The 46,920-nt window shown below is 60.0% G+C and carries 40 protein-coding genes and 2 pseudogenes; 15 read left to right on the top strand and 27 right to left on the bottom strand.

Going from position 1 to position 46,920, the window contains the following annotated elements:
• Nucleotides 1–60: 60 nt before the first annotated feature.
• A complete protein-coding gene (locus KGB21_RS26330) occupies nucleotides 61–780 on the bottom strand; it encodes a FadR/GntR family transcriptional regulator (RefSeq protein WP_034146456.1) in 720 nt (239 codons plus the stop codon).
• Between the two features lie 236 nt (nucleotides 781–1,016).
• Complete coding sequence (locus KGB21_RS26335; protein WP_223507168.1) at nucleotides 1,017–2,753, bottom strand: IlvD/Edd family dehydratase; 1,737 nt, start codon at nucleotides 2,751–2,753, stop codon at nucleotides 1,017–1,019.
• 193 nt (nucleotides 2,754–2,946) lie between these two features.
• Here KGB21_RS26335 and KGB21_RS26340 point away from each other — a divergent pair, with 193 nt between their 5' ends.
• From KGB21_RS26340 to nudC, 5 genes are all read left to right on the top strand, one after another.
• On the top strand, nucleotides 2,947–4,269 hold the full coding sequence (locus tag KGB21_RS26340; RefSeq protein ID WP_223507169.1) for an MFS transporter: 1,323 nt from the start codon (nucleotides 2,947–2,949) through the stop codon (nucleotides 4,267–4,269).
• Between the two features lie 153 nt (nucleotides 4,270–4,422).
• A complete protein-coding gene (araD1, locus tag KGB21_RS26345; RefSeq protein WP_223507170.1) occupies nucleotides 4,423–5,415 on the top strand; it encodes an AraD1 family protein in 993 nt (330 codons plus the stop codon).
• A gap of 10 nt (nucleotides 5,416–5,425) precedes the next feature.
• Nucleotides 5,426–7,006, top strand: a complete 1,581-nt coding sequence (locus tag KGB21_RS26350; protein WP_223507171.1) for an aldehyde dehydrogenase (NADP(+)) — start codon at nucleotides 5,426–5,428, stop codon at nucleotides 7,004–7,006.
• Nucleotides 7,007–7,158: 152 nt separating this feature from the next.
• A complete protein-coding gene (locus tag KGB21_RS26355) occupies nucleotides 7,159–7,971 on the top strand; it encodes a crotonase/enoyl-CoA hydratase family protein (RefSeq protein WP_223507172.1) in 813 nt (270 codons plus the stop codon).
• 7 nt (nucleotides 7,972–7,978) lie between these two features.
• Nucleotides 7,979–8,809 (top strand): NAD(+) diphosphatase, encoded by an 831-nt coding sequence (nudC, locus tag KGB21_RS26360; protein ID WP_223507173.1) that lies wholly within the window; start codon nucleotides 7,979–7,981, stop codon nucleotides 8,807–8,809.
• Here the strand turns inward: nudC and KGB21_RS26365 are convergent.
• Both KGB21_RS26365 and KGB21_RS26370 read right to left on the bottom strand, forming a co-directional pair.
• Nucleotides 8,777–9,556, bottom strand: coding sequence for a TSUP family transporter (locus KGB21_RS26365; RefSeq protein ID WP_034146449.1), 780 nt, complete (start codon nucleotides 9,554–9,556; stop codon nucleotides 8,777–8,779). The genes nudC and KGB21_RS26365 overlap by 33 nt on opposite strands.
• Before the next feature lie 183 nt (nucleotides 9,557–9,739).
• Nucleotides 9,740–10,722, bottom strand: a pseudogene (locus tag KGB21_RS26370) (hypothetical protein).
• 344 nt (nucleotides 10,723–11,066) lie between these two features.
• On the opposite strand from KGB21_RS26370, the gene sfnG reads away from it, so the two are divergent.
• Nucleotides 11,067–12,161, top strand: a complete 1,095-nt coding sequence (sfnG, locus tag KGB21_RS26375; RefSeq protein WP_411741417.1) for a dimethylsulfone monooxygenase SfnG — start codon at nucleotides 11,067–11,069, stop codon at nucleotides 12,159–12,161.
• A 115-nt stretch (nucleotides 12,162–12,276) separates the two neighbouring features.
• On the opposite strand, the gene KGB21_RS26380 is transcribed toward sfnG, so the two are convergent.
• Together KGB21_RS26380 and KGB21_RS26385 are read right to left on the bottom strand one after the other, a co-directional pair.
• A complete protein-coding gene (locus tag KGB21_RS26380) occupies nucleotides 12,277–12,753 on the bottom strand; it encodes a DUF1348 family protein (protein WP_223507175.1) in 477 nt (158 codons plus the stop codon).
• Between the two features lie 56 nt (nucleotides 12,754–12,809).
• Nucleotides 12,810–13,373: a TetR/AcrR family transcriptional regulator gene (locus KGB21_RS26385; RefSeq protein WP_034146445.1), complete on the bottom strand. Its 564-nt coding sequence runs from the start codon at nucleotides 13,371–13,373 to the stop codon at nucleotides 12,810–12,812.
• A gap of 204 nt (nucleotides 13,374–13,577) precedes the next feature.
• Between KGB21_RS26385 and pssA the strand changes: the two genes are divergently transcribed.
• Entirely contained in the window at nucleotides 13,578–14,921 is a 1,344-nt protein-coding gene (gene pssA, locus KGB21_RS26390) for a CDP-diacylglycerol--serine O-phosphatidyltransferase (protein ID WP_223507176.1), read from the top strand.
• 129 nt (nucleotides 14,922–15,050) lie between these two features.
• Here the strand turns inward: pssA and efeO (KGB21_RS26395) are convergent, their stop codons facing one another.
• From efeO (KGB21_RS26395) to efeU, 4 genes are read right to left on the bottom strand one after another with little or no spacing between them, the layout of a single operon-like run.
• Nucleotides 15,051–15,875, bottom strand: coding sequence for an iron uptake system protein EfeO (efeO, locus tag KGB21_RS26395; RefSeq protein WP_223507177.1), 825 nt, complete (start codon nucleotides 15,873–15,875; stop codon nucleotides 15,051–15,053).
• A 30-nt stretch (nucleotides 15,876–15,905) separates the two neighbouring features.
• Complete coding sequence (gene efeB / locus KGB21_RS26400) at nucleotides 15,906–17,204, bottom strand: iron uptake transporter deferrochelatase/peroxidase subunit (protein WP_223507178.1); 1,299 nt, start codon at nucleotides 17,202–17,204, stop codon at nucleotides 15,906–15,908.
• Between the two features lie 18 nt (nucleotides 17,205–17,222).
• Nucleotides 17,223–18,422, bottom strand: coding sequence for an iron uptake system protein EfeO (gene efeO / locus KGB21_RS26405; protein ID WP_223507179.1), 1,200 nt, complete (start codon nucleotides 18,420–18,422; stop codon nucleotides 17,223–17,225).
• 8 nt (nucleotides 18,423–18,430) lie between these two features.
• Nucleotides 18,431–19,270, bottom strand: a complete 840-nt coding sequence (gene efeU / locus KGB21_RS26410; protein WP_223507180.1) for an iron uptake transporter permease EfeU — start codon at nucleotides 19,268–19,270, stop codon at nucleotides 18,431–18,433.
• A 268-nt stretch (nucleotides 19,271–19,538) separates the two neighbouring features.
• Between efeU and KGB21_RS26415 the strand changes: the two genes are divergently transcribed.
• The 6 genes from KGB21_RS26415 (at nucleotide 19,539) to KGB21_RS26440 (ending at nucleotide 26,618) form a co-directional block, all read left to right on the top strand.
• Nucleotides 19,539–20,555 (top strand): AraC family transcriptional regulator, encoded by a 1,017-nt coding sequence (locus KGB21_RS26415; protein ID WP_223507181.1) that lies wholly within the window; start codon nucleotides 19,539–19,541, stop codon nucleotides 20,553–20,555.
• A gap of 248 nt (nucleotides 20,556–20,803) precedes the next feature.
• Nucleotides 20,804–22,468, top strand: coding sequence for an AMP-binding protein (locus KGB21_RS26420; RefSeq protein WP_223507182.1), 1,665 nt, complete (start codon nucleotides 20,804–20,806; stop codon nucleotides 22,466–22,468).
• Nucleotides 22,469–22,484: 16 nt separating this feature from the next.
• Nucleotides 22,485–23,246, top strand: a complete 762-nt coding sequence (locus tag KGB21_RS26425) for an SDR family NAD(P)-dependent oxidoreductase (RefSeq protein WP_034146437.1) — start codon at nucleotides 22,485–22,487, stop codon at nucleotides 23,244–23,246.
• Nucleotides 23,247–23,258: 12 nt separating this feature from the next.
• Nucleotides 23,259–24,452, top strand: a complete 1,194-nt coding sequence (locus KGB21_RS26430) for an acetyl-CoA C-acyltransferase (RefSeq protein ID WP_223507183.1) — start codon at nucleotides 23,259–23,261, stop codon at nucleotides 24,450–24,452.
• 139 nt (nucleotides 24,453–24,591) lie between these two features.
• Nucleotides 24,592–25,719: an acyl-CoA dehydrogenase gene (locus KGB21_RS26435; RefSeq protein ID WP_034146435.1), complete on the top strand. Its 1,128-nt coding sequence runs from the start codon at nucleotides 24,592–24,594 to the stop codon at nucleotides 25,717–25,719.
• Nucleotides 25,720–25,844: 125 nt separating this feature from the next.
• Nucleotides 25,845–26,618 (top strand): enoyl-CoA hydratase, encoded by a 774-nt coding sequence (locus KGB21_RS26440; RefSeq protein ID WP_223507184.1) that lies wholly within the window; start codon nucleotides 25,845–25,847, stop codon nucleotides 26,616–26,618.
• Nucleotides 26,619–26,741: 123 nt separating this feature from the next.
• Here KGB21_RS26440 and KGB21_RS26445 read toward each other — a convergent pair whose 3' ends face one another.
• The 5 genes from KGB21_RS26445 to KGB21_RS26465 form a co-directional block, all read right to left on the bottom strand.
• Nucleotides 26,742–27,893, bottom strand: a complete 1,152-nt coding sequence (locus KGB21_RS26445) for an acyl-CoA dehydrogenase family protein (RefSeq protein ID WP_223507185.1) — start codon at nucleotides 27,891–27,893, stop codon at nucleotides 26,742–26,744.
• 3 nt (nucleotides 27,894–27,896) lie between these two features.
• Nucleotides 27,897–29,003: an enoyl-CoA hydratase/isomerase family protein gene (locus tag KGB21_RS26450; RefSeq protein WP_223507186.1), complete on the bottom strand. Its 1,107-nt coding sequence runs from the start codon at nucleotides 29,001–29,003 to the stop codon at nucleotides 27,897–27,899.
• A gap of 260 nt (nucleotides 29,004–29,263) precedes the next feature.
• Nucleotides 29,264–29,971: an HPP family protein gene (locus tag KGB21_RS26455; RefSeq protein WP_223507187.1), complete on the bottom strand. Its 708-nt coding sequence runs from the start codon at nucleotides 29,969–29,971 to the stop codon at nucleotides 29,264–29,266.
• 160 nt (nucleotides 29,972–30,131) lie between these two features.
• Nucleotides 30,132–31,310, bottom strand: coding sequence for an MFS transporter (locus tag KGB21_RS26460; protein WP_223507188.1), 1,179 nt, complete (start codon nucleotides 31,308–31,310; stop codon nucleotides 30,132–30,134).
• Nucleotides 31,311–31,483: 173 nt separating this feature from the next.
• Nucleotides 31,484–32,863, bottom strand: a complete 1,380-nt coding sequence (locus KGB21_RS26465) for a UDP-glucose dehydrogenase family protein (RefSeq protein ID WP_034146430.1) — start codon at nucleotides 32,861–32,863, stop codon at nucleotides 31,484–31,486.
• Nucleotides 32,864–33,266: 403 nt separating this feature from the next.
• Here KGB21_RS26465 and xerC point away from each other — a divergent pair, with 403 nt between their 5' ends.
• On the top strand, nucleotides 33,267–34,112 hold the full coding sequence (xerC, locus tag KGB21_RS26470) for a tyrosine recombinase XerC (protein ID WP_411741418.1): 846 nt from the start codon (nucleotides 33,267–33,269) through the stop codon (nucleotides 34,110–34,112).
• A gap of 10 nt (nucleotides 34,113–34,122) precedes the next feature.
• Here the strand turns inward: xerC and KGB21_RS26475 are convergent, their stop codons facing one another.
• The 12 genes from KGB21_RS26475 to KGB21_RS26530 all read right to left on the bottom strand — a co-directional run bounded on the left by KGB21_RS26475 (nucleotide 34,123) and on the right by KGB21_RS26530 (nucleotide 46,178).
• On the bottom strand, nucleotides 34,123–35,193 hold the full coding sequence (locus tag KGB21_RS26475) for an ABC transporter ATP-binding protein (protein ID WP_223507190.1): 1,071 nt from the start codon (nucleotides 35,191–35,193) through the stop codon (nucleotides 34,123–34,125).
• Nucleotides 35,190–36,788, bottom strand: a complete 1,599-nt coding sequence (locus KGB21_RS26480) for an ABC transporter permease (RefSeq protein WP_223507196.1) — start codon at nucleotides 36,786–36,788, stop codon at nucleotides 35,190–35,192. The genes KGB21_RS26475 and KGB21_RS26480 overlap by 4 nt, the downstream gene beginning before the upstream one ends.
• 3 nt (nucleotides 36,789–36,791) lie before the next feature.
• The gene (locus tag KGB21_RS26485) at nucleotides 36,792–37,805 is read right to left on the bottom strand and encodes an iron ABC transporter substrate-binding protein (RefSeq protein ID WP_034146427.1); all 1,014 of its coding nucleotides are present in this window, start codon (nucleotides 37,803–37,805) and stop codon (nucleotides 36,792–36,794) included.
• A 249-nt stretch (nucleotides 37,806–38,054) separates the two neighbouring features.
• On the bottom strand, nucleotides 38,055–38,612 hold the full coding sequence (locus KGB21_RS26490; RefSeq protein ID WP_223507191.1) for a membrane integrity-associated transporter subunit PqiC: 558 nt from the start codon (nucleotides 38,610–38,612) through the stop codon (nucleotides 38,055–38,057).
• Between the two features lie 17 nt (nucleotides 38,613–38,629).
• Nucleotides 38,630–40,306, bottom strand: a complete 1,677-nt coding sequence (locus KGB21_RS26495; protein WP_223507192.1) for an intermembrane transport protein PqiB — start codon at nucleotides 40,304–40,306, stop codon at nucleotides 38,630–38,632.
• Complete coding sequence (locus KGB21_RS26500; protein WP_034146424.1) at nucleotides 40,287–40,943, bottom strand: paraquat-inducible protein A; 657 nt, start codon at nucleotides 40,941–40,943, stop codon at nucleotides 40,287–40,289. The genes KGB21_RS26495 and KGB21_RS26500 overlap by 20 nt, the downstream gene beginning before the upstream one ends.
• A complete protein-coding gene (locus tag KGB21_RS26505) occupies nucleotides 40,940–41,536 on the bottom strand; it encodes a paraquat-inducible protein A (RefSeq protein ID WP_034146423.1) in 597 nt (198 codons plus the stop codon). The genes KGB21_RS26500 and KGB21_RS26505 overlap by 4 nt, the downstream gene beginning before the upstream one ends.
• A gap of 173 nt (nucleotides 41,537–41,709) precedes the next feature.
• Complete coding sequence (locus tag KGB21_RS26510) at nucleotides 41,710–41,922, bottom strand: type II toxin-antitoxin system RelE/ParE family toxin (protein ID WP_223507197.1); 213 nt, start codon at nucleotides 41,920–41,922, stop codon at nucleotides 41,710–41,712.
• The gene (locus tag KGB21_RS26515; protein ID WP_223507198.1) at nucleotides 41,912–42,100 is read right to left on the bottom strand and encodes an antitoxin; all 189 of its coding nucleotides are present in this window, start codon (nucleotides 42,098–42,100) and stop codon (nucleotides 41,912–41,914) included. Before KGB21_RS26515 ends, KGB21_RS26510 begins: the two co-directional genes overlap by 11 nt.
• Nucleotides 42,101–42,323: 223 nt before the next feature.
• Nucleotides 42,324–43,625 (bottom strand): NAD(P)/FAD-dependent oxidoreductase, encoded by a 1,302-nt coding sequence (locus tag KGB21_RS26520; protein ID WP_223507193.1) that lies wholly within the window; start codon nucleotides 43,623–43,625, stop codon nucleotides 42,324–42,326.
• Nucleotides 43,622–44,710: a polyamine ABC transporter substrate-binding protein gene (locus KGB21_RS26525; protein WP_223507194.1), complete on the bottom strand. Its 1,089-nt coding sequence runs from the start codon at nucleotides 44,708–44,710 to the stop codon at nucleotides 43,622–43,624. Before KGB21_RS26525 ends, KGB21_RS26520 begins: the two co-directional genes overlap by 4 nt.
• A gap of 109 nt (nucleotides 44,711–44,819) precedes the next feature.
• Nucleotides 44,820–46,178 (bottom strand): glutamine synthetase family protein, encoded by a 1,359-nt coding sequence (locus KGB21_RS26530; protein ID WP_223507195.1) that lies wholly within the window; start codon nucleotides 46,176–46,178, stop codon nucleotides 44,820–44,822.
• A 162-nt stretch (nucleotides 46,179–46,340) separates the two neighbouring features.
• Between KGB21_RS26530 and KGB21_RS26535 the strand changes: the two are divergent.
• Nucleotides 46,341–46,920: pseudogene (locus KGB21_RS26535) on the top strand (AraC family transcriptional regulator); the annotation flags it as partial.

Below are 46,920 nucleotides of genomic sequence, written 5' to 3' on the forward strand. Positions count from 1 at the left end.
GTCAACATCAATGTGGCTGACACGTCATCGCCAGCAAGCCGGCTCCTACAAGGTTAACGTTTATGCGGGATCGCTACCCAGCACCACATTCAACGCACTGCGCGCATCATCCAGCTGCACCAGCGTCGCATGCCGCGCGCCGAGGGCATCGCGGTTCTCGATCGCGGTGAGAATTGCCTTATGTCGCGGCAGCGCCAGTTCATGCAGATTCGGCCGTTGGTTCGAATGCTTCAAGGCTTCGGCAATCGCCACCGAGAGCATATTGCACAGGTTGGCCAGCAAGTCGTTGTGGGTCGCATCGGCGATGCGGCTGTGGAAATCGAGGTCCGGTTGCAGCAAGGCTTCCGGTGTCGGTGCGGCTTCCATGCGTTGGTAGGCTTCGCCGATAGAGGCGATGTCGGCGTCCGTGGCGAACTGCGCGGCCAGGGCGGCGGCAGCCGGTTCGATGATGCTGCGTACGCTGGTCAGCAGATCAAAGAATTGGTTCTGCGGGCTGCTTTGCATCAGCCAGTGCAGCACGTCCGGATCCAGCATGTGCCAGTCTTTGCGCGGTTTGACCACGGTGCCAACCCGTGGACGGGAATACACCAGGCCCTTGGCGACCAATACCCGGGTGGCTTCACGCAACACCGGTCGACTGACGGCATATTCCTCGCAGAGCAGGGCTTCGGCGGGCAGTTTGTCATCGGGCTGGAAGCGTCCGGAGACGATCTGCATGCCCAGTTCCTGGACGATGCGCGAGTGCATGCTTTTGCGGTCGGAAGGTTTGCGGTAATCCATGGGGAACGGCGCGGTCCTGTGCGATGGAGATGCCGCGCATGATAACAGGCGCGGCGGGATGCATCAGTCCTCAAAATCAGCGTGTAACTTGTGGCGAGGGAGCTTGCTCCCGCTCGGCTGCGAAGCAGTCGTGGTCTTGCTGAAAGACCGCGAGTGTCTGGATTGGGGCCGCTGCGCAGCCCAGCGGGAGCAAGCTCCCTCGCCACAGATATCGCTATGACTGGATTATGTGGGGGTCAGTGAGAGTGACGCGGCACTTCAGCCCCACGGCAACCCACCAGGAAGTCGAAGTCGCAGCCCTGATCCGCCTGCAATACATGGTCGATGTACAGCTGACGATAGCCACCCACCAGCAGTTGCTGCGGCGGTTGCAGGTCGGCCATGCGCGCGGCCAGTTCGGCATCCGGGATATCCAGATGCAAACGGCCGCTGGCACAGTCGAGTTCGATCCAGTCGCCTTCTTTTACCGTCGCCAATGGCCCGCCAGCCGCCGCTTCCGGCGCTACGTGCAAAACCACCGTGCCGTACGCCGTACCGCTCATGCGCGCATCAGAAATTCGCACCATGTCCGTCACACCTTGGGCCAGCAATTTGGCCGGCAGCCCCATGTTGCCGACTTCGGCCATGCCCGGATAACCCTTCGGCCCGCAGTTTTTCATCACCAGAATCGAGTTGGCATCGACGTCCAGTTCCGGGTCGTTGATCCGCGCCTTGTACATGTCGAAGTTCTCGAACACCACCGCGCGCCCGCGATGCTGCATCAGCTCTGACGTAGCCGCTGACGGCTTGAGCACCGCACCCAGCGGCGCCAGGTTGCCGCGTAATACGCAAATGCCGCCGTCGGCGCGGATCGGGTTGTCGAGGGTGCGGATTACTTCGTCTTCGCCATAGATCGGCGCGTCCTTGGTGTTCTCGCCGATGGATTTGCCATTGACGGTCAATGCGTTGGGGTTCGGGATCAGGTTGGCTTCACCGAGGCGGCGCAGTACCGCTGGCAAACCGCCGGCGTAGTAGAACTCTTCCATCAGGAAACGCCCGGACGGTTGCAGGTCGACGATGGTCGGCATGCCGCGACCCATGCGGGTCCAGTCGTCCAGATCCAGTTCTACGCCAATGCGACCGGCGATGGCTTTCAAGTGGATCACCGCGTTGGTCGAACCGCCGATGGCTGCGTTGACGCGGATGGCGTTTTCGAAGGCTTCCTTGGTCAGGATCTTCGACAGTTTCAGGTCTTCGCGGACCATCTCCACCGCGCGCATGCCGGACATGTGCGCCAACACATAACGGCGCGCATCCACTGCTGGAATCGCTGCGTTGTGGGGCAGGGAAGTGCCGAGCGCTTCAGCCATGCAGGCCATGGTCGAGGCCGTGCCCATGGTGTTACAGGTGCCGGCCGAGCGAGACATGCCGCCCTCGGCCGCGAGGAAATCGTCGATGGTAATGGTGCCGGCCTTGACCTGTTCGCTGAGCTGCCAGACCACGGTGCCAGAACCGATGTCCTTGCCCTTGTGCTTGCCGTTAAGCATCGGCCCGCCGGTGACAACGATGGCCGGAACGTCGCAACTGGCCGCGCCCATCAGCAGCGCCGGAGTGGTTTTGTCGCAACCGGTGAGCAGCACCACGCCGTCAATCGGGTTGCCACGAATTGCTTCCTCGACATCCATGCTCGCCAGGTTGCGGGTCAGCATGGCGGTCGGGCGCAGGTTGGATTCACCGTTGGAGAACACCGGGAATTCCACCGGGAAGCCACCAGCCTCGATCACCCCGCGTTTGACGTGCTCCGCAATCTGGCGGAAATGCGCGTTGCACGGGGTCAGTTCCGACCAGGTATTGCAAATGCCGATGATCGGCTTGCCATGGAACTGGTGGTCGGCGATGCCCTGATTCTTCATCCAGCTGCGGTACATGAAGCCGTTCTTGTCGGCGGTGCCAAACCATTGGGCGGAGCGCAGGGTGGGTTTCTTATCAGACATGATCGATTCTCTTATTGTATGACTATATTGTTTCTGCTGAGGCGTAACATAAGCGCAAATTCGGCGCTTTGGAAGTGTTGTTGGATAAATAGTATTACTATATAGTCGTTTTCAGCGGAGGGATGGCCCTGGCGGTTTTCCGTGAGAGGCGTCCCCAGAGGTTCTATAAAAACAACAATCGGAGACCGATCTCATGAGCCAGGAACTGCGGCTTATTCGCCGCATCACGCTGAAACTGATTCCCTTCCTGATCCTGCTGTACCTGATCGCCTATGTGGATCGCTCCGCCGTAGGCTTCGCCAAGTTGCACATGGGCGCCGACATCGGCCTCGGCGACGCGGCTTACGGTCTGGGCGCCGGGCTGTTCTTCATTGGCTACTTCCTGCTGGAAATCCCTAGCAACCTGATGCTTGACCGTTTCGGCGCGCGACGCTGGTTCGCGCGGATCATGGTCACCTGGGGCGCCATCACCATCGGCATGGCATTCGTGCAGGGGCCGAACAGCTTCTATTTGATGCGCTTTCTGCTCGGTGCAGCGGAAGCCGGGTTCTTCCCGGGCGTTCTGTACTACATCACCCAATGGTTCCCGGTTCGCCATCGCGGCAAGATCCTCGGGCTGTTCATCCTGTCCCAACCCATCGCGATGATGATCACCGGCCCGGTGTCCGGCGGTTTGCTGGGCATGGATGGTGTGCTGGGCCTGCATGGCTGGCAGTGGCTGTTTATCGTCATCGGCACCCCGGCGATCCTGCTGACCTGGCCGACGTTGCGTTACCTGCCTGACGGCCCGCAACAGGTGAAATGGATGGACCAGTCCGAGAAAGACTGGCTCGCCGGCGAGTTGAAAAAAGACCTGCAACAGTACGGTCAGACCCGTCACGGCAATCCGCTGCACGCCCTCAAGGACAAACGCGTGCTGCTCCTGGCGCTGTTCTACCTGCCAGTGACCCTGAGCATCTATGGCCTGGGCTTGTGGCTGCCGACGCTGATCAAGCAATTCGGCGGCAGCGACCTGGTGACCGGGTTCGTGTCATCGGTGCCGTACATCTTCGGGATCGTCGGTTTGCTGATCATTCCGCGCAGTTCCGATCGCTTGAATGATCGCTACGGCCACCTGGCGGTGCTGTACGTGCTGGGCGCCATCGGGCTGTTCTTCAGCGCCTGGCTGACGATTCCGGTGATGCAACTGGCGGCGCTGTGCCTGGTGGCGTTCGCGCTGTTTTCCTGCACGGCGATTTTCTGGACCTTGCCAGGTCGCTTCTTTGCCGGTGCCAGTGCGGCGGCGGGGATTGCCTTGATCAACTCGGTGGGCAACCTCGGCGGCTACATCGGCCCGTTCGTGATCGGTGCGCTCAAGGAATACACCGGCAATCTGGCGTCGGGGCTGTACTTCCTGTCTTGCGTGATGGTGTTCGGCCTGGTGCTGACCGGCGTGGTTTATCGCTTGCTGGAACGCAAACACGTGTTGCCAGCGGATCAGTTTGCGGCCAGTGCACGCGGCGCGACCCGTACCTGACACAAAAACAGGCAACTACCACCGACCCTGTGGGAGCTGGCTTGCCAGCGATGACGTCGGCACATCCACCATCGATGTGTCGGAAAGATCGCAATCGCGGGCAAGCCCGCTCCCACAGGGAACAGCGGTGCTTCAATAAACAGGAGAAAATTCATGCGTTTGGTTCAATTCGAATTGAGTAATGGCGAACGCCGCGTAGGCGTGGTCGAGGAAGGCTTGGTGCGCGAGGTGCAAGATGCGCGCACGGTTCGCGACCTGGCACTGGCGGCCATCGAGGCGGGTGTCAATCTTGAGCAGCAGGTAAAAAGCCTGGGTCTGGGCATCAGCCATGACTATGCAGACCTGCTGGTACAACTGCGCATCCTGCCGCCGCTGGATCACCCGGACCCGGCGCACATGCTGGTCAGCGGCACCGGCCTGACGCACTTGGGCAGCGCTTCGGCCCGGGACAAAATGCACCAACAGGCCGGCGATGAAGCCGCAATGACCGACACCATGCGCATCTTCAAATGGGGCGTGGAGGGCGGTAAACCCGCAGCGGGTCAGGCCGGCGTGCAACCGGAATGGTTCTACAAGGGTGACGGCAGCATCGTCGTTCGTCCCGGTCACCCGTTTCCGCTACCGCCGTTTGCCGAAGATGCCGGCGAAGAACCTGAATTGAGTGGCCTGTACGTCATCGGCCACGACGGCAAACCGTATCGCCTGGGTTTTGCCGTGGGCAACGAGTTTTCCGATCACGTCATGGAACGCAAAAACTACCTCTATCTGGCTCACTCGAAATTGCGCAGTTGCAGCTACGGCCCGGAACTGCGGGTTGGCGAACTACCACAGCATCTGGCCGGCACCAGCCGCATCCTGCGTGACGGCGAAGTGCTGTGGCAGAACGAGTTCCTCAGCGGTGAAGCCAACATGTGCCACAGCCTGGCAAACCTTGAATATCACCATTTCAAGTACAGCCAGTTCCTGCGGCCGGGGGACGTGCACATCCACTTCTTTGGCACCGCGACCCTGTCTTTCGCCGACGGCATCCGTACCCAGCCGGGCGATGTGTTTGAAATCAGCCAGACTGAATTCGGCGCGCCGTTGATCAATGGCATCGCACCGGTTGAATCCGCATTCGAACCCGGCACCGTTGGCACACTTTGAGGAGCATTTCATGACCCGGATTCTTGGCCATAACTACATCGGCGGCCAGCGCAGTGCGTTGGGTAGCGTCAAATTGCAGAGCGTCGACGCTGAAACCGGCGAGGCATTGCCCCACGATTTCATCCAGGCCTCGCCGGAAGAGGTCGATGCCGCCGCGAAAGCAGCCGCTGCTGCGTATCCGGCTTACCGCAGCCTGAGTGCTGAGCGACGCGCGCAGTTTCTCGATGCCATTGCCGATGAACTCGATGCGCTGGGCGATGAGTTTGTAACGCTGGTGTGCCGCGAAACGGCGCTGCCTGCCGCACGGATCATTGGTGAGCGCGGGCGCACCAGCGGCCAGATGCGCCTGTTCGCCAACGTGCTGCGTCGCGGTGATTTCTACGGCGCGCGGATCGACCAGGCATTGCCGGAACGCCAACCGTTTCCGCGTCCTGACATGCGTCAGTACCGCATCGGCCTCGGCCCGGTGGCCGTGTTCGGCGCGAGTAACTTCCCCTTGGCATTTTCCACCGCCGGTGGCGATACGGCTGCGGCCCTGGCCGCCGGTTGCCCGGTGGTGTTCAAGGCGCACGGCGGGCACATGGCGACAGCCGAGCACGTCGCCGACGCGATCATCCGTGCCGCAGAAAAAACCGCGATGCCGGCCGGCGTGTTCAACATGATTTACGGTGGCTGGGTCGGCGAAGCGCTGGTCAAGCATCCGGCGATTCAGGCAGTGGGCTTTACCGGATCGCTCAAAGGGGGCAGGGCGCTGTGCGACATGGCGGCTGCACGTCCTCAACCGATTCCGGTGTTCGCCGAGATGTCGAGCATCAACCCGGTGATCGTATTGCCGCAAGCACTGCAAGACCGTGCGGAAACCATCGCCCGTGGCCTGACCGCTTCGGTGGTGCAGGGTTGCGGACAGTTCTGCACCAATCCCGGTCTGGTGATCGGCATTCGGTCGCCGCAGTTCAGCGCGTTCCTGCAACTGGTCAGCGAAATGATGGCGGATCAACCCGCACAAACCATGCTCAACGCCGGGACGCTGAGCAGCTATGGCAGCGGCTTGCAAAAGCTCCTTGATCATCCGGGTATCGAACACCTGGCCGGTCAACCGCAACAAGGTCGCCAAGCGCAGCCGCAACTGTTCAAGGCCGATGTCAGCCTGCTGATCGAAGGCGATGCGGTGCTGCAAGAGGAAGTGTTCGGCCCGACTACGGTGGTGGTTGAAGTGGCGGATCAGGCGCAACTCAGCGCAGCATTGAGCGGCTTGCACGGGCAGTTGACGGCGACGATCATCGGCGAACGTGCGGACTTCGAACAGTTCGGCGAGCTGACGGCATTGCTCGAACAGAAAGTCGGGCGGATCCTGCTCAATGGCTATCCGACCGGCGTCGAAGTCTGTGATTCGATGGTCCATGGCGGGCCCTATCCGGCGACCTCGGATGCTCGCGGCACGTCGGTGGGCACCCTGGCCATCGATCGCTTCCTGCGCCCGGTGTGTTTCCAGAATTACCCGGATTACCTGCTGCCGGAGGCGTTGAGAAACGCTAACCCGCTGGGTATTCAACGTCTGGTGGACGGCAAACCATCCCGCGACGCCTTGTAAAAACCTGTATTTGAGCGTGCTGGCGAAGAGGCTCGAAGGCCTCACGGTTGCTGAAGCAGTCCCGCTTTTGGCCGAACCACTGCCTTACTGCCACAGTCGATGCCTTGTTATAGTTCGGGCCTCTTTTTTTGCCCCGCTAAAGGATCGCTAGCATGTCTCAATACACAGCATTCAACGTCGAACTGGTCGATAAAATCGCCCATGTGCAGATCAACCGACCGGAAAAGATCAACTCGATGAACGCTGCGTTCTGGAGCGAAATCGTCGAGATTTTCCAGTGGATCGATGACACCGACGAAGTCCGCGTGGTGGTGATCAGCGGTGCGGGCAAGCATTTTTCGTCCGGCATCGACCTGATGATGCTGGCGGGCGTGGCCAATGAGTTGGGCAAGGACGTGGGGCGCAATGCGCGCCTGCTGCGCCGCAAGATCCTCAATCTGCAAGCTTCCTTCAACGCGGTCGACAATTGCCGCAAACCGGTGCTGGCCGCCATCCAGGGTTATTGCCTGGGCGGTGCCATCGACCTGATCGCCGCTTGCGACATGCGCTACGCCGCTGAAGACGCCCAATTCTCGATCAAGGAAATCGACATCGGCATGGCCGCCGACGTTGGTACATTGCAACGCTTGCCGCGGATCATCGGTGACGGCATGCTGCGTGAACTGGCTTACACTGGTCGCACTTTCGGCGCCGAAGAAGCACGGGGCATGGGTCTGGTCAATCGCGTCTACAGCGACACCGCCAGCCTGCTCGACGGCGTCATGGGCATTGCCCGGGAGATTGCGAGCAAGTCGCCGATTGCCATTACCGGCACCAAGGAGATGATCAGCTACATGCGCGATCATCGCATCGACGACGGCCTGGAATATGTCGCCACCTGGAACGCCGCCATGCTGCAATCCACCGATCTGCGCGTGGCCATGGCCGCCCATATGAGCAAACAGAAACCCGAATTTCTGGATTGATTGAAAAATGACTTCACGCTGGACCACTGCAGTACTGGACACCGAACAACCTGGCGGCTGGGCCGTGGCGCGCAGCCCCGAAGGCTTTCTGTTCGATGACAATGGCGCGCTGTTTCCGCGTGAATGGCTCAAGCGCCAGGACTTGTCGATCCTGGCCGAGCACGGCATCGGCCACCTCGACGGCGAACCGGTGTACCTGCTGGAGTTGCGCAGTCACAGCGAAGTGCCGGGCTGTAACTGGAAAGGCTTGCGGGCGTTCATGCTCGATGGCGATCACACGATCTATAAGGTGCTCGGCTACGCCGCGCAGATTGGCACTTGGGCCCGTGAGCACCGGTTTTGCGGTAACTGCGGGCAGGCCATGACGCAAGTGCCGCGCGAGCGGGCGATGTATTGCCAGCCGTGCGATTTACGCAGCTATCCACGGATTTCGCCGAGCATGATTGTGCTGGTGACCCGTGGCGATGAAATCCTGCTGGCACGTTCGCCACGATTCGTCACCGGGGTCTACAGCACACTGGCCGGGTTTGCCGAGCCGGGTGAGTCGGCCGAGGATTGCCTGATTCGTGAAGTTCGCGAAGAAGTGCAGATCGAGGTAAAGAACATTCAGTACCTGGGCAGCCAGTGCTGGCCGTTCCCGCACTCGATGATGCTCGGCTTTCACGCCGAGTACGCAGGCGGCGAGATTGTCTGTCAGGAAGACGAGATCGAAGACGCCCAGTGGTTCAACGTTCACGAGCTGCCGCCGTTGCCGGCGTCACGCTCGATTGCCCGTTATCTGATCGACGTCTACGTAGCGCGGCGTTTAGGCCACGCTGAACCAGTGTTGCCAGGCTAACCGCACGGTCAGGCCCAGGACCACGGTGATGAACACCGGACGTATGAATTTCGCGCCGCCGCTGATGGCGGTGCGAGCGCCGAAGAAAGCCCCGACCATCACCGACAGGCCCATGCTCAGGCCGATGATCCAGTCCACTTGCCCGGAAAACACGAACACCGACAGCGCCGCAATGTTGCTGACGAAGTTCATGCTGCGCGCCACGCCGCTGGCCTTCACCAGGTCGATCGGGTACATCAACAGGCTGCTGACGGTCCAGAACGCACCCGTGCCGGGACCGGCCACGCCGTCATAGAAACCAAGGGTGAAGCCTTGGGTCGATTGCCACTTCTTCTTGATCGGTGCGTCGCTGTCCAGCGGCGCTTTCGGCGTGCCGCCAAACAACAGGTAGAGGCCGCAGGCAAACACGATCACCGGCAGCATTTTGTTCAGCCATTCCGCTGGCAGGTAGTGCGCGACCACGGCGCCGGTCAGCGCGCCGACCAGAGTGCCGACGATGGCGTGCATCCACTGCTTGGGATGGAACAGCTTGCGGCGGTAGAAGGTGAAACTGGCGGTCGCCGAGCCAAAGGTCGAGCTGAGTTTGTTGGTGCCCAGTACCAGGTGCGGTGGCAGGCCGGCGGTCAACAACGCCGGCGTGGTCAACAGCCCACCGCCGCCGGCAATGGCGTCGATGAAACCGGCAATGAAAGCGACAATGGCCAAAATGGCCAGGGTGGTGAGGTCAACACTGAGTTCGAAAGGCATGGAATCGGCTTAATCGGCGGGGCGCAGAAAAGGGCTGCGGGGAAGGGCCGGTATCTTACCTATATCCAACCCTTGCGGCGAGCCGCCTGGCCTCATCGCTAGGAGGCTAGCTGCTCCCACATTTGAAATGCATTCCCCTGTGGGAGTGAGCCTGCTCGCGATGGCGTCAGGCCAAGCGACACATCACTTGCTCTGTGACCCATTTCCAATCTGCCACACAAACGGCGGCTCGGTGCCGTTGATCGCCCAATCCCCGACAATCCGTGCCTTGTAGATCACCGGATTGTGCGAAGACACGGTCCGCGCATTGCGCCAGTGCCGATCCAGCGCCTTGCCCTGGCGGATGTCCGAAGCCCCCAGCGCATTGAACAACTGCGAAGTCGCGCGCTGGATCAGCTCCGTAACCACTACCTGCGCTTTCGCGGATTCGATTTCCGCCGCGACGTTTGCCGCGTGTTCCCTTTCTTCATCGCCCGAGAAACGCGCCAGGTAAGCCTGTTGCGCCGGTTGTGCTGCGCGCAAGGTACTGGCTTCAGCGGCGTACACCCACGCGGCAATATCGCCGACCACTTGCTGGATTTGCGCATCTTCGCTGACACGCTGGGCATTGCCATGGCTGTAGATGCGCTGGCGTTCGCGCACATGCCGAGACACATCGCGCAACGCCGCTCGGCCGATCCCCGACAGCGTGGTCAGCAAGACTAATTGATAAAACGCGGTCTGGTATTTGAATCGGGTGGCGAAGTCGATGATGTTTTCCGCGTCTACTTCAGCATCGATAAAACGCGACGTGCCGCTGCCCGTGGTGCGCTGGCCGAAGCCGTCCCAGTCGTCAGTCTGCACGATTCCGGGTTGGCGCGTGCGCACGGCGGCAATCACGTCGCCACCTGTGTCGCTGCGCTGTGCATAGACATCAATCCAGTCGGAAAACAGGCTGCCGGTGCTGTAGAACTTCTCGCCGTTAAGCCGCCATTGCTCACCATGGGGCGATACTTTGGTGATCACATTTCCTTGAGCCATTGAATCGGTTCATGGGGCAGCGTGCGCGACTTTTCTCTTTCGATGGCGCCGTCAGCTATGCGCTGGAAGATCGGCCGGAATTTACTCGCCAGTGTTTCGTAGTCAGTGCCGATGGACAGCGGGTTGATTACCTGGTGTTCGGTCATGGGAACGGCTCCTTGGCTGGGCAGAAAAGATGTTGCGTCTGCCAAGGCAACTGCATGGTCCATGCCGAGTGGCTGGAGCGTGGATTTACAGGTCGGCATTGATCCCACGCCATCTTCAACTGTTGCCGGGTCAACAGCGCATAAACAAATTGTCCATGTGAATCGCTTCTGTGGCGAGGGAGCTTGCTCCCGCTTGAGTGCGCAGCGCTCACAAAGAATTGGGGCCGCTGCGCAGCCCAGCGGGAGCAAGCTCCCTCGCCACAGTACTCACTCGCCTCGGGATTCAGGGCTGGCACACTTGCTGCTCTGTCCCAAGGACTCCCTAAAGTCCCGAGGACATGCCAATGAGTCAGCAAGCCGTCAAATTCGCCTACTGGGTGCCGAACGTCAGCGGAGGGCTGGTGGTCAGCAAGATCGAGCAACGGACCCACTGGGGCATCGACTACAACCGCAAACTGGCGCAACTGGCCGAAGACGCGGGGTTTGAATATGCGCTGACGCAGATTCGCTTCACTGCCGGTTACGGTGCCGAGTATCAGCATGAGTCGGTCGCCTTCAGTCATGCATTGCTTGCCGCAACGACCAAACTGAAAGTCATCGCCGCGATCCTGCCAGGTCCATGGCAACCGGCACTCGCGGCCAAGCAACTGGCGACCATCGATAAACTGACCAACGGCCGGGTCGCGGTCAACATCGTCAGCGGTTGGTTCAAGGGTGAATTCCACGCCATTGGCGAACACTGGCTGGAGCACGACGAACGCTATCGCCGTTCCGAGGAATTCATTCGCTCACTCAAAGGCATCTGGACCGAAGATAATTTCACCTTTCGCGGCGACTTCTACCGCTTCGACAACTACAGCCTCAAACCCAAGCCATTGGGCCGCCCGGAAATCTTCCAGGGCGGCAGTTCCCGTGCGGCGCGAGACATGGCCGCGCGGGTGTCGGACTGGTACTTCACCAACGGCAACACCCCGGAAGGCATCAAGGCTCAGGTCGACGACATTCGCGCCAAGGCCGCGGCGAACAATCATTGCGTGAAGGTCGGCGTGAACGCCTTTGTCATCGCCCGCGATACCGAAGAGGAGGCACGCGCTGTGCTCGCGCAAATTATCGATCAGGCGGACCCGGAAGCGGTGAATGCGTTTGGCGATGCGGCGAAACAGGCGGGCAGGGCATCACCGGAAGGCGAAGGCAATTGGGCCAAATCGACGTTCGAGGATCTGGTGCAGTACAACGACGGCTTCAAGACCAACCTGATCGGCACGCCGCAGCAAATCGCCGAGCGCATCGTCGCGTTGAAAGCGGTGGGTGTGGATTTGGTGCTGGCGGGGTTCCTGCACTTCCAGGAAGAAGTGGAGTATTTCGGCAAGCGAGTGTTGCCGTTGGTGCGCGAGTTGGAGGCTGAGGCTCAGCTCGGTCGAGCTGCCGCAGTCGCCTGAACACGCCAAACCCTGTAGGAGCCGGCTTGCTGGCGATTGCAATCTATCAATCAACATAGATGTTGAATGTGATTACGCCATCGCCAGCAAGCCGGCTCCTACAGGGGATCAGTGTTTACAAACCCAGATCCGACAGGCTCGGATGATCATCCGGGCGACGACCCAGCGGCCAGTGGAATTTGCGTTCGCTTTCTTTGATCGGCATATCGTTGATGCACGCGAAGCGGTGGGCCATCAGGCCGTCTTCGTTGAACTCCCAGTTTTCATTGCCGTAGGAACGGAACCAGTTGCCCGAATCATCGTGCCATTCATAGGCATAACGCACGGCGATGCGGTTGTCGGTGAACGCCCAGAGTTCCTTGATCAGGCGATAGTCCAGTTCCTTGGCCCATTTGCGCGTCAGAAAGCCCTTGGCTTCTTCGCGGTTGTAGGCAAATTCGGCACGGTTGCGCCATTTGGTGTCCAGGGTATAGGCCAGCGATACACGCTCCGCATCCCGGGAGTTCCAGCCGTCTTCGGCCAGGCGTACTTTTTCAATGGCCGATTCACGGGTAAATGGCGGCAATGGCGGACGAACTTCAGCGTTAGACATTTCACGTCTCCCTATCAAATTAAAGTTCAAGCAAGTTGTCGGTCTTGTTCAAGCAGTTACAGGTCCAATAACTTCCGCGCCATGCATTGCGCATTATCGGCGGCACTGTAGTCACCCATGACAAGTGCGACGGTGATGGCCCCGTCGATCAGGATCAGCAGCTGTTTGGCCAGCGTCTCCGGATCTTCAGCGCCATGTTCGGTACACAGCTCGCACACGTAGTCGAGCAGCTTCTGTTTGTGGTCCTTGGCGACCAGTCGAACCGGGTCGAGCGGATCGCCGGTTTCACCGCTGGTGTTGATGAACGCGCACCCGCGAAAACCTTCGGAGACGAACCAGGATTTAAGCACGGTAAACAGGTTGAGCAAGCGGTCGGCCGGGGTTTCGGCTTGTCCGACTTCGGTTCTGTACCAGTGCATCCAGCGTTGATCCCGGCGTTGCAGGGCCGCGACGGTGAGCTCCTCCTTGTTGGCGAAGTAGCGGTAGATACTTTTTCTGGAGACGCCGGCGGTTTTCACCAGAAGATCCATGCCGGTGGCGGCGATGCCACTTTTGTAGATCAACTTTTCGGTGACATCCAGAATGATGTCGCGTGTGTCGTTGCTAGTGATTTCGTTCATGGGGCTAACAGTAGAACGATCGTTCTCCTTGGTCAACAGGTTTTTTAAAATCACAAGATCGCAGCCTTCGGCAGCTCCTACAGAGGTCCGTGTAGGAGCTGCCGCAGGCTGCGATCTTTTTAATGGGGTGACCTCACCGCAAGACCCAAACCCCTCCATGGTGTAAGCTCTCAAGCTCTTCGGATTCGACCCATTGCGAGCCCTATGCCGTCGCTTTTCAAACGCTCCCTGCTGCCCAAACTGCGCAGTTTCCCGCTGACCGCCGATGCCGTCACTATCCTCCATGGCGCTGCCGAGTTCCGCCGTTGCCTGCTGGAAAAAATCGCCAGTGCGACGCAACGCATCTATATCGTCGCGCTGTACCTGCAACAGGATGAGGCTGGTCAGGAAATTCTCGATGCCTTGCACGCCGCCAAACTGGCACGTCCGGAACTGGACGTGGCGGTAGTGGTGGACTGGCTGCGCGCCCAGCGCGGTTTGATCGGTGCCGGCAAGCAGCCTGGCAACTCGGCGTGGTACCAGGAAATGACCCGTACCCACGCCAGTGAAGTGCCGGTGTATGGCGTGCCGGTGCAGACTCGCGAGCTGTTCGGCGTGTTGCACTTGAAGGGTTTTGTCATCGACGATTGTGTGATTTACAGCGGCGCGAGCCTCAACAACGTCTACCTGCACAAGTTCGACAAGTACCGCTACGACCGTTATCACCTGCTGCAAAACCGTGACCTGGCCGATTCGATGCACCATCTCGTTCAGCATGGGCTAGTAGCTTCCAAAGCCGTGCATCGCCTCGATCTGCCCAACCTGCCGACCACCCGCAGCCTGCGCAATGACATCGGCGACCTGCGCAGCCGTCTCAAGTACGCCGCGTACGACACGACCCAGGGCACCACGGCCAAGGATGGTTTGTCGGTCAGCCCGCTGCTCGGCGTTGGCAAGAACAACCCGTTGAGCCGGGTGATTGGCGAACTGATCGGCAGCGCGCAACATCAGCTGACCATCTGCACGCCATACTTCAACCTGCCATTGGCCGTGACCCGGGAAATCAACCGGGCGCTGGCGCGGGGCGTGAAGATCGACATCGTGGTCGGCGACAAGACCGCCAACGACTTCTATATTCCGCCGAGCGAGCCGTTCAAGGTGATCGCGGCGCTGCCGTACCTCTACGAAATCAGCCTGCGCCGCTTCGCCAAGCGCCATCAGCGCAACATCGACAGCGGCCAGTTGAACCTGCATCTGTGGAAGGATGGCGACAACACCTACCACCTCAAAGGTATGTGGATCGATCAGCGCTACACCTTGCTGACCGGCAACAACCTCAATCCGCGCGCGTTTCGTCTTGATCTGGAAAACGCCTTGCTGATCGATGATCCGAAAGGTGAACTTTTAGAGCCACGCCGCACGGAGCTGACGGAGATTTTCCAGCACACCCGACGCATTGAGCGTTATCAGGATCTGGAAACGTTGCCGGATTATCCGGCTGGGGTGGCGAAGTTTCTAAAGCGGGTGAGCCGGGTGAGGATTGAGCGGTTGCTCTATCGCATTTTGTGAGGCCTGAAAAAGCATCGCTGGCAAGCCAGCTCCCACAGGTTTCTGAATCGAGCCACGATTAAGTGATCGACATCAAACACTGTAGGAGCTGGCTTGCCAGCGATGAGGCCCTTCCCGACGCTACAAAACTCAGTTCAACCCAAGCTTCCCCCGCAACGTCGACAAATCCTCCGCCAGTGTATTCACCGGCCCGACCAGCGCCTTGCGGTCGTTTTCCTTCACTTTGTCGTAGGTCTCGAACCCACCATCTGCGGTTTTGTACTTGGCCAGGATCTTGTCCACGGTCGCGAAGTTCTTGTCGACTTTGGCCACGAACGCCGCGTCCTGCCTCTCGATCTGCGGACGGAACAAATCAACGATTTTCTTTGCGCCGTCGATGTTGCCCTGGAAGTCGTAGAGGTCGGTGTGGCTGTAGCGATCTTCCTCACCGGAGATCTTGGTCGCTGCCACTTCTTCCAGCAGCGCAGCGGCGCCACCGACGACTTTTTCCGGTGGGAAAGTCAGGCCGGCGACGCGGGTTTGCAGGTCTTTGACGTCTTTGTTCAAACCGTCTGCCAGTTCGTCCAGGCCCTGGGTGCTGTTTTCCGAGAACAGCGAATATTCGATGCGGTGGAAACCGGTGAAGTCTTCGGCCTTCACGCCTTTTTCGTGGTCATCGACGCGGGAGTCGATGGAGGCATCGAGGTCACTGAACAGCTCGGCGATCGGCTCGATCGACTCGTAGTAGACGCGGGTCGGGGCGTAGAGCTTTTTCGCGCTGGCCAGGTCGCCTTTTTTCACTGCGTCGGTGAACTGTTGGGTGTGGCTGGCCAACTCATCCAGTTGCTCGGTGACGTAGATCTTGTAGTCGGAAATCGGCTGCACCAACTCCAGCGGCGCCGTCGCCGCGAAAGCTGAAAGCGGGGTGTTGAGCAAGCCAAGTGTCAGCATTAACGCGAGTGGCGACTTTTTCATGGGACGGTTCCGTGGAGGTTGTTGTGGTTGTTAAGCGTTGGTTTTCGGCTGGGTTGCATCGAGCAGCGAACGACCGATGAAATCCGTGTCGCCGGTGACCCCGGGCAGGGTGAAGAAGTACCCGCCGCCGACCGGTTTGAGGTATTCCTCCAGCGGTTCGCCATTGAGGCGGGTTTGCACGGTGATAAAGCCTTTCTCCAGATCGGCCTGGTAGCAGATGAACAGCAGGCCCATGTCGAGCTGACCGTTTTTGTTCAGGCCGTTGGAGTAGTTGAACGGCCGGCGCAGGATCAGGTTCGCCTGTGTCGCGGCGGTGCGCGGGTTGGCCAGGCGGATATGCGCGTCGAGTTTGGTCAGCTTGCCTTCGGGGTCCTTGGCATAGTCCGGCACTTGCGATTCGTGCTGGCCACCCATGGGCGCGCCGCTGCTTTTGACCCGGCCGAGAATGCTTTCCTGTTCCTGCAACGGCGTGCGGTCCCAGCGCTCGACGAAATTGCGAATAATCCGCACCGCTTGATAGCTGCCATTGGCCGCCCAGGCGGGTTCATCGCTACCGGGCTGCACCCAGACGATGCTGTCCATGGTTTTGGCATTGTTGGAATCGGGGTTGGCCGAGCCGTCGCGAAAGCCGAGAAAATTACGCGCGCTCTGCGCTGGCACGCCGGGTTTGGCCGGCGCCTGTGGCGGCACGCTGCCTTCCTGTTTCCAGCGCACCAGCAGCAAGTCCGGGAGGTTTTTCACGATGTCGCGCAGGGCGTGGATGTTGGTGTCGGTGGTGTTGGAGCAGAACTGCAGACTCAGGTCGCCGTGGCAGCAATCGGCTTCCAGTGCGTCGTTGGGAAAACCGACCATGCGGATCAGGCGTTTGGGCTTGGCGTCGGCCAGACCGAAGCGCTCGTCGAACAGTGAGGCACCGACCGATACGGTGATCGTCAGGTTGTCCGGGGTCACCACGGGGCCGAGAATCCCCGAATCCACCGGTGGTAGTTTCGGATCGACCTGAGCGACTGCACCACCCGTCATCAAAAAGGCGATGCGTTCGTTGAGGGTGCGGAACAGGCGTTTCAGGTCCTCGCGATCGCTGGCCAGCACATCGAACGACACCAGCATCCCGGAGGCCGTACGCGGGGTGACGATGCCGCTCTGGTGCTTGCCGTGAAAGTCGTGGCGGTCTTCGGTTTTGTCGCTGCTTGGGGCTTCGGTGACCTGCGCGGTGCTCGCGGCCATAACCGGACAGCTCAAAGCCGAGCCTGCCAGTGCGACACCGGCGGCGCCCATGCCCATCAAGACCCGGCGACGCTGAAGGTTGAATTGCTCTGAATCGTTCATCTGAAACTCGTCTTCTGCTTACAGGCCGGAAAGGCCAAGGGCGGGATCGATTCCATCGAGTGCGTCGGCCAGTGCCTTGGCCTTGTCGGCGATCTGTTTGCGTTGCTCGGCGCTGACGCTGTCGTAGCTGGCGTAGCCGTCGCCGACCTTGAAACCGTTGAGTTCGGTGTCGAAGGCATTGAGCGCGTTGTCGATGTTCGGCAGCAACTCAGCGGCGGACTTGGCCAGCAACGGCCGCAGCAAGTCGACGACTTTGCGTGCGGCGTCGAGGTTGCCGGCAAAGCCGTTCAGATCGCTGTGGCTGTAGCGTTCTTCTTCGCCGCTGCTGGCGCGCACGTCGGCGATGCTGTTGAGATTGCGCACCACGATGTTGACCATTTGCTCCGGTGGCAGCGACTGCGCCATCAATTGCTGTTTGAGGGTGGTGACGTCGCTGAGCAGGCGCTCGGCAACCGGTGCCAGACCATCGAGATTGCGCTGCTGGAACAGCGCGTATTCGATGCGATGGAAACCGGTGAAGGCCGGATCCTGCTCGCGCTTTTCGAAGTAATCGGCACGGGCGTTGATCCCGTTGTCCAGCTCGGCCAGGCGTTGAGCCGCCGGGGCGAGCCGTTGATACGCGGCGCGGGCGGGTACGTACAAGGCTTGGGCCTGGCTCAGGTCGCCGGCTGTGATGGCCTGTTCAAGGGCGTTCACCGCTTTGATCAGCGCAGTGCCCTGGCTGCTCAGGTACACGCGAAATTCCGACAACGGCCCGACAAACGCCACCATCGAAGGCTTAGCCTTGGCCGCCGCATCGGACGCCGCCGTCGGGGTGACGTGCAAGGTGCCGCGCGGGTTGCTCAGCAGACCGCAAGTAATCGCGTAGTCGCCCGGCAGCAAGTTGGCGTTGATCACCTGGCTCAGGCCCGGCGCGATGTTTTCGCGCTCTTCGACCACCAGCACACCGTCGAGGATTTCCCATTCAACGGCCCGGTCGGAGCGATTGACGATGCGGAAACTGGCGTGGCCGGCCGGGACCGTCAGCGCGTTCGGCTCGCAACTGTGCGGGAGAATGGTCACCAGCACTTCGTTGTGGTTGGTCTGGCGCTTGGCTGCGGCCATTTGCGAGGCGTAGTAGAACAGGCCGCCGGCGGCGATCATCACGATCACCGAGCCGGCCACCGCCCAGCGCAAGGCGCGGGGAGGGGAAGCCTGAGTGGGGGCTTGATTTGGCATGGTTGCCCTTACTGACTGGAAACGGAGGAAGATTGTTTGGCGGGTGCCGGGGCCGGCAGGAAAAACAGCACCAGCGCCACGATCAGATAAATCAAATACGCACCGAGGGTGCTGACGGTGGGCGCATCCTGATAACCGAACATGCCGGCGAGCACCGACCCCAGCGCGCCGTCCATCGGTAGCGTCGCGCTGATGTCGAACAGCACCGTTTGCAGGTGATTCCATACCCCGGCTTCATGCAGCGCTTGCACCGAGTTGGCGAGGATGCCGGCGGCCACCACGAGGATGAACAGGCCCGTCCAGCGGAAAAACGCACTGAGGTTCAGGCGCATGCTGCCGGTGTAGATCAGGAAACCGACAATAATCGCCAGGATCAGGCCGAGCAGGGCGCCAATAGGAGCGGCCGGGCCTTCGCTCTGCTGGAACACTGCGAGCAGGAAAAACACGGTTTCCAGGCCTTCCCGCGCCACGGCGAAAAACACCATGGCAATCAGCGCCGTGACCTGGTGTCTGGAGCCGGTCAGTGCCTGATCGAGGGAGGCGTGCAGCGAATGCTTGATTGAGCGAGCGACCTTGCGCATCCAGAACACCATGGAGCTGAGGATGCCGACGGCCACAAGGCCGACCACGCCCTCGAACAGTTCCTGTTGTTTTTGCGGGAATTCCGCGCTGACCAGTTCCAGCCCACCACCCACCAGCAGGGCAAGGGCGGCGGCGAGGAATACGCCGATCCACACGGCAGGCATCCACTGGCCGCGACCGGTCTGTTTGAGGTAGCTGGCGATGATGCCAACGATCAACGCGGCTTCGATGCCTTCGCGCAGCATGATCAATAAAGGGACGAGCATTCAGCACCGTGTCGGCAATAGATAGGGTGCTAATTTGTAACATAATGACACTCATTCCCAAATGGCAACTATTGCCATTTACCTGAACCTAAGCTGAACAATTCTGAAGATCGCTTAACCTCCTGCGGGCGCTAGCTGCTAGCGATAGCGGTTTTACATCAAGGTCTATGTTGGCTCATCCACCGCTTTCGCGAGCAGGCTCGCTCCCACAGGGATCTGCGTGCGCTAATATCCTCCACCCAAACAAAAACAAGGCTCACCACGCTCCATGGCGGAAAAAGACACCATCTCCATCCAACTGGTGCGTGAAGCGCTGTTGCAAAGTTGCGCCCCTGGCGTTGCCACCGACGAGGTGCTGGACAAGGTCGGCATCGATCCGGCCTTGCTGCAAAGCACTGACGCCCGCGTTCCGGCGAGCGCTTATGCACGGCTGTGGCGATTGCTGGCGCGGCGTGGCGATGACGAGTTTTTTGGCATGGACCCGCGCAAGCTCAAGTCCGGCAGCCTGGAATTTCTCTGCCGCTGCGCCATGGTCCAGCCGAGCCTCGCGGCGGGGCTCACCAGTGGCTTGGGTTTTCTGTCGCTGATGCTCGAACGCATGCCCGCCGAATTGGTGCGCCAACAAAGCCTGGCGGAAATCGTGCTGGCGGAGGACGACCACGAGCCACGCCGAGCCTTCACCTATTTCACCTACTGGATGATCGTCCACGGCGTGGCCTGCTGGCTGGCGGGGCGGCGGATTCCGATTCTGGCCATCGAGTTGCGCTGCCCGCAGCCGGATTTCTGTGATGACTATCAGGTGATGTTTTCCGAGAACCTGCGCTTCGACCGACCACGCACGCGGATGATCTTTTCCGCCGAGTGCCTGGATCTGCCGATCAAGCGCAGCGCGGAAGAGCTCAAGCGTTTCCTGGCCCATGCGCCGGCGAACATTCTGGTCAAGTACCGTGACCCTGAAAGCCTGGCCAGCCGGATCAAACAGGATCTGCGACAACTGGCCGCCGAACACTGGCCGGAAACCGAAGCCCTGGCGCAACGCCTGTGCATGTCGGCCTCGACCCTGCGCCGCCGACTGGCCGAGGAAGGGCAGACCTATCAAGGGCTCAAGGACAGTGTGCGCAAGGAGTTGGCGATCGTCTGGCTGGCAGAACCTACCATCAGCTTCGTCGAAATCGCCACGCGGTTGGGCTTTGCCGATGCGAGCTCGTTCTACAAGGCGTTTCGCAAGTGGTCGGGGTCGAATCCGGGGCATTACCGGAGTTTGATTCTCAACGAATCCAACTGATCAATCTTTTTGGTGATTGGGCTGACGCCATCGCTAGCAAGCCAGCTCCTACAAATTGAGATGCGATCCCCTGTAGGAGCTGGCTTGCCAGCGATGGCGGCCACTCAGGCACCGCACCACTTGAACCTTGGCCAAACCAGTCAAGCAACTTGATAACTTTGACCATTGCCCCGCACCCCGCGCAGAGCGAGTATTTCCCTGTTGGTTACGGTTCCCCAACCTAATAAAAACACAAAGGGATTCTGGCAATGCGCGATTACTTGTCTGCTGTTTCACAGTTCAATTATCAGCACACCGTCGACGCCGCACTCACAGGTGATCTGACTGCCCTTAACGCCTGTGTCGAGTGTTGCGACCGGCATGCCTTGCCAGGTCGAATCGCGCTGTTCTGGGAAGGCCGCGATGGCTCCAGCGCGACCTACACCTTCAGCGACTTGCAGGACAAGGCCGCACGTTTTGCCAATTTCCTCCTTGCCCAGGGCGTGAAAAAGGGCGACAAGGTCGCCGGCCTCCTGCCCCGTAACATCGAATTGCTGATCACCGTGTTCGCCACCTGGCGCATCGGCGCGGTGTATCAACCGCTGTTTACTGCGTTCGGCCCGAAAGCCATCGAGCATCGACTCGGCAGTTCCGGCGCCAAGGTTGTGGTCACCGACGCCGTCAATCGCTCGAAACTCGACGAAGTGGCCGACTGCCCGACCATCGTTACGGTTACTGGCGCCAAGGGGCAGGGCATCGTCCGCGGCGATTTCAGTTTCTGGGCCGAACTGGCCAATTGTTCTGCGCAATGCGAACCGGTGATGCTGACCGGTGAAGACCCGTTCCTGCTGATGTTCACCTCGGGCACCACCGGCCCGTCGAAAGCGCTGTCCGTGCCGCTCAAAGCCATCGTCGCGTTTGAGAGCTACACCCGTGATGCCGTCGATCTGCGCCCGGAAGATGCGTTCTGGAACGTCGCCGATCCGGGTTGGGCCTACGGCATCTATTTCGGCGTCACCGGGCCGATGGCCATGGGGCATCCGATCACGTTTTACGATGGCCCGTTCACCCTCGAAAGCACCTGCCGGGTAATCAACAAGTACGGGATCACCAACCTCACTGGCTCGCCGACCGCCTATCGCCTGTTGATCGCCGGTGGCGATGAATTCGCCAAGTCGATCAAAGGCAAGCTGCGCATCGTCAGCAGCGCCGGCGAACCGCTGAACCCGGAAGTGATCCGCTGGTTCGCCGACAACCTCGGCGTGGTCATTCACGACCATTACGGCCAGACCGAACTCGGCATGGTGCTGTGCAATCACCACGGCCTGGAACACTCGATTCATATGGGTGCCGCCGGTTTTGCCTCGCCCGGCCACCGCATCGTGGTGCTGGACGATGAATACAAGGAACTGGGCGTCGGCCAGCCGGGCATCCTGGCCATCGACCGCACCCAGTCGCCGATGTGCTGGTTCGCCGGTTACGAAGGCGCGCCGACCAAAGCTTTCGTCGGCGACTACTACCTGAGCGGCGACACCGTCGAGTGGAACCCGGACGGCAGCATCAGCTTCGTCGGGCGCAGTGACGATGTGATTACCACTTCCGGTTACCGCGTCGGCCCGTTTGATGTGGAAAGCGCACTGATTGAACACCCGGCTGTGATCGAAGCAGCGGTGGTTGGCAAGCCGGATCCGGAGCGCACCGAACTGGTCAAAGCCTTTGTCGTGATTTGCGCGCAATACCGCGCCACGCCGGAGTTGGCCGAAGAACTGCGTCAACACGTGCGCAAGCGCCTCGCCGCACATTCATACCCCCGTGAAATCGAATTTGTCAGCGAATTGCCGAAAACCCCAAGCGGCAAATTGCAGCGCTTTATCTTGCGCAACCAGGAAATCGCCAAGGCTCAAGAGGCCGCCGCGAAGAACGTTTCAGCTTGAATCCAAGGAAACAATGATGCAGATCGAAAACAAGGTTTTTCTCGTCACCGGCGGTGCCTCGGGCCTCGGTGCGGCGACCGCTGAAATGCTGGTCGCGGCCGGTGCCAAAGTGATGCTGGTGGACATGAACGCCGAAGCTGTCACGGCCCAGGCTCTTCGGCTCGGCGCGCAAAGCGTTGTTGCTGATATCAGCAACGAAGCGCAGGCCGAAGCGGCGGTGCAGGCCACGGTCAAAGCCTTTGGCGGTCTCAATGGCCTGGTCAACTGCGCTGGCATCGTGCGGGGCGAGAAGATCCTCGGCAAGAACGGCCCGCATGCGCTGTCCAGCTTCAGCCAGGTGATCAACGTCAACCTGATCGGCAGCTTCAACATGCTGCGCCTGGCGTCGGCGGCGATTGCCGAAAGCGAAGCAGACGCCGGTGGCGAACGTGGCGTGATCATCAACACCGCTTCGGCGGCGGCTTACGATGGCCAGATCGGCCAGGCGGCTTATGCCGCGTCCAAAGGCGCCATCGTCAGCCTGACCTTGCCGGCGGCCCGTGAACTGGCGCGTTTCGGCATCCGCGTGATGACCATCGCCCCGGGCATTTTCGAAACCCCGATGATGGCCGGCATGACCCAGGAAGTTCGCGATTCCCTGGCTGCTGGCGTGCCGTTCCCGCCACGTTTGGGTAAACCGGACGAGTACGCCGCGCTGGTCAGGCATATCATCGAAAACAGCATGCTCAATGGCGAGGTGATCCGTCTCGACGGTGCCTTGCGCATGGCCGCCAAATAAGGAGGATTAGTCATGACTATTTCCAACGATCCGATTGTTATTGTCAGCGCCGTCCGCACGCCGATGGGCGGTTTCCAGGGCGAACTGAAAAGCCTCACCGCACCGCAACTGGGTGCCGCTGCGATCAAAGCGGCGGTTGAACGTGCCGGCGTTGCCAGCGACGCGGTTGACGAAGTGTTGTTCGGCTGCGTGCTGCCGGCCGGCCTTGGCCAGGCGCCCGCGCGTCAAGCGGCGTTGGGTGCCGGGCTGGATAAATCGACCCGCTGCACCACCCTGAACAAGATGTGCGGCTCGGGCATGGAAGCGACGATTCTGGCCCACGACATGCTGCTTGCCGGTAGCGCAGACGTAGTGATCGCCGGCGGCATGGAAAGCATGTCCAACGCGCCGTATCTGCTGGACCGCGCGCGCAGTGGCTATCGCATGGGCCATGGCCGGGTGCTGGACTCGATGTTCCTCGACGGCCTCGAAGACGCCTACGACAAGGGCCGCCTGATGGGCACCTTCGCCGAAGACTGCGCCGAAACCCACGGCTTCAGCCGCGAAGCCCAGGACGCGTTTGCCATTGCTTCGACCACCCGCGCGCAGCAGGCGATCAAGGATGGCAGCTTCAAGGATGAGATCGTGCCGCTGACCGTCACGGTCGGTAAAGAGCAGGTGACGATCAGCAACGACGAACAGCCGCCGAAAGCCAAACTGGACAAGATTGCCTCGCTGAAACCAGCATTCCGCGATGGCGGCACGGTCACGGCGGCGAACTCCAGCTCGATCTCTGACGGCGCGGCGGCACTGGTGTTGATGCGCCAGTCGCAAGCGCAGAAACAAGGGTTGAAACCGCTGGCGGTGATTCACGGTCACGCCGCATTCGCCGACACCCCTGGCCTGTTTCCGGTGGCGCCGATTGGTGCGATCAAGAAACTGGTGAAGAAAACCGGCTGGTCTCTGGATCAGGTCGATCTGTTCGAAATCAACGAAGCATTTGCCGTGGTCAGCCTGGTGGCGATGACTCAGCTAGAAATCCCTCACGAGAAACTTAACGTACACGGCGGCGCTTGCGCCCTGGGCCACCCGATCGGTGCGTCCGGTGCTCGGATCCTGGTAACGCTGCTCTCGACTCTACGCCAGAAAGGCCTGAAACGCGGCGTTGCAGCAATCTGCATCGGCGGCGGTGAAGCCACGGCCATGGCTGTGGAATGCCTGTACTGAAACGAACGCTTTCCCATGTAGGAGTGAGCCTGCTCGCGATAGCGGTGCGTCATTCAAAGATGATGTCGCCTGACGCGGCCTCATCGCGAGCAGGCTCACTCCTACAGGTCTTGCGCTGAACCCAAATTAAGGACTGGTCATGATCCCCAATGACGACCAACAACAAATCCGCGACATGGCCCGGCAGTTCGCCGAGGAACGGCTGAAACCGTTCGCTGCCGAGTGGGACCGTGAGCACCGCTTTCCCAAGGAAGCAATCGGCGAGATGGCCGATCTGGGCTTCTTCGGCATGCTGGTGCCAGAGCAGTGGGGCGGTTGCGATACCGGATACCTGGCCTACGCCATGGCGCTGGAAGAGATCGCCGCCGGTGACGGTGCGTGCTCGACCATCATGAGCGTGCACAACTCGGTCGGTTGCGTGCCGATCCTCAACTACGGCAACGACGACCAGAAAGAACGCTTTCTCAAGCCTTTGGCCAGCGGTGCGATGCTCGGTGCTTTCGCGTTGACCGAACCGCAGGCCGGCTCGGACGCCAGCGGCTTGAAAACCCGCGCTCGTCTGGAAGGCGATCACTACGTACTTAACGGCTGCAAACAGTTCATCACCTCCGGGCAGAACGCCGGGATAGTGATTGTGTTTGCCGTGACCGATCCGAGCGCCGGCAAGCGCGGCATCACGGCGCTGATCGTGCCGACCGACTCGCCGGGTTATAAAGTCGCCCGGGTCGAAGACAAGCTCGGCCAGCATGCGTCCGACACCTGCCAAATCCTCTTCGAAGACGTGAAAGTCCCGGTGGCCAACCGTTTGGGCGAGGAGGGCGAAGGCTACAAGATCGCCTTGGCTAACCTCGAAGGCGGCCGCGTCGGTATCGCCTCGCAATCGGTGGGCATGGCCCGCGCCGCGTTCGAAGCGGCGCGCGATTACGCCCGTGAACGCGAAAGCTTCGGCAAGCCGATCATCGAGCATCAAGCGGTCGCGTTCCGTCTGGCGGACATGGCGACGCAGATCGCCGTGGCACGGCAGATGGTGCATTACGCCGCCGCCCTGCGTGACAGCGGCAAACCGGCATTGGTCGAAGCGTCGATGGCCAAGCTGTTCGCCTCGGAAATGGCCGAGAAGGTCTGCTCCTCGGCCTTGCAAACCCTGGGCGGTTACGGTTACTTGAACGACTTCCCGCTGGAGCGCATCTACCGCGACGTGCGGGTGTGCCAGATCTACGAAGGCACCAGCGACATTCAGCGCATGGTCATTTCGCGCAATCTTTAAATTGAAACCTCTGTAGGAGCTGCCGAAGGCTGCGATCTTTTGATCTTGAAAAATCAAAGTCAAAAGATCGCAGCCTTCGGCAGCTCCTACAGGGGGATAAGCGATATGCAAAACAGGAGTTATTTATGAGCTACGAAACGATTTTGTTGGAAACCCATGGCCGTGTGGGCCTGATCACCCTGAACCGTCCGCAAGCACTGAACGCGTTGAACGCGCAAATCGTCAGCGAACTGAACCACGCCCTCGATGGCCTGGAAGCCGATTCGAACATCGGCTGCATCGTGCTGACTGGCTCGAAGAAAGCCTTTGCCGCCGGTGCGGACATCAAGGAAATGGCCGAGCTGACCTACCCGCAGATCTACCTCGACGACCTGTTCAGCGACAGCGATCGCGTGGCCAACCGCCGCAAGCCGATCATCGCCGCCGTGAACGGTTTCGCCCTCGGTGGTGGCTGTGAACTGGCGCTGATGTGCGACTTCATCCTGGCGGGCGATAACGCCAAATTCGGCCAACCGGAAATCAACCTCGGCGTGCTGCCGGGCATGGGCGGCACCCAGCGTCTGACCCGCGCCGTGGGCAAGGCCAAGGCCATGGAAATGTGCCTGAGCGGGCGTTTGATCGATGCCGTGGAAGCGGAGCGTTGTGGGATTGTGGCGCGGATCGTGCCGAGCGATGAACTGCTGGACGAAGCGCTGAAAGTCGCGACGCTGATCGCCAAGAAGTCGCTGCCAATTGCGATGATGATCAAGGAAAGCGTCAACCGTGCTTTCGAAGTGAGCCTGTCCGAAGGCGTGCGCTTTGAGCGCCGGGTGTTCCATGCGGCGTTTGCGACGCAGGATCAGAAGGAAGGGATGGCGGCGTTTATTGCCAAGCGTGAAGCGGAGTTCGTCGGTAAGTAATGCGGCGTTTTTGCTGACGCTATCGCTGGCAAGCCAGCTCCCACAATGTTCTCGGGCGTTCACAAGTATTGTGTACCACCCGGAACCTGTAGGAGCTGGCTTGCCAGCGATGCTTTTGAGGCTTCACACCAGGTAGTTTTTCAACTCGCGGGCAATCACCATCCGCTGAATCTCGCTCGACCCTTCATAGATCTGCGTGATCCGCGCATCCCGGTAATATTTCTCCACCGGGTAATCCTCCAGATACCCATACCCGCCATGAATCTGTATCGCTGATGAGCAGACCTTTTCGGCCATCTCCGACGCAAACAGCTTGGCTTGCGACGCTTCCGACAGGCATGGCTTGCCGGCCGTGCGCAACCGGGCAGCGTGCAGAATCATTAAACGCGCGGCGTTCAATTGCATGTGCATGTCCGCCAACAGGTTGGCGATGCTCTGGTGCTCGATGATCGGTTTGTCGAACTGCACGCGATCGCGCGAATAAACCAGCGCCGCTTCAAACGCTGCACGAGCAATGCCCAGCGCCTGGGCGGCGATACCGATGCGCCCGCCTTCGAGGTTGGACAGGGCAATCGCCAGGCCTTTGCCGCGCTCACCCAACAGGTTGGCCTCAGGAATGGTGCAGTTGCTCAGCGTCACTGCACAGGTGTCGGACGCGCGAATGCCCATTTTGTGTTCGGTGCGATCGACGATAAAACCGGCAGTATCAGTCGGCACCAGGAACGCCGAGATACCACGCTTGCCCAGGTCAGGATCGGTCACGGCAAACACGATCGCCAGTTTCGCCCGTTTGCCGTTGCTGACAAATTGCTTGGCGCCGTTGATTACCCAATGACCATCGCGCAGTTCGGCGCGGGTGCGCAGGTTATGCGCTTCAGAACCGGCCTGGGGTTCGGTCAGGCAGAAGCAGCCGATGACCTGGCCGCTGGCCAAATCCGCCAGCCAGGTCTGTTTCTGATCTTCGCTGCCGTAGTTGAGCACCGGCCCGCAACCCACGGAGTTGTGGATGCTCATGAACGCGCCGGTCGCGCCGTCGCCGGCGGAGATTTCTTCTACCGCCAGGGCATAGGCGACGTAGTCGACGTAGGTGCCGCCCCATTCCTCGGGTACCACCATGCCCAGCAGGCCCAGTTCTCCCATTTTTGCCACCAGACCGTCGTCGATCCAGCCAGCCTTTTCCCACGCCTGGGCATGGGGGGCGATTTCGCCGCGGGCGAAGTCCCGGGCCATGTCGCGGATCATCACTTGTTCTTCAGTCAGTTCGAGGTCGTGCATGGCTCAGCTCCCGCTCTCATCGAAACCGTGAAAGAAACTCGCGACATGCTCGGCGTCCAGCGCCTGCAAGGTCGGCGGGTTCCAGCGCGGGTTCTTGTCTTTGTCGATCAGCAAGGCGCGTACGCCTTCGATCAGGTCGCCGCGCTCGAACCACTGGCGGTCCAGGTGCAGCTCAAGGGCGAAACAGTTTTCCAGGCTCAGGTGCCGGCCGCGACGCAGCATTTCCAACGTTACACCCATGGCCAGCGGTGAGCGGGTCTCCAACAGGTCCGCGGTGGTCGTGGCCCACTCATGGCTGTCGGCGACCGTCACTGCACGCATTTGCTCAACAATACTCGGCACATCGGGCAGGGCGAAGAAGTGGTCGATGGCCGGGCGCAGCGCTTTCAGTGGCGCATGGGGCAATTGTTGAACGGCGAGTTTCGCCAACAGGCCTTGCAGATCCTTGAGCGGCGCATCGCGCCATTCCAGCTGATCGAGTTTTTCGTCCAGCGTCGCCAGTTTGCTGCTCTCCAGATACCAGTCGGCCAGGCCGCAATAGAGCGCATCGGCGGCGCGAATCTGTACGCCGCTGACGCCCAGGTAAATTCCCAGTTCACCGGGAATGCGCGGCAGGAAGTAGCTGCCACCGACATCCGGGAAGTAACCGATGCCGACTTCCGGCATCGCCAGACGACTTTTCTCGGTGACCACCCGCAGGTCAGCCCCTTGCACCAGGCCCATGCCGCCGCCCAGGACAAAGCCATCCATCAAGGCCAGCACCGGTTTGCGGTAGTGGTGGATCGTAAGGTCGAGGGCGTATTCCTCGACGAAGAAATCTTCGTGCAACGTGTCGCCGCTTTTGAAACTGTCATGCAGCGAGCGAATGTCGCCGCCGGCACAGAAAGCTTTTTCGCCGGCGCCGCGCAGAACCACCGCGTGCACCTGCGAATCCTGCGCCCAGGCGTCGAGCTGGCGTTGCAGGCTGCGGACCATGTCCAGGGTAATGGCGTTTAGACCGGCGGGGCGATTGAGGGTCAGGTGACCGATGTGGTTGCGAACCTCGGCCAGCACTTCGTTTTGTGTGGCATCCATAGACTGAGTCCCTGGAGAAGAAACCTGAGCAGTCATCACTAACTCCCTGCTTTTATTGTTCTTTATAGAGAAGCTCGCGCGCGAGCGATGCAGGATCGTAACAGTGCAAATTTGTGATGTACAACCGGGATATGTGCAGGTGCTTCCTGCATTTTTGCATGGGGATTACACGTACCTGTGGCGAGCGAGCTTGCTCCCGCTCGACTGCGCAGCAGTCGCCTGCTTTTGGGTCTGCTTCGCAGCCCAGCGGGAGCAAGCTCCCTCGCCACAATAGACAGTGGCTGGCATTTACATTATCAGGCGCTGCGGCTCAACACCTCTCCAATACTGCGCCGCTTGGCATGCAACTCACTGGCATGAATCAACTGTTCGAGGTCTTCCGGCGTAACGTCGAAGAACGCCTCCATATCCGCCAGCGCCAGTTTCAGATCCTCGGCGGTGATTGCCTGGCTGTCGGTGGGCGGATGATCGGCCGGCACCACGGCAACCGGTTCGCTGGGGCGCTTGGGGTAACGGATGCGCGTCAGATTGTTGTAGGCCAGGGCGCTGAGCAACATGACCGATGCGCCGAGCATCACCGGGCCAAGCGCCTTCCAATCCATGGCGATGGTTGCCGGATCGGCCAGCACCAAAGTCAATGCCAAGGCGCCGGCCGGTGGATGCAGGCAGCGCAACCAGCACATCAACACCAGGGCCATGCCCGCCGCCAGACAAGCGCTGGTCAAGGTGCGACCGAGCACGTGCGCCACCAACAGCGCCACGACGGCTGCGCTCAAGTAGCCGCCGACAATCGACCACGGCTGCGCCAACGCGCCGGAAGAAACCGCGAACAGCAGCACCGCCGATGCGCCCAGCGGACCGATCAGGTGTTGCGCCACTTCGATGCCGAATACCTGACCGCACAGCCACACACTGAGCATGGTTCCCAAGGCCATGCCAATGGCAGCGCGGCTCCATTCGGTGGGGCGGGTGTTGATGGCGGCGGGCAACCAGCGAGCGAGCATGATGAAGATCGTTCCGTAGACAAAAACCGAGGAAAAAAAAAGGCTTGCCGGGGATACCCAGAAAGCCCTTGAAGTTGTTCCAACTATTGGGGGAGGAACGTGCACAGTGTGCCGATCATTGCTGATGCTGACAAATTCATATTAATGAAGCTTCAGTTCATTATTTCTGATGTATTGCCACGCCACGGCCACTCATGAAGCACAGCAATCCACCCAACGCCGCAAGTGTGCTCAAGGCGTAGAACATGGTGGGTGCCGGGGTGTGCATTAGCAGGAATCCGCAAATCATCGGGCTCAGTGCACCGCCAAGGGCCGCCAGATTCTGTGCACCGTAATAACTGCCACGCAGTTCTTGCGGGGCCAGGGTGTCGACGAAGAGAAATTCGGCCGGGTAAATGATGATTTCGCCAAGGGTGAAGATAAACATCGCCACGCACCAACTCACCAGGCTGTCCGCGAGGCTGAAGCCAATCAGGCCGAAAATGAACAGGGCGGTGCCGACGACGATCCAGTGACGCAGATGCTCGCGCTTGAGGAAACGCCCGATCTGATATTGCAGCAGGATCACGCTGATGGCGTTGCAGGCGAGCAGGGCGGCCATGACCTTGAGCGTATTCTGGTCGTCGCTGGTCACCAGCAAGTATTGCGACAGGTAAAAAGTGAAGCGGCCATGCACCACGGTACTCAGCAGGCAACCGAGGGTGAACATGATGAGCGTGCGGTCGTTTTTCAGGGTGACCAGGGTTTTGAGGAAACTCTGCACTTGTCCGGTGGCGAGGGGCAATGCCGGGTCTCTGGCGATCCCGGTCAGCAAGAATATGCTGAAAAACGCAATGCCAGCGGCGATCAGGAAGGGTGCAATCGGATAGACCCCGGCAATCACCACGCCGAGCATCGGCCCTACGGCGTAGCCAATGTTGGTCAGGGTGTAGCTCAGGGAAAATGCCTTGGCGCGTTGGCCTACGGGCAGGTTTTCGCTGAGGATCGCTTTGGAACCGATAAGAAACAGCGCCGAAGCGGTTTCAGTGACTACCAGGGTGACGGTGGTCAGGTAGAGGTTTTCAGCGAAGGTCAGGAGCACCAGGCCTATTGCGCTGGACAGCATCGTCAGCATCAACAGTCGGCGCTTTTCCAGACGGTCGATGATGTAACCGCCGTAGAGCGCGAGCAGCGTTGCGATAAACACCGCGATGCCCAGCAGTAAACCAACGTCCTGTTGGTTGAGGCCGAGCTTGTTGCTCAGGAACAGCGTGAGCATCGGGCTGGTGATCGCGCGGCTGATGACGATGGTCAGCGAGCAGATCAGCAACCGGCGGATGACGAGCGAGTAGGTGGCCACGGGAGAATGAAAGTCCTTGTTCGAATGCTGCAGCGATCCTCCCACACATGACGGTTGATCCCTGTAGGAGCTGCCGAAGGCTGCGATCTTTTGATCTTGGTCCTGGCGATGCAACGTCAAAAGATCGCAGCCTTCGGCCGCTCCTACAAGGGCGATGCGATAAATCGAAGCGATCAGGCGACAATCGATGCCGCCGGCCAGCGTTGCAGCGGAATCGGCAAGTGGCGTGACTCACCACGGCCCATCGGGAAGTACGTGAAGCCATTGCGCGCCAGGCGGTCAGCGTCGTAGAGGTTGCGACCATCAAAGATCACAGGCGCATTCAGCCGTTGGCGAATCAACTCGAAATCCGGGGCCTTGAACTGTTGCCATTCGGTGCAGATGATCAGCGCATCGGCCCCGGCCAGCACCGATTCCGGCGTGCCCATGAGCATCAGCTTCGATTCATCGGGATACAGCTGCTGGGTTTCCTGCATGGCTTCCGGGTCGAACGCGCGCACGTTGGCGCCAGCGGCCCACAGTGCTTCCAGCAGCACGCGGCTCGGGGCATCGCGCATGTCGTCGGTGTTGGGTTTGAACGCCAGGCCCCACACAGCGAAGGTCTTGCCACGCAAATCGCCCTGGTAGAACGCCTTGATGCGCTCGAAGAGCTTGTGTTTCTGCCGTTGGTTGATAGCTTCCACCGCTTGCAGCAGGTCGCTGGAGCAGTGGGCCTCTTCGGCGCTGTGGATCAGCGCGCGCATGTCCTTGGGAAAGCACGAGCCGCCATAGCCGCAACCGGGGTAGATGAAGTGATAACCGATGCGCGAATCGGCGCCGATGCCCAGCCGTACCGATTCGATGTCGGCACCCAGGTGTTCGGCCAGTTCGGCAATCTGGTTGATGAAGCTGATCTTGGTCGCCAGCATGCAGTTCGCGGCGTACTTGGTCAGCTCGGCGCTGCGCAGGTCCATGAACATGATCCGGTCATGATTGCGGTTGAACGGTGCATACAGGTCGCGCATCACGTCGCGTACCTCATCGCGTTCGCAACCGATGACGATGCGGTCCGGGCGCCGGCAGTCGGCGACGGCCGAGCCTTCCTTGAGAAATTCGGGGTTGGAGACGATATCGAATTGCAGGAGGCGCCCGACCTTGATCAGACATTTATCGATGTGCGCGCGCAAGGTGTCGCCCGTGCCCACCGGGACCGTGGATTTCTCCACCAGGATCACTGGTTGTTCGCGATGGCGCGCCACGGCTTCGCCCACCGACAACACGTAACGCAGGTCTGCCGAGCCATCGTCCCGGGACGGCGTGCCGACCGCGATAAACAGCACGTGGCCGTGTTGCACCGCGAGTTTCTCATCGCTGGTGAACTGCAACCGTTTGGCATCCAGGCCTTCGCGCACGAGGCTGGCCAGCCCCGGTTCGAAAATGCTCACGTGGCCCTGTTGCAGCAGCTCGACTTTTTTCTGGTCAATGTCCATGCACACCACGTCGTGGCCGACTTCAGCCAGGACCGCTGCCTGCACCAGGCCAACATAACCGCTACCAAACACACTGATTTTCATGAGGCACTCCTGTCCCGATCGACTCCGGTTCAGGATTAACACGGCCATATTTCAGTTCATCTATCGCCCAGACACGGGCCGCTGCCGCACGGTAATTGACTTTCCCCGCCTTGAGCGGCAGCGTAACGCCCCATGCCGATCCGATAACGCGGATTACCTGTGGCGAGGGAGCTTGCTCCCGCTTGGCCGCGAAGCGGCCCCAAGAAATGGGCCTGCTGCGCAGTCCAGCGGGAGCAAGCTCCCTCGCCACGGGCGTAACGCCCGATCCTTTTTTGCTTACTTTCAGTATTTTTATTCAAGGCCGTTTCGTTTGACTGACTTACCCGCTGTTGCTGCAAATACCCCACAGACCAATCCGCTTACCCTGTATCTGGCGCGTCTCGCGCCGTCCAGCCAACTCACCATGCGCTATGTGTTGCAGGATGCCGCCGACCGCCTGGGCTTCGAAGACATGAACATCGAGGAAATTCCCTGGCACAACCTGCAACCCGAGGACGTGATTGCGCTGGTGGCGGCCTTGCGTGCCGATGGTTACGCGCCGAACACTTCGTCGCTGTACGTCAACGCCGTGCGCGGGGTGATGAACGAAGCGTGGCGCATGAGCCTGATCAGCCAGGAACACTTGCTGAAAATGCGCTCGGTCAAGGGTATTGCCGGTACACGGCTGTCTCAGGGCCGTAACCTTCGGCGCACGCTGATCCAGGAATTGATGGAAGTCTGCGCCGCCGATCCACGGCCGCAAGGTCTGCGGGACGCGGCGATCATCGGGATTCTGTACGGTTCGGGGATGCGCAAATCGGAATCGGTGAACCTCGATCTGAATCAGGTCGATTTCACCGAACGCAGCCTGCGTGTCACCGCCAAGGGCAACAAGCAGTTGATCAAATACGCCCCGGCCTGGGCGTTTGCCAAACTCGACGCCTGGCTGGAGTTGCGCCGATCAATGCTCAAGGAAGGCGAGGTGGACGACTCGTTCCTGTTCAACCGGATTCGCCGTGGCAGTCACATCACCCGCGAGCGCATCACCAAACACGCGATCTATTACATAGCCCGGCAGCGCGGTGCGCAGGTGGGGGTGAAAATCATGCCCCATGATTTCCGTCGTTCATTCATCACCCGAGTGATCGAAGAACACGATTTGTCGATCGCCCAGAAACTCGCCCATCACAGCAACATCCAGACAACCGCCAACTACGATGTGCGCGATGACAACGAACGGCGCCGGGCGGTGGACCGCTTCGATCTTTGACGCTCAGCGCTCAAGGTTCGCTCAGCACATGGGCATGGCCGATGGTCGAGACATGAACAGCGCTACCGGCCGGTGGCGCATACATGCCAGAACTGCGTACCAGCAGTGATCGACCGGACTGTTCACCGGAGGCCGAGGACTGCAATTCCACCGTCAGCGTGCAGGTGTTGCCGCTGAAGTCCCGCTCGGTGACCACGGCGCGGCAACCCACGACTTCGGCGGTATGGGGCAGGATACTGGCCAACTGCAGTTGTTCAGGACGCAACATGATCTGCGCGGCGCTGTTGTTGCGGTGGTTATTGACCGGTATCCGCCCCAGATCGCAATGAGCCCAACCGGCTTCGATGCGGGCGGGCATAACCACGGCGTCGCCGAGAAACAACGCCGTTTGCACATCGTCAGGGTAGCGATACAGGTCCAGCGGATGCCCCGACTGCACCAGTCGGCCGTGGCGCATCACCGCCAGCTGATCGGCGAAGGACAGCGCCTCGCTCTGGTCATGGGTCACCAGAATGGTGGTGACGCCTGCCTCGGCCAGCAACCGCGCCACCAGCTTGCGCATGGTGGCGCGCAAACCGGTATCAAGTGCCGAAAACGGCTCGTCCAGTAGCATCAGTCGTGGTTGTTGGGCCAGGGCGCGGGCCAGGGCCACACGTTGCTGCTGACCGCCCGACAGTTCGTGGGGCCAGCGCTCGGCCATGTGTGAATCCAGGGCGACGCTGTCCATCAACTCAGCGATTCTTTGCTGTTTTTCACTGCCCTTGATTGTCAGCCCGAAGCCGATGTTGGAAGCCACGGTCATGTGTGGAAACAGCGCGCCGTCCTGCGGAACATAACCAATCAGGCGTTGATGGGCGGGAACTTCATGGGTGCTGTCGACCAGGGTCTGCCCGTTGAGGGACAGGCGGCCAGTATCGGGGAATTCGAAACCGGCGATCATCCGCAGCAGCGTGGTTTTTCCCGAGCCCGACGGGCCGACAATCACCGTGCGGCTGCCGGCGGGCACCGACAGGCTGACGTTTTCCAGAGCCCGATGGGAACCGTAGGACTTCGAGATCGAATGCAGTTCTAAAGCGTTCATCGGCCAGCCGTTTTTTTGGATTGGTGATAAAGGAGTCCGGTCAGCGGCATCGACAACACAATCATTAGCAGCGCGTAAGGCGCCGCCGCGGCGTAATCGATTTCGCTGGTCATCGCCCAGAACCCGGTCGCGAGGGTGCGTGTACCGTTCGGGGCAAGCAGCAGGGTCGCGGTCAATTCGTTGGTGATCGCCAGAAAGACCAGCGCAGCACCCGCGGCGGCACCCGGTGCGGCCAGGCGCAGGGTGATCAGCCACAATGCCCGAGCGGGCGAGCGGCCCAGGCTGCGGGCGATGTTTTCCAGTTCCACCGGCGCTTGGGCGATGCCCGCACGCAAGCTCACCAACGCGCGCGGCAGGAACATCAGCAGGTAAGCCAGCAACACGGTGATGGTGGTCTGGTAAATCGGCCGGGCAAAATGGATCGTGACCGTCACCAAGGCCAGGGCGACGACGATTCCCGGCAAGGAACTGGTGATGTAGTTGCAGCTTTCCAGCAGGCGTTGCAGTCGTCCGGGGGAGCGGATCGACAGCCAGGCAATCGGAATCGCTGCCAAAGTTGTCAGGGCAGCGCCCGCGATGCCGAATAGCAGAGTCTGCTCCAAGGCCGGCCACAGCTCGGTCAGGTCCCAGACTTCCGTGCCCCCGGCGATCAACCATCTGCCCAGTGTCATTAATGGCACGCCCAGAGCCAATACGCAGGTGATGATCAGCAGGGCAAAGGCGAGGACTTTCGACGTAACGCCCAGGCATACGATCCGTTGTTCACGGGCGCTGCCCGAACCAACGCGGGCATAGCGCGCGGTACCGCGGGCCGCCGACTCCACCGTTAACATCAGCAAGCAAAACAGCGCCAACACACTGGCCAGCATATGTGCGGCAGGGCCGTTGAAGGTGGATTTGAACTGATCGAAGATCGCCGTGGTGAAGGTGTCGAAACGGATCATCGCGTACAAACCGTATTCGGCCAGCAAGTGCAGACCGACGAGCAGGGCGCCGCCGCAGATGGCCAGGCGCAATTGCGGCAGGACCACGCGGAAAAACACCGCCCAGGGTTTGAGCCCCAGGGATTCGGCAACGTCTTCGATGGCGGGATCGAGCCGGCGCAGGGTCGCCGCAACCGGCAGGTACAGGAACGGAAAATAAGCAATCACCGACACCAGCACGCCGGCAAACAAACCATGTATCGGCGGCACCAGACTGACCCAGGCATAGCTGTGGACGAAGGCGGGCACCGCCAGCGGCGCGGTGGCGAGCAAGGACCACCAGCGTCGTCCGGGCAAATTCGTGCGTTCGGTCAACCAGGCCAGCGTCACCCCCAAGGCGATGCACAAGGGGATCGTCAGCAGTACCAGCAACAGGGTGTTGACCAGCAGTTCACCGACACGGGGCCGGAATACCAGGGTCACAACGGTTTGCCAGCCGGTTTGCAACGACACGCCGATGACATACGCAATGGGAAGCAGTGCCAGCAACGAAACCAACACCGACAAACCGACCACCCACGCGCCACCGCGGCTCGCGAACACGCCGCGTGAACGTCGACGCAGGTTGGCAGGTATCGTCTCGGCGACACCCGCCGGCAGGATTTCAGGTATCAATTAGAGCAGTCCCGCCTGAGTCATCAACTCCACGGCTTTCTTACTGTCGAGTTTCGAGGCATCGACGGTGGGGGCGTCAAGCTGTTGCAGAGGCATCAGTTTAGGGTTGGATTCAGCGTTTTTGCCCACGGCGTATTCAAACGATTTGCCATTCTTGAGGATGGCCTGGCCGTCCTTGCCGGTAATCCATTTAAGGAAGGCCTGGGCTTGTTCCTTGTTTTTGCTCGAGGCCAGGACGCCGCCGCCGGAGATGCTGACGAACGCGCCTGGATCTTTGTGCTTGAAGTAGTGCAGGGCGGTGTTCTTGCTGTTTTCGCCGGTCTTGGCCTGATCGACAAAGCTGTAGTAGTGGTAGATCACGCCACTGTCGATTTGCCCGGCATTCACCGCTTTGAGCACGGAACTGTTACCCCGGTACGCAGTGAAGTTGGTTTTCATCGCTTTCAGCCATTCGAGGGTCGCGGCTTCGCCTTTCTGTTCGAGGATGGCGGCGACGATGGCCTGGAAGTCGGCACCGCCCGGCGAGGCGCCCCAGCGACCTTTCCAGCTCGGTGCGGCGAGATCCATCAGCGATTTAGGCAGGTCGGCTTCCGGCAGTTTGCTCGGGTTGTAGACGAACACCGTGGAACGCGCGGCGATCCCCACCCATTTGCCGTGGGCCGGGCGGTAGGCTGAATCGACTTGCTCGAGGGTGGCTTTGTCGACAGGGGCAAACAAGCCTGCGCTATCGACCAGGACCATTGCCGGGGAGTTTTCAGTGAGGAACACATCGGCCGGCGATTCGGCGCCTTCCTGCACGATCTGGTTACCCATTTCGGTGTCATCGCCGTTGCGCAAGGTCACCGGAATACCGGTTTCCTGCGTAAAACCTTCGACCCAGGATTTGGTCAGGCTTTCATGCTGGGCGTTGTAGACGACGATGCCGACGGTATCGGCCGCATAGACCTGAGCGGTACTCAGCAAAGCGGTGGCCAGCAAGGCCTTTTTGAGAAACGAAGGGATAGGGGACTTCATGCGGCGCCAGCTCCTGTTTTTTTTAGTCTTGCAGGCTGATTCGAGCGAATCGACATAGGAAGGACGTCAATTATTCTAGATCAATACGAATCATTTGCAGATTTACGGCGCGGCTAATGTAAGACCCCGAATGAGAAAAAATCGTTAAAACGGTCGACTACGTAAACTTGTAGGAGCTGCCGCAGGCTGCAATCTTTTGATCGTGATTTTTTAAAAACAAAGCCAAAAGATCGCAGCCTGCGGCAGCTCCTACAAGACTGACGGACAACCTTTTTGCGTACCTGACGCTGCCTGGCTGATCAGTGCGGCCAGGCGTTTGACGTTGTTCTGCTGCGCCGCCACCAGTTCATCAATGGAAGGTCCGGACGGTGTCTGCAAAGTGCTGCGACACGTTTCCATGACGCCCTCACTTCCATTGCCGGTGCGAAGGCGCCATTTCACGTCGAGCAACCCGTACTGGCCAGGCACCGAATCAAAACGCTGCACCTCGATGCGTACGGATAGCCTGCGTTGCGGATTGTTGTTGATCATCTGGTCGTCCAGCGCACTGCGCAATTCATCCACCAGACTGGCTCCCCACCACTCGGTTTCAAGGATCGCCATGCCGGTGTTGCCCTGGCGTACGACGATCTGCGGGCGATCGACCTGCGGTGGAACCGTGAGGCTTTCAATCTGGATATCCGCCGTATTGCGTGAACTGCCCGTCAACTGGGCGGGGGTCAAGGTGTGAAACTGGATCGGATCACTGCGGCAAGCGGCGAGCAACGACAGCGCAGCGACCAATGTGATTTTCAGTGGAAATGCCATGAATGTTGCTCCTGTGGTCATTTGCTCGGCGGCCCTTTCATATCCATCGGCGCGGCATTATCCGGACGACCGCGAATCAGCGATTCCGGATGCCGGCCCAGGTAATCCGCCAGGTCGCGCAAGGAACGCGACGTGCGCGCGAGATCGTCCATGGTCTGCCCGAGTTTTTCCCGTTGCGGCGAGTCTTCGGCGATGGTCGAATTGGCCGATTGCAAGGTCGTAGTCGCTGATTGGAACGTCTTGCTCGCATCCATCAATGTGGTCTGCACGCCCGGCAGGGTCTTGGCATTGAATTGCACCAGGCCTTTGCGCAGTTCGACGAGGTTGCTGTCCAGATTGCCGGCAATGCGCTCGATGGGCAGTTGGTTGAGTTTGTTGACCATGGCCTCGAGTTTTTCCTGCAATTGTTCGAGGCTGCCTGGAACGGTCGGAATACTGACCGGACGGGCGGATGGATCAAACGCGACTTTTTCCGCTTTAGGGTAGAAGTCCAGGGAAATGTACAGCTGACCTGTCAGCAGATTGCCGGTGCGTGCCTGCGCGCGCAGGCCGTTGTCGATAAAGGTGCCGATGACGCGGACGGCGCCGGCTTCGTCGTTCGGATCGTGATTGAGTGTTTCAAGCATTTTCGTATGCGCCCGGCCCAGGCGCTGCGGATAAATCATGATGCCGACGTTGACCGGGAAGATGCGTTTTTTCGCGTCGAAATCCAGATTGACCGACACCACCTTGCCGATTTCGATGCCGAGAAACTCCACTGGGGCATCAACCTTCAGACCGCGCAAGGCTTGTTCAAAACGCAAGGTCATGAACTGTCCTTTGCCACTCGGCGGGGCGAGGGCCGTTAGCTGGTCCTCGAACAGTTCGTAGGCGTATTCCTCCGGCGCGGGTTTGTCATCGGGGCTGTATTCAGGTGCGCGGAACGCAACGCCGCCCACCAGCACGGAAGACAAGGACTCGGTCTTGACCGAAAAGCCATTGGCACCGACGCTCACGTCTACACCGCTGGCGTTCCAGAATCGTGTGTTCTCGGTGACGTACTGATCATTTGGCGCGTGGATGAACAGTTCAATGTTCACGCCTTTGCCATCGGGGTCCAATGCGTAGGCCACGACCTGGCCGACCGGAATCTTGCGGTAGTAGACCGGCGAGCCGATATCCAGCGATCCCAGGTCCTGGGTGTGCAACGTAAAGCGTTTGCCCGGTTCGCCATAGGTGATGGCTGGCGGGTTTTCCAGGCCTTTGAAATTCTTCGCGCGGGCATTTTCCTGGCCGATATCGGCGCCGATGTAATCCCCTGACAGCAGCGTATCGATGCCCGACACACCGCCAGCACCGATCCGCGGCCGCACCACCCAGAACTGCGAGTCTTTACGGGTAAAGCTTTCAGCCTGTTTCACCAGTTTGATCGTGGCATTGACGCTCTTCTGGTCGTTGCTCAGTTCCACGTCCGAGACATGGCCGATCACCACGTTGCGGTATTTCACCTCGGTTTTGTTGGCGGTCAGGCCGTCACCGGTCTTGAACGTGATGGTGATGGTAGGTCCTTCCTGCATGATGCTGTGAACCACCAGCGATATCCCCACCAGCACCGCAACAATCGGCACGACCCACACCAGCGAAAAGCTGAAACGGCGGGTCTTGATCGGAGCCGGTCCGGGAACCAGTGGCCCGTCAGTGGCTTGTGACTTCATCCGTGACCTCCTCATTTTGTGGTTGTTGCCGCTCTTTATCCCAGATCAGCCGCGGATCGAAACTCATCGCCGAGAGCATGGTGAACACCACCACCAGACCAAAGAACAGAATGCCCGGGCGCGGTTCGATATCGGCCAGGGCTTGAAATTTCACCAGGGACGCCACCAGGGCGACGACGATGACGTCGAGCATCGACCAATAACCGATGAGCTCGACGAAACGGTACATCTGCGAGCGCTGCCTGAGCGCCCATTGGCTCTCGCGTTTAACGGTCACCAGCAGCAGCGTCAAGGCGGCGAACTTGACGCCTGGTACCGCAATGCTGGCGATGAAAATGATCAGGGCGATGTCCCAGGCACCGTGCTGCCAGAACTCGATCACGCCGCTGATGATCGTGCTGTCTGAGCCACTGCCGACCATTTTGGTGTTCATCACCGGCAACAGATTGGCCGGAACGTAAAACACCAGGGCTGTGAGCATGTAGGCCCAGGTCCGGGTCAACGAGTTGGTTTTACGTCGATGGAGGGGGGCGCCGCAGCGCTCGCACTCGTGGGGTTCATGGGTCATGTCACAGGCCAGGCCGCAGCTGTGGCACAGGCACAGGTTGAGATCGCTGGCGACAGGAGGCGTTGTCATACGATGTCCCACAGTTCACGGATATCGCGGCCGGCAATGCGGATCATCATCAGGCTGAGGACAGCCAGCGCGAACAGACCGATGCCGGGAAGCACATCCAGCAACCCGGCGAGTTTGATCACCGCGACCATCGCGCCCAGCAGACAGACCTCCAGCATGCTCCAGGGGCGCAGGGATTCAAGCCAGCGCATGCAGAAACTGAAACCCGGCGCGCGCTGCTGCTTGAGGGCGAAGCTCAGCACCCAGATCAGTAGCAACAACTGGAAAATCGGCGCGATGATCATGGCGATCGCCGCCACCAGGGCAATGAAGGTGATTGGTCCCAGACTCAGCGCCACCACCGAATCCCAAAGTGTTGCGCTGTTTTTCAGGCCTTTGAGGCTGATGCTCATGACCGGATAGAAGTTGGCGAAAATCCACAGCATCAAAGCGGCGAAGGTCAACGCCAGGCGTTGCTCCACGGACAAGCCGTTATAACGCTGAAGCACGCCGCCGCAGCGGGTGCACAGGGTTTTCTGGTGCTTGGCGAGCGTTACTTTTTCGTACACGCAGTCGCAGTGCTCGCAGATGATCAGTTGGTCACTCGTCGCCATGGGCCAGGCTCGATGGAGGGGCAGAATTGATGAGCACCCCCTCAATATAGAAGTGACTCGCAATTGAGCAAATCGAAAGGCTAAACGACTGGAGGATACGAAGGGATCAGGTGGAATCAGGGAAATTCTTGTCTTGCGTGCAAAACGGCGAGGATCTCTACCCGATCCGTCGCTCAATAGACCACCAGGTAGTTTGGGGGCACCACTATTTCCCGAGTCCCGGATACTCGACCCACTCGATAGAGGCAGGGATGTTGCGGAAGAGCCGATACAGCCGCTTCGATAGACTGGTTTAGCTCAATGGCTGCTGCGAGGTTGCGGTCACCGATGTAATTGAGGATTTGCCATAGTTCAGCCCGCGCTTCGGGCCGCCATTCAATCAGCATCACGCCTGTTGCGCTTGCACTCGATCAAGGCTCGCATATCGGCCATGACCTGTTCATGCGAGACGCCGGGACGTGGATCGTCGAGCGCGGCTTGTACTTTTGCGCGAAACCAACGGTCATGGCTGGCTGCCTGCTCTTCGGTTTCGAACTCTGGAATCGGGGGAATGTGAGGACTCATGGTGACCTCCGGGATCAGTGCCGACCAGTCTAATCGGTATGTTGCCGGCTGTCGTTGCTGCCCGGATTGCCGGGCAGCGGTGTTAAACGCATCCTTCATGGTGAACCCCACTGGTGTCAGGAGCCACCACGCTAAACTTCGGGCTTCTGACGGGCAACCCTAAAAGAGTGTCGGACGTTTCCTCGTGTTTTGAGAGGCGTAATCCTTTCCGTGCTACACGGTGTCAGCCCAAGACCTCGCGCATCCGATACCACAACATGCCCAGCGCCAGCAGCGGCGAGCGCAGTGCGGGGCCGCCGGGGAAGGTCATGTGCGGCACGGCGCTGAACACGTCGAAACCTTTACTGTGACCGGCATGGATCGCTTCGCCCAACAGCTTGGCGCACCAGTGGGTCACATTCAGGCCGTGGCCGGAGTAGCCTTGGGCGTAGAACACGTTCGGGTACTGGCTCAAGCGTCCGACCTGGGGGAAGCGATTGGCGGTGATGCCAATCTTGCCGCCCCATTGATAGTCGATGCGCACGTCCGCCAGTTGCGGGAAGACCTTGAGCATCTGCGGGCGCATGTACGCCGCGATGTCCCGTGGATCGCGTCCGGAATAATGGCAGGCACCGCCGAACAGCAATCGCCGGTCCGCCGAGAGCCGGTAGTAATCCAGGCCGACTTTCTGGTCGCACAGCGCCAGATTACCCGGGATCAATTGCGCGGCAAGCTTTGCCGACAAGGGCTCGGTGGCGATGATGTAGCTGCCTGCCGGCAGCACCTTACCGCTGAGTTTTGGCTCAAGTTCTTCCAGATGCGCATTGCAACCCAAGACCAGACTGCCGGCGCGTACCGTGCCACCGTCGCAACGAACCTGCACGGTGCTGCCGTGGACCAGCTCCAGCACCGGACTTTGCTCGAAAATCCGCACGCCAAGGGATTGCGCGACTTTTGCTTCGCCCAGGACCAGGTTCAGCGGGTGCAGATGCCCCGAACCCATGTCGATCAGGCCGCCGGCATACACACCGCAGTTCACTACCTGGTCTCGGATCTGCCCGGCTTCGACCAGACGGGTTTCATGGGCGTATCCCGATTCTTGCAGCTGCGCATGCTCAGCCTTTAGCCCGGCGAACTGCGCCGGGGTGTTGGCCAACTCGCAAAAACCCCACCGCAGGTCGCAGTCGATGCCATGTTCGCGGATCCGATTGCCCACCAACTGCACCGACTCAGTCCCGGCATGCTCCAGATAGCGCACACCTTCCTCACCGACATGCCTGGCGAAACCGCTGACGTCATGGCCGATGCCGCGAATCAACTGGCCGCCGTTGCGTCCGCTGGCGCCCCAGCCAATGCGCCGACCTTCCAGCAGGACCACCGAGAGCCCGCGCTGGGCCAGTTCGATGGCGGTGTTGACGCCGGTAAACCCACCGCCAATCACGCAGACATCGGCCACCAGGTCTTCGGCCAGCGCGGGGTAGGGTGCCATGCCGTTGGCCGATGCGGCGTAATAGGAATGGGCGTGTTCGTTGGTGTACTGGTTCATTTGTTGGACTTCACTTTGCTCCAGGAGCGTGTCATCAAGCGCATGATCGACTGCGGCGGCGTGGTCGAGATATAGAGCTTGTCGAGCACTTCCTGGGAAGGGTAGACCTCTGGGTTGTTCACCAGCTCAGGGTCCATGAATTGTTTGGCGGCCGGGTTGGGGTTGGCGTAGCCGACCGAGGCACTGACCTTGGCGATCACTTGCGGATCGAGCAGGTAATTAATGAAGGCGTGGGCTTCTTTCGGGTTGCTGGCATCGGCAGGGATGGCCAGCAAGTCAAACCACAAATTCGCGCCTTCCTTGGGAATGGCGTAGGCGATGTTGACGTTGTTCTTGGCTTCCTTGGCCCGATTGGCGGCCTGGAATACATCACCCGAGTAGCCGAACGCCACGCAGATGTCGCCGTTGGCCAGGTCCGAGACGTACTTGGAGGAATGGAAGTAAGTGATGTAAGGACGGATGCTCAGCAACTTGGCTTCGGCTTTTTTAAAGTCCTCGGGATTTTCACTGCGTGGGTCCATGCCCATATAGTTGAGTACCGCCGGGAACACTTCGTCCGCCGAGTCCATCATCGACACGCCGCACGCGCTGAGTTTCTTGATGTTTTCCGGCTCGAACAGCACCGCCCAGGAATCAATGTGGTCGATACCCAGCACTTGCTTGACCTTGTCGACGTTGTAGCCGATGCCATTGGTGCCCCACAGGTACGGCACCGAATGCTCGTTACCCGGATCGTTTTTCTCCAGCAAGGCCAGTAGTTTCGGGTCAAGGTTCTTGAAGTTCGGCAGTTGCTCGCGGTCCAGTTTGAGGAACGCGCCGGCCTTCACTTGACGGGCCAGGAAGTGATTGGACGGTACCACCACGTCATACCCGGTGCGCCCGGCGAGCAGTTTGCCCTCCAGGGTTTCGTTGGAATCGAATACGTCGTAGATCACCTTGATCCCGGTTTTGGCCTGGAAGTCGGCGAGGGTGGTTTCGCCGATGTAATCGGTCCAGTTGTAGACGCTGACTTGTGGCTGAGCCTGGACAACGGCGCTGAACAACAACCCCAGCGCGACCGGGACCACGGATTTCAATAGACGCATATCGATACCTTCTTGGAATTATTGGATTCGTTGGGTGTTCACCTAAACCTGTGGGAGCGGGCAAGCCCGCTCCCACAGGGAGGTGTGATCCCTTGTGAGAGCGGGGAAATCAGACGCTCAGCAGCAGAAACTCCCGCTCCCACGAGCTGATCACGCGCTTGAAGTTCTCGTGCTCGGCGCGTTTCACCGCGACGTAACCGCGCACGAACTTGTCGCCCAGGTAGCGGCCGATGGTGTCGCTCTCTTCCATCTGCGTCAGCGCGTCCTCGATGGTGATCGGCAGGCGCAGGTTGCGGCGTTCATAGGCGCGGCCCTGTACCGCGGCGCTCGGTTCGATGCCTTCGACCATGCCGATGTAGCCGCACAACAGGCTGGCGGCGATGGCCAGGTACGGGTTGGCGTCGGCGCCCGGCAAGCGGTTTTCCACGCGCATCGCCTCGGGGCTGGAGGTCGGTACACGCAGGCCGACGGTGCGGTTTTCTTCGCCCCATTCGACGTTGACCGGTGCCGAAGTGTCCGGCAGGAAGCGGCGGAACGAGTTGACGTTCGGCGCGAACATCGGCAGGACTTTCGGGATGTATTTCTGCAAGCCGCCGATGTAGTTCAGGAACAGCGTACTCATGCTGCCGTTTTCATCCGCGAAGATCGGCTTGCCGGTGGCGATGTCGACCACACTCTGGTGAATGTGCATGGCGCTGCCTGGCTCATCGCCAATCGGCTTGGCCATGAAGGTCGCGGCGACGTTGTGCTTGAGCGCAGCCTCACGCATGGTGCGTTTGAACACGGTGATCTGGTCAGCCAGGTCCAGTGCGTCACCATGACGGAAGTTGATTTCCATCTGCGCCGGGCCGTCTTCGTGGATCAGCGTATCGAGGTCCAGGCCTTGCAGTTCGCACCAGTCGTAAACGTCTTCGAACAGCGGGTCGAATTCGTTGGCGGCATCGATGGAGAACGACTGACGACCGCTTTCCGCACGGCCGGAGCGGCCCATCGGCGCTTTCAATGGCAAGTCCGGGTCTTCGCAACGTTGGGTCAGGTAAAACTCCATTTCCGGCGCAACGATCGGCTTCCAGCCTTTGTCGGTGTACAGTTGCAGCACTTTTTTCAGCACGTTGCGCGGCGACAGTTCGATCGGGTTGCCGAACTTGTCGAAGGTGTCGTGAATCACGATGGCGGTCGGCTCGATCGCCCATGGCACGACGTACACCGCATCGGCCACCGGTTTGCAGACCATGTCGATATCGGCCGGGTCAAGCAGGTCGTAGTAGATGTCGTCGTCGACAAAGTCCCCGGTTACCGTTTGCAACAACACACTTTCCGGCAGGCGCATGCCTCGCTCATGCAGGAACTTGTTGGTGGGTGCGATTTTGCCGCGTGCAATGCCGGTCAGGTCACTGACGACGCACTCGACTTCGGTAATCTTGTGATCTTTCAGCCAAGTGAACAGCTGATCGAAAGGGGCATTCATAAAGACCTCGTTATTGGTTTTGTTAACGCGGGAGAAAGCCGATTCGTCTGTAGGACACTTCCCCTGTAGCGCGTTGACGTCTATCTTGGGCGAGGCTCAACGTTCCATCTATCCACTTTAAGCAGCACAAAGCGCACCAAAAGAGTGCGCAAAGGTCGCCCCATGACAGTGTGTAATCCTCTTCAGGTTCAAGCGTTCAGTACCGCCGATGTGGCCGAGCAAATCCGCGCCACACCGGGTTGGGTCCAGCATTACCAGCAGATGTCGCCGGGGCATTTCGCCGGGCTGGTGCGCTATCTGGACTTGCAGGGCGTGGAGATTTACGAGGAACACATGAACACCCGGGTCGAGCAGAATTTCAGTGCGCCGCAAGGGTCGCTGGCGTTCTGTTTCGATCGCAGCGACAACGCGCTTTACGTGTTGAATGGCGAAAGCAGAAACATCTGGATCACCCCGGAGAACTACCAGGAAATAGCCGTAGTATTCGGGCCGGAATTCGTGCAGCGCCATGCGCTGGATGTTGCCAGGCTGGAAGGGTTGTTCATGGCGCCGCTCAATTCGCAGCAGAACGCGCTGTTCAGTCGCTGGCTCAGTGGCACGCTGACACGCTTGTCGCAGACGTTCGATCCGCCGAGCCGCGAAGCGCTGACTCAGCAATTGCTCGACGATTGCCTGTTCATTCTCGACAACGCCTGCGTCTGTCTGGACCAGGGCGCCTTGCAGCGTCGGGCGGGGGAACGGG

This window comes from Pseudomonas sp. GL-RE-29 (assembly GCF_019947275.1).
Classification (GTDB): Bacteria; Pseudomonadota; Gammaproteobacteria; order Pseudomonadales; family Pseudomonadaceae; genus Aquipseudomonas; species Aquipseudomonas fluorescens_A.

Coding starts and splice junctions, on each gene's coding strand:
- KGB21_RS26440 (WP_223507184.1), top strand. CDS start 25,845: ATGAGCTACGAAACGATTTTGTTGGAAACCCATGGCCGTGTGGGCCTG.
- KGB21_RS26430 (WP_223507183.1), top strand. CDS start 23,259: ATGACTATTTCCAACGATCCGATTGTTATTGTCAGCGCCGTCCGCACG.
- KGB21_RS26450 (WP_223507186.1), bottom strand. CDS start 29,003: ATGACTGCTCAGGTTTCTTCTCCAGGGACTCAGTCTATGGATGCCACA.
- KGB21_RS26505 (WP_034146423.1), bottom strand. CDS start 41,536: ATGGCGACGAGTGACCAACTGATCATCTGCGAGCACTGCGACTGCGTG.
- KGB21_RS26380 (WP_223507175.1), bottom strand. CDS start 12,753: ATGTCTAACGCTGAAGTTCGTCCGCCATTGCCGCCATTTACCCGTGAA.
- KGB21_RS26465 (WP_034146430.1), bottom strand. CDS start 32,863: ATGAAAATCAGTGTGTTTGGTAGCGGTTATGTTGGCCTGGTGCAGGCA.
- KGB21_RS26520 (WP_223507193.1), bottom strand. CDS start 43,625: ATGAACCAGTACACCAACGAACACGCCCATTCCTATTACGCCGCATCG.
- KGB21_RS26490 (WP_223507191.1), bottom strand. CDS start 38,612: ATGGCATTTCCACTGAAAATCACATTGGTCGCTGCGCTGTCGTTGCTC.
- KGB21_RS26425 (WP_034146437.1), top strand. CDS start 22,485: ATGCAGATCGAAAACAAGGTTTTTCTCGTCACCGGCGGTGCCTCGGGC.
- KGB21_RS26500 (WP_034146424.1), bottom strand. CDS start 40,943: ATGACAACGCCTCCTGTCGCCAGCGATCTCAACCTGTGCCTGTGCCAC.
- KGB21_RS26350 (WP_223507171.1), top strand. CDS start 5,426: ATGACCCGGATTCTTGGCCATAACTACATCGGCGGCCAGCGCAGTGCG.
- KGB21_RS26510 (WP_223507197.1), bottom strand. CDS start 41,922: ATGCTGATTGAATGGCGGCCCGAAGCGCGGGCTGAACTATGGCAAATC.
- xerC (WP_411741418.1), top strand. CDS start 33,267: ATGCGCTATGTGTTGCAGGATGCCGCCGACCGCCTGGGCTTCGAAGAC.
- KGB21_RS26435 (WP_034146435.1), top strand. CDS start 24,592: ATGATCCCCAATGACGACCAACAACAAATCCGCGACATGGCCCGGCAG.
- KGB21_RS26485 (WP_034146427.1), bottom strand. CDS start 37,805: ATGAAGTCCCCTATCCCTTCGTTTCTCAAAAAGGCCTTGCTGGCCACC.
- KGB21_RS26420 (WP_223507182.1), top strand. CDS start 20,804: ATGCGCGATTACTTGTCTGCTGTTTCACAGTTCAATTATCAGCACACC.
- KGB21_RS26455 (WP_223507187.1), bottom strand. CDS start 29,971: ATGCTCGCTCGCTGGTTGCCCGCCGCCATCAACACCCGCCCCACCGAA.
- KGB21_RS26415 (WP_223507181.1), top strand. CDS start 19,539: ATGGCGGAAAAAGACACCATCTCCATCCAACTGGTGCGTGAAGCGCTG.
- KGB21_RS26355 (WP_223507172.1), top strand. CDS start 7,159: ATGTCTCAATACACAGCATTCAACGTCGAACTGGTCGATAAAATCGCC.
- KGB21_RS26525 (WP_223507194.1), bottom strand. CDS start 44,710: ATGCGTCTATTGAAATCCGTGGTCCCGGTCGCGCTGGGGTTGTTGTTC.
- KGB21_RS26330 (WP_034146456.1), bottom strand. CDS start 780: ATGGATTACCGCAAACCTTCCGACCGCAAAAGCATGCACTCGCGCATC.
- KGB21_RS26385 (WP_034146445.1), bottom strand. CDS start 13,373: ATGAACGAAATCACTAGCAACGACACACGCGACATCATTCTGGATGTC.
- efeO (WP_223507179.1), bottom strand. CDS start 18,422: ATGCCAAATCAAGCCCCCACTCAGGCTTCCCCTCCCCGCGCCTTGCGC.
- KGB21_RS26340 (WP_223507169.1), top strand. CDS start 2,947: ATGAGCCAGGAACTGCGGCTTATTCGCCGCATCACGCTGAAACTGATT.
- araD1 (WP_223507170.1), top strand. CDS start 4,423: ATGCGTTTGGTTCAATTCGAATTGAGTAATGGCGAACGCCGCGTAGGC.
- KGB21_RS26475 (WP_223507190.1), bottom strand. CDS start 35,193: ATGAACGCTTTAGAACTGCATTCGATCTCGAAGTCCTACGGTTCCCAT.
- KGB21_RS26530 (WP_223507195.1), bottom strand. CDS start 46,178: ATGAATGCCCCTTTCGATCAGCTGTTCACTTGGCTGAAAGATCACAAG.
- pssA (WP_223507176.1), top strand. CDS start 13,578: ATGCCGTCGCTTTTCAAACGCTCCCTGCTGCCCAAACTGCGCAGTTTC.
- nudC (WP_223507173.1), top strand. CDS start 7,979: ATGACTTCACGCTGGACCACTGCAGTACTGGACACCGAACAACCTGGC.
- KGB21_RS26365 (WP_034146449.1), bottom strand. CDS start 9,556: ATGCCTTTCGAACTCAGTGTTGACCTCACCACCCTGGCCATTTTGGCC.
- sfnG (WP_411741417.1), top strand. CDS start 11,067: ATGAGTCAGCAAGCCGTCAAATTCGCCTACTGGGTGCCGAACGTCAGC.
- efeO (WP_223507177.1), bottom strand. CDS start 15,875: ATGAAAAAGTCGCCACTCGCGTTAATGCTGACACTTGGCTTGCTCAAC.
- KGB21_RS26495 (WP_223507192.1), bottom strand. CDS start 40,306: ATGAAGTCACAAGCCACTGACGGGCCACTGGTTCCCGGACCGGCTCCG.
- KGB21_RS26515 (WP_223507198.1), bottom strand. CDS start 42,100: ATGAGTCCTCACATTCCCCCGATTCCAGAGTTCGAAACCGAAGAGCAG.
- efeU (WP_223507180.1), bottom strand. CDS start 19,270: ATGCTCGTCCCTTTATTGATCATGCTGCGCGAAGGCATCGAAGCCGCG.
- efeB (WP_223507178.1), bottom strand. CDS start 17,204: ATGAACGATTCAGAGCAATTCAACCTTCAGCGTCGCCGGGTCTTGATG.
- KGB21_RS26445 (WP_223507185.1), bottom strand. CDS start 27,893: ATGCACGACCTCGAACTGACTGAAGAACAAGTGATGATCCGCGACATG.
- KGB21_RS26335 (WP_223507168.1), bottom strand. CDS start 2,753: ATGTCTGATAAGAAACCCACCCTGCGCTCCGCCCAATGGTTTGGCACC.